This is a genomic window from Rhodonellum psychrophilum GCM71 = DSM 17998 (assembly GCF_000381545.1).
Lineage (GTDB): Bacteria > Bacteroidota > Bacteroidia > Cytophagales > Cyclobacteriaceae > Rhodonellum > Rhodonellum psychrophilum.
In genome coordinates this window covers 1-57,671 of record NZ_KB906685.1, presented here as the reverse complement: position 1 = coordinate 57,671, position 57,671 = coordinate 1, and the positions used below count along the sequence as shown (strand labels likewise).

Sequence of the window (57,671 nt, the reverse complement as noted above, 5' to 3'; positions counted from 1 at the left end):
TATATTCCGGGATTTTGGATTTTAGATCGGATTTTATTTGGGCCAGATCGCCTTTTTCCTTGTCAATAAATTGGACATACCCACAAAGGTATTTTTGTCCCATTTCATCTTCATCCAATTTCACGATGGCATGTTTCACATTGGGTAGATTCGCCAAGGCGCTTTCTATTTCTCCCAGTTCTACCCGATTCCCTCTAATTTTGATCTGATCATCCTCCCTGCCATTGAAATAATAGAAACCTTCTTCATCCTGATTGACCAAGTCGCCGGTTTTGTAGAGGGTTATCGCCTTTCCTTCGGGAGTGGTCCAGGGAATGAAGCGGGCATTGGTGAGATCATCCCTGTTGAGGTATCCTTTTGCGAGGCACGGTCCTGAAATATGCAACTCTCCCAAATGCCCCGTAGGAACGGGATTCAACTGCTCATCCAAAATCCAAAACCCACAATTTGCAAGAGGCTTTCCGATGGAGGGGATTTCCGGCCAAGAATCCGGATGGCCCTCCATATTGATATCCGATGCCCAAATGGAGGCTTCTGTGGGGCCATAGTTGTTTTTCAATACCGCATTGGGGATTTCCTTGAAGAACTCCCTGATTTGGGGGGTGATTTTCAACAGTTCACCTCCTGTATTTACCTCGGTTAGGCTTTTAGGGAATATCCCGCTGGACACGGCCGCATTGGTAAAATATTGAAGGGCGACAAAGGGAAAAAAGACATTGTTGATCCCATGCAACTGGATATAATTCAGCATAAAGTAAGCATCCAGCCTTTGAAGATCCTCCACCAAATGCAATTCACCACCGGAAGAAAGACAGACAAAGATTTCTTTGACCGAAACATCAAATCCCAAGTGGCAGAACTGTAAAGTCTTGACGCCCAATCCTGCCGCTCTGGAAGAGATCAGTTTGTGTTCGATCAGCTCAATGGCCCCTTGATGTCTCACCATCACTCCTTTAGGTTTTCCAGTGGAGCCAGAAGTAAAGAAAACCGCATACAATTCCCCCGGCGAAAAATCGCCCTCTGGCCTCTGATTTTCTTCAGCTTGGAAATCGATTCTTTCCAGACCCAAAGCACCCCAAACAACCTCTTCTCCTTCTCCGGAAACAACATACTTGAGGGAAGAGATTTCCACCATGTTCTTATGTCGCTCTGAAGGATAGGTTGGATCGATGGGCATGTAGGTTTTCCCAGCTTTAAGAATTGCCAATACGCCCATGATCATGTCCATGCATCTGGTGGTACTGATTCCTATGATTTTTTCACCTTTTGAAATCTTAAGGATAGCGTTTGAAAGCTTTTCGGCCTTATGATTCAATTCGGAATAAGTGATACGCTCTTCCTTGAAGACCAAGGCAACTTTATCTGGATATTGATCGACAGATTTCTCGAAAAATTGAAGAATTGAAGGAGCAGTCATAAATATTGATATTAATTAATAAAAACACATAATAGTGATAACAAGTAGTTATATGATAAAAGTAATTTAAAAGAATAATTGATTAAAAATAAAAAGTATGAGATTCAAAAACAAATTATTATGTCTAAAAATATTTTTTGTGTATTTAAAAAACACCTCATGCTGCAAACAGAAAAACAATAATGAATCAGGAACAATAATTTTTTATTGGTTTCGTCATATAAAAATCAGTGGATTTTAATAATTTCCTTTCTATATTTAAAAATCAATGGGGAATAAAGCCTCCTGAAACACCCTTTTACGAATGAAAAAAATCTAAAATCCCGGGAAATTCTCGGTAAAAAATTTGATTCTACGCTTTAGTTTCGGTGAAAAAAAGTGGATTTTTGGCAATACCCCGTGAAAAAAAACTCGAAAATCACAGGGGAATTCTTCATTTATATTTCCAGATGGTCCAGAGAATCTTATAACCAGCCATAAATGTCCCCTTGACAGTCCCACTTACCTTGGACACTCCGATTCTCTTCTTATAATTTACGGGAACCTCAGTGGTCCTCAGGTTTTTTTTGGCCGCTTTTATCTGCATTTCGATCGTCCATCCAAAATCCTGATCCTCCATCTGGATTTCGCAAAGCTTGCTCCACTTGATCGCTCTAAAAGGGCCCAAATCGGAATAATCAGTTTTGTAAATGGACTTCATCAGCGACGTTGCCAGCCAATTTCCAAAGACTTGGGGAATGGTCATCGACCCTTTTTCCCGATTGCCCCTGGCACGTGAACCAATGACCATGTCAAAATCCTCTTCAAGTATCGGCCGGATCACAGCGGTCATCTCTTCTGGGTAGTCACTGTAATCGGCATCCAAAAAGACAACGAGATCCGGACGCTTTTCAAGAGATTCCAAATACGATATCCCTTTCAAGCATGCCTTTCCGTATCCCTTCTGCATTTCGTCCAAGACGATGGCTCCAGCTTTTTCGGCGACCAACCTTGTTTGGTCATTCGAATTGTTATTCACCACAATGACATGCCTGACAAAGACTGGGATATCGCCTACTACTTTCCCAACACTGTTTTCTTCATTATAAGCAGGAATGATGACATCGATGATGGGGAAAGGTTTTGAAATTCGAAATCCAAAGTCGGGTTTTGATTGCTCAGGCATAATTTAAGAATGGAGGTAGGGAACAATGGTTTATTTGGGAAGGGGATTCAGATTGTAAAGGTCAGAAATTGGACAGGTTTCACTTCATTCGGTAGCTTTTGAAGGATTCCCAGCTCACCAGTCCATAACCGATGGCGAGCATGACATGGAAGACGAGCATTTCGTAGGTTTGTGTAATGATGGAAATCGCCACCAATACTGTAAACACGATCGCCATCAAGCCCTCCAAATAGGTAGTGAATGGGATTTTCATTTGGTTATAGACATTTTTGCCCAATGTTGATTTATTGCTTTCCAGATTGTATTTGGGTGTCCGGATAAAGGCTGATTTTTTTCCTGTAAGTCCTTCCCAGACGGCAACAGTATTGTGGATACCCAAACCCATGGAAACGGAAAGGAACAAAGGCAATTCCCAGAGGAATCTCAAAAAACTCCCCAATGAATATTCCAACAGACTCAGGTTTGCGAAAAAATAAACCCCTGCAATGATCACAAATCCAATCAAAAACACCGCTGCGCCCTGAAAATACACATCAGGAATCCATCCCTGAAGAAATGCCCACCATACTGGTATACTGCTCAGACTGACGAAGAGGACTGCGATAAAGATGACACTGTTGAGCAAGTGGGCGGCTGCGTGCAGCTTCACCTTGAAAGGAAATTTATCCCTTAAGACTGAGCCCAGGTGTTTGGCAGCACATTCCGCTCCTCCTTTTGTCCATCGGAATTGTTGGGATTTAATCGCAGACATCACCGGCGGCAATTCTGCTGGAGATTCAATATCAGGTCTGTAAACAAACTTCCAGCCTTTTTTTTGTGCCCTATAACTTAAATCCAAATCCTCGGTCAGAGTATCATCTTGCCAGTTGCCTGCATCAAGGATACAGGATTTCCGCCAGATTCCTCCCGTACCATTGAAATTGATAAAGGCGTCCTGACTGTTTCTCCCCATTTGCTCTACCATGAAGTGGGCATCCAAGGCAAAGGCCTGCAACCTTGTCAATACGGAATAATTTTCATTCAAATGCGTCCATCTTGTCTGGACCATCCCGACCTTGGAATCGGCAAAAAAACCAAGGGTTTTCAACAGAAAATCCGAATCAGGCACAAAGTCTGCGTCAAAAATGGCGATGAATTCACCTTCGGCTTTCTTCAACCCTTCCTTCAAAGCCCCTGCTTTGAACCCCTGTCGATTGACCCGATGGATGTATTTGAAATTCAATTCTGGGAAATTTTGAAGGTGTTTTTTGATAATGTCAGCAGTTTCATCCGTGCTGTCATCCAATATCTGGATTTCAAGTTTCTCTTTTGGGTACCTGAAAGCAGCCAGGGAATCAATCAAGCGCTCGACAACATATTGTTCGTTGAAGATAGGCAACTGTACAGTCACCATCGGTAAGGAATCCCAATCGGGAGACGAGAGGGGCTTTAGTTTTTTTTTGAATCGAAAAAAATGATACAGCAAATGGGCTTGGGCAAAACTGTAAAGTAAAATAAACAGCATCGCCAACACATACACAGCCAAGAAGAAATAAATCAGAATCATCAAGATTTTATTGTAATGGATTTGTTGCCGATAATGATCGGCATGTCATTGATCCGTCCTTCCTCGTCCCCATTTTCAAGTTTCAATACTCCTCTTGGACAAACAGCAGAGCACACCCCGCATCCCACACAGGAAGAACGTACAATATTCTGTCCTCTTTGGGCATACCAGCGGACATCTATCCCCATTTCACAGTACGTGGAGCAATTGCCGCAGGAAATGCATTGCCCTCCATTGGTGGTGATTCGGAATCTGGATTTGAAACGTTGAACCATTCCCAAATAAGCTGCCAATGGGCACCCAAATCTACACCAAACGCGGTTGCCCATCAAGGGGTAAAATCCAGTACCGATCACTCCTGCAAAAGCGGAGCCAATTGCAAAGCCATATATTGAGTGTAGTTGATTGGTGGCATCTCCCAGAAAACTGAATCCTGAAAAATAATTTCCAATGGTCAATGCTGTCATCAGCACTGCAAAAACCAAAACACCATGGATCAGGTATCTTTCGATTTTCCAGGATTTCACGGTTTTGTCCGAAAGCTGCCGGTAAGGATCTCCCAAAGTTTCTGCCAGTCCACCGCAACCACAAACCCAAGAGCAATACCACCTTTTTCCATAAAAATAGGTCAGCAATGGCACGCCCAAAACGATCAGGATAATCCCCCAAATCAGCATAAACATCCCCAATGCACCAGAACTCAGCATCCCTTCCATGCGATAGTCATAGAAAAACGAATAATCCAGAGGCCAAATATTTTTGAAATCGTGCCATGGCTGATTGAACAAAACCAAGATCTCTGGCAAAATAAAGGCAAAAGACAATTGGAAAAACATCACTGAAGCAGTCCTGAGTGTCTGGTATTTATTCCCTCGGTATTTCCTGAACATCCGGATGCCCATGACGAAAATGGCGAGTGTATAGATCAAACCGTATAGAAACCATTGACTAGCAGGATTCCCTGAAAGTGCCATGCTGATGGGATCGACCGCAATCACCAAATTGGTCATGTACTCGGGAAACCAATAGAGAACAATATAAAAAAGTATCAAATAGGTCCCCGTCAAAATACCCAAAAAACCCTTTGCTTTCATGGAGGAAAAGAATATTCCATTGTTTTTGATCCCTTCGGGCTCGCTTCGATAGAGCGGAAGGATATAGAGCAGTGCACCAATCACCGCCACCAAAACAGAAATCCCCAAATAAAAATAGGGATTGTTGGCTACAGGCCCCAAACTGGATGCTTTGGTCAAATCAAAAGCATAATTGTCCCAAATCACCTTGTCCCATTCCTGATTGGATTTAAGCTGATCGTTATACGTATTGAAATATTGCTTGAAGTCCTTGATGAAGGCGAAGTTGGAATCATACACTTTTCCATACATGGGGGACATGATGTCCACCATTGTCTCCCGGTGAATATCCTTAACATTCGCCTCTACTATTGTTTTCCCCAACTGATAAGTCCCAATAAATGGGAGAATACTAAAGATCAAAAAGCCCAAGACAAATATGGCCGCGCCTACTTTTTGAATATTTTTCATGATCTTGAACCGATTAATTTTTTAAAGAAAGAGGCTTTATATGTCTCTAGTGCTTTTCCTGATTCCCTGTTGTATTTGGCCAAAACTTCTTTGTGAAATGGTTTGGAAAATTCTGGATTGAAGCTGGCTTGATTCAAATGACTCAGCACTTTTTCAAGCGACCAACCTTCAGAGATGGCTTTGTCAAAAAATGCATGGCGGAGGCGCCAGCCAAAAGCATTGACACCCATTATTTCTTTGTCTTTTTTTGAATAGAGAAGTCTGATGCAGATTTTACCGGATTTGTCTTCCCAGTAAAAACTCTCCGTTTCATCAGACCAAATTGCTGGGACTTGCCCATAGGTTTGATATTCAATATCCAGGAATTTGGCGGAATTGAACCAAATTCCAGGCTGATAAGGCACTGCATTGGAAGTAGTAAGGTTATAGGCTAAAGTTTCCCCGTGCATCCGACCTGTATACCATACTTGTTCAATATTTTTCCTGTCCGAAGCGGGTGCTTCCTTAAATTCGGCACAATCACCAATGGCATACACACCCTGAAGGTTGGTGCGGAAAAACCCATCCACGACAATGCCCCTATTGGTTTCCAAACCCGAATTTTTCAAGAATCCGATGTTGGGACTCACCCCCACTGTCAAACCCACGAACTGGCAATCGATAATTTCTCCGGTTTTGGTTTTAATGGATTTGACCTTTCCTGAATCCTCCCCGATAATTTCTTCCAATTCGGTCTCCAATCTCAAATCAATATGGTGTTCAAGAATATGTCTATTGATCAATTGGGCTTCTTCCAAAGGCAGGATATTGTCCCAAAAGTTCTTTTCCCTAACCAAAAAAGTAACAGGAATCTCTCTACTGGCGAGCATTTCCGCCATTTCTATCCCAATCAAACCACCTCCCACGACTACTGCTCTTTTGATGTTTTGGGTATTTTGCTCCATCAATTCCAAGTCTTGGTAGGAATACAACCCTTGAACACCTTTAAATTCCTGACCCGGCCAACCAAATTTATTCGGCTTTGAGCCTGTTGCCAAAACCAGGATGTCATATGCCAGAGTTGCTCCATCCTGGAACAAAAGCTGTTTGTTTTCGAAATCGACATTCCCTACCCAAGCATGCTTCAGGTCGATCCTGTTTTTCTCCCAAAACCAATCCTCATAGGGTTTGGTATGTTCGTATTTCATGTGCCCCATATAAATATACATGAGTGCTGTTCTGGAAAAAAAATGTTCCGTTTCACCGGATACAATGGTTATATCGGCTTTATCGTCTTTTTTTCGGACATGTCTGGCACAGGTCACGCCTGCTATTCCGTTGCCCAAAATGACGATTTTTCTGTTTGAAGAATTGGGATTATTCATTGAGGGTCCAGTCATACTTCATGTGGGAGATCTTGGCGTTGGAATTGATCTTGACGGAAGCGTATCGATTCAGAAAATCAATCAAACTGCTTTTTTTGGTGAAATCGCCCTTAAACCAAGAGAAAATCTGGGAAATTTCCAGTTTATCCGCAGTGATTTTATTCCTTTTGGGATCATTGATAAAATCCTTTGCAACCTTATCCAACTGTTGGTCGATTTTGGAAGCCACAAAAGCTTCATTCAATAAAGGTGGACAGGAGAAGGAAGCGCAATTGATCGCAAAGTGAATTCTGGGCTCCTCGAATTCCTTTCGCAGGATTTTATGCTCGATTTCATCCAGGTTGGAGTCCTTTCCTCCAATTTGGAAAAATTTGATATGCCAGACGGTATTGATCAAGGGTATTTTTAAAGTGGGATGGAGGTCTTGAATACTTTTAACAGGATAATTGTCCACGATCAGCTTGACCGTAAAGGCATTATAGGCATTGATCCAATAGGCCAATTGTTCATCCTTGCTCCACGTTTTCCGATCAGGCGCATTTTCGCTGATTAATTTAAGGTATTTTTCCAGTTTGGGTTTTTCCTGAATAAAACCCTTATAATTCACGATACCGTCTTTGCTTACATGCTTTTTCAGCAATTCATCAAACAATTGATGTGAAGGCGCTTCCGTTCCAGATTGGCCCGAAGTAGATCCTTGACAAGCAACTGAAAAAAACAGCAAGACGATCAAAATTGAATTTCTCATAATAATGGATTTTTTTTCATAAAGTAGATTGAGAGTAACGTAAAGCCCCCTACTTTGGATGAATAAACCCAAATTTAACCATTAAATCAAGTAGTATTTGTCGGGACAAGGACATTCACAAAAGCATGAAAAAATCAAAACACTCCTTCCCCTTTTTTAAGCCAAACACCCCACATGCGACTGTAGGTATGAACCTGTTCCGTTTCTTTTTCCTCCTTAAATACTGGATTCGATTCATTGACCCAATGGATGATTCCACCATATAAATTGTACACTTGGGTAAACCCTTCACTCTTGAGTTTTTTTCCGATCTCCTGACTCCTCGCGCCAACAGTGCAATACACTACTATAGGATGGTTTTTGGGGATGTCAGAAACGGAGCTGATTTGGAAGCCATCATAGCCCACCCATCTGGCATTATCAAGATGACTGACTTCAAATTCTGATTTTTCCCTGGTATCAAGCAAGACCGCCTTTGAAATCAGTTCTTTTTGATTTGGGTAAATGACAGGAAAATCTGAATCGTAAAATCCCTTGAGCAGGGTTCTATACCCAAAACTCTGGGCATGGCCCTGAATGGTGACAAAACAAGTGACAAGAATGACACAGTATAAAGTCTTCAAACTGATCATCCCCCATAAAAATCAGAAAGCCGAGCAAGTCCTTTTTTGTTCAATACAATAATTTTCTTCCCTTCAAAATTGATCAATTCATCCTTTTTGAATTCGGAAAGCAACCTGATGATCGTCTCTGTGGCTGTACCGACCAATCCCGCAATTTCCTCCCTCGTAAGCACCACATCAATTTTCTCGCCTGCACCACCGTCAACTCCATAGGTTTCACTCAACTTCAAAAGGGTAAAAGCCAAACGTTCCCGAATCGATTTTTGGGTGGCATCTGTCAGTTTGTGTTCCATAATCCCCAAATCTTGGCAAAGTGCCTTGGTAAGTCTTCTGTGAAAGGAATTGTCCTCAACAAGCACCTTCAAAAAAGTTTCTTTGGGGACAAAACAGATTTTCGCATCTTCCACAATGGTACCCGTACTTGAATACACTTCCTCGCCCAAAAGGGAGGAATATCCCAAAAACTCTCCTTTATTAGCCAAACGAATAATTTGTTCTTTGCCGTTGGAGGCGGTTTTAAAAACTTTCACAACACCGTCATTGATACAAAAAACCCCTAGTGGTTTGGTGCCTTCATAAAATAAAATCTGACCCTTTTTGTGGGAAATGAAATTTTTATTGTCTGATAAATTACATAAATGCGGTTCGGACAGATTTGAAAACATTGAAAACTTTCTGCTCAAACACATTTCGCAAGGCGTACTTTTTTCTCGTACAATCATAATTTCTTCCTTTTTAGTATTGAGGGAAACAATATCTAAATATAATAATAAAACATGACAAAAATCATTTTAAAATCATGTTCAGTCTAAAGTTTGGGGAGTGATTCGGTTTGAATATATCGGTCTGACAATAAATCATATGTGAAAAAGAGATGCACTTTTCCATTTGAAATCCCGATATGGCGAGCACCTACAGATTTGTTGTAGACACATACTTGTTCTACTGTCTTTTGGGTCAACGCCACTTCAGGCGCTTTGCATTCTATCAACAAAAACGGGGTTCCTTCCCTGTCCAAAACCAATATATCAAATCTTTTATTCAGGGAATTGTATTTGATGCCTTTTTCCAAAGCAAATAGACTCTTGGGATATTGGTGATGCTGTGTAAGGTATAAAATTATATGTTGTCTTACCCATTCTTCGGGAGTCACTATCAAATATTTCTTTCTCAATGCATCGAAAATGCTTAATTTCCCATCCCCTTCTTCCCTCAAGTTAAAATGAAAAGGGGGAAACTGAAGCTTTTCATTCAAAAACCCATACTTGCCGCTAACCATGCCACAAATATGCTGGCTTTAATCAAGAAAGTAAACCAAATTACTCCAAATGACTAAAATAATGCATGCAATTGCCTTGATGCTCTTGATCGTGGTAATTTCTTCCTGCTCCCCTGACAAAGAAAAAGTGGATCTCATCATCCACAACGCCACCATTTATACCGTTTCATCCGGATTCGACATTGTGCAGGCAATGGCTGTGAAAGATGGGAAGTTTGTCGCTGCAGGCACGGACTCCAATATCCTTTCAAAATATGAAGCGTCAGAGACGCTTGATATGGGAAGAAAAACCATCTATCCCGGGTTTATAGATGCTCACGCGCACTTTTACCGATATGGGCTGGGGCTTCATGTTGCTGATTTACTGGGAGCAGAGTCGGAAGAGGAATTAGTGGAGAGGGTGGTGACACACCGTGGCGCAAACCCTGAAGTTGCCTGGATTTTGGGAAGAGGCTGGGACCAAAACCTTTGGCCCGAAAAAGAATTCCCCACCAAAACCAAACTCGATTCCTTGTTTCCCAATACGCCTGTACTCCTGACCCGAATCGATGGACATGCTGCATTGGCCAACCAAAAAGCCCTGGAAATGGGCGGTATCAGCGCAAAAACACAAATACTCGGCGGAAAAGTAATATTGAAAGAGGGCAAACCAACCGGTGTATTGATCGACAATGCCATCAAGATGGTGTCCGACAAAATCCCAGATGCAGGAATCGAAGAGTCGAGATCGGCCTTGATCGCCGCACAGGAAAATTGTTTCAGTGTGGGACTGACCACCGTCGCAGATGCCGGATTGGACAAAAAAATCATAGACCTGATGTCTGAAATGCACAAAGACAACACCCTAAAGATGAGAATTTATGCGATGGTCAATCCTTCGAAGGAGAATATGGAGCATTATTTCAAAACCGGCCCCTATCAAGACGAACAGATGACCATCAAAAGCTTTAAAATTTATGGGGATGGCGCCTTGGGGTCAAGAGGTGCCGCGTTGCTCCAACCCTACCATGATGCGAAGACAGACTATGGATTCTTACTGAACACACAGGAGGCTTTTGATGAGCTGGCGCAAAAAATGTATCAAAATGGCTTCCAAATGAATACCCATTGCATCGGTGATTCCGCAAACAGGACCCTTTTGAATATATATGCAAAGCATTTAAAAGGCAAAAATGACTTGAGATGGAGAATCGAGCACGCACAAGTGGTCAGCATCGATGACATGCCCAAATTCGCATCCTTTAGTATCATTCCTTCAGTCCAACCCACCCACGCTACTTCCGACATGTATTGGGCAGGTCAACGGCTTGGGCCTTTTAGGATTAAAACCGCCTATGCATACAAGGATCTTTTGGACCAAAACGGGATGTTGGCCTTGGGGAGCGATTTTCCGGTAGAGCAAATCAACCCTTTATATGGCTTTCATTCGGCCGTCGTCAGAAAGGATGCGAAAAACTGGCCCGATCAAGGTTTTCAGCCGGAAAACAAGATCACCAGGGAACATGCCCTCAAGGGAATGACCATCTGGGCGGCTTATGCCAATTTTGAGGAAAAACTAAAAGGAAGCATCGAGGCAGGGAAGTTGGCGGATTTTGTGATTTTGGAAAAAGACATCATGACCGCAAAGGAAAATGAACTCAGGAACGTGAAAGTGTCCGCTACTTTTATAGGAGGCAAAAAGGTTTTTTGAGAACATCACGTTTCCTATTTACCACAGTAAAACATACGCAGCAGATGCGCTTCATTTCCTAGGCGCCTCCGCAGTGTAACCCGAAATATGCATTGGGTTTGTTAATAGGACTTGAAACCGTAAAAAAAATCAGACTATTTGGAAAATCGGGTATATCATCGAAAGGATGAAGTCAAGGACAGTAAACAAAGAATGATCATTAATTCATCAATAGCTGGAATTGAATTGGTTTTGAATCACAGGGGTTTAGAATTCCAAATAGGGTCTCAGCCTTTGCAGCCATTCTTCGTTGAAAATTTTGATTTTGAGCAAATCCTCTGCCGATGAATATCTACCGTGTTGCTCCCGAAAAGCGATGATTACTTTGGCTGTTCCATAATTGATATAGGGATGTTTGGCCAGTTCAGTGACATCGAGTTCATTGATCTTAATTTTCTTTGATATCCCTGGAGAAAATTCAAAATATTCATAAACCCGGTCCATCACCTCCGGCATCATTCCATAGACTTCCAAAAGTTGTTCTTTTTGGTGAAGACCACCCAAATTCTCCCTGAATTTTACAATTCTTCCCGCCATGGTTTGCCCGATTCCAGGCACGATCTGTAACACCACGGAATCCGCATCTGAGAAACTCAATTTATTGAGCACTGGACTTTTGGGGCTTTTATACGTAAAAACTTTCCTGACAGAATCCTGCGTGCCTGACTTCAATATAGAATCTTTCATGGAATGGAATTGCAACCATCCAGCCCCTTCCAAATCCAGGCTATCCAAGGCAAGAAGATACTCCTTATAATACTGAGCATTTTGCTTTTCAATAATGCTATCATACACGACTGGAACGCCATATAAAACGAATAAAACGGGCAAGACAAAAACAAATCCCCGCGATTCCCGGCGGGTAAATCCCAGATAGTTCTTAAGGAAAAAGTTAATTTTTGACAACATAAAAAACAAACAGATTATTTTCGATCCAGAAGCCTATTATAGATCGTATCTATCGATGATAATTTAATCAAATTGGAATTATTATCCAAGTTTGTCGATTATTGTATCACAAATCAAATCAACTGTCGCGCATCCTTATTTAGATAGATTTTAAATTACCCAGAGTTTACTCTAAATCTTCCTTTGCGACACATTCTGAATTAAATTTGTAAAAGAAAATCAATGGTAATGCAGAATAAATTTCGATCAATAAGTTTATCACACAAAAATGCCCCAGTAGAGATTCGGGAGATAATCGCAATAGACGAAGCTTCCATCCATTCCTTATTGATTAAATTAAAGGAATTTTTCAGTGTTTCAAACACGCTTATACTTTCTACCTGCAATCGAACAGAAATATATTACTCCCACGAACTTGATCTCAGTACTGAAATCATCAAATTGATAGGGCTGGAAAAAGGAATTACGGATATCGTAAATTATTTGGAATATTTCAGGATTTTGAATGATGAAGTAAAAGCCATTCGACATCTTTTCAATGTTTCTATGGGGCTTGAAGCCCAAGTCGTTGGGGATATGCAGATTTCCAATCAGGTAAAAAGAGCCTACCAAGCGTCTGCTGACCTGGATATGGCTGGTCCATTCCTCCACCGCTTGATGCATACCGTATTTTTCACCAACAAAAGGGTTGTTCAAGAAACCGCTTTTCGGGATGGTGCTGCCTCTGTGTCCTATGCTGCTGTGGAATTGATAGGAGAACTTACTTCAAACACCTATCAACCTAGAATTTTACTCATTGGAGTGGGAGAAATCGGCGAAGATGTGGCGAAAAACATGGTTCATCTTCCAGATGCCAAAATAACCATCACCAACAGGACTTTTGGAAAGGCAAAGACAATTGCTGACGAGATGGGATTTGATGTGATTCCTTTCGAAAACTGTTTTGAAGCCATGAAGGACGCCGATGTCATCGTGTCTTCCATCATGAAATCCGAGCCATTCATTACCAAATCCTTGGTGAAATCATTTGATATCCAAAGCTATAAATTATTTGTGGACCTTTCGGTTCCAAGAAGCATAGACACTTCTGTAGAAGATGTTCCGGGAGCCATTCTTTACAATGTGGACAATATCAGAAGCAAAGCCTCCGAGACACTTAAAAAGAGATTGGCGGCAATACCTTTGGTAGAGCAAATCATCGAAGAAAGTATTTCCGATTTTTACAACTGGAAAAAGGAAATGTCTGTATCTCCGACCATCAACAAATTAAAAAATGCCCTTGAGCAAATCAGGCTGGAGGAAATGGAAAGGTTCCTTAAAAATGCCGATGAAAAGCAATATGCCATCATCGATAAGGTTACCAAAAGCATGATGCAGAAAATCCTAAAAGTTCCGGTGGTTCAACTCCGTGCAGCATGCAAAAGAGATGAGGCTGACCAAATGATCGATCTTATTTCGGATTTGTTTGATTTGGAAAAAATCAATGAGAAAAGCAGTCCCGGAATTTGATTTTTTTTTCCAACCTTGAATTTCTGATTCAAACTTCCTTTTCGTCACCAAAAAAACAGGTCCATATTTTTTAATACTGGTTTTAATTTTTCAAACCCAGAGGAATTAGCGAGAACAAAAACGAATTCCTTGACGCCTTTTTTCTAAGTTGATTTGTTTGTAAATTCAGAATTAATCAGGACAATACCATGCGTTCAAAAACCCTTCTTTTTCTTATTTGTTTGTCCTTTTGCCAATTTCTCCAAGCACAGCAAGCGGATCAGGCAATTGAAACCCCCGCATTGATCAGAAACATTTTGGAGCCAACAGAACCCGAAACCTCAGTTTCGATCTTTGGAAACAATCTATTCAGTTCAGTCGTAATCATAAAATTCTACCAAAACAGGGATTTTGAACCTGCCTGGTCGAAGAATGAAAAACTTTCTGAAATGGCTTATGAAATGCGCTATGAAATCCAACAAGCCAAATTCGATGGACTGAACGCCGCAGATTATCATTTGGATTTGATAAATACAATTTTCGAAAAATTTGAAACCTTGGATAACCGACAAGCTCGTATTGAGAAGTCGGATGTTGCTTCAATTGACATATTGCTCACTGATGCTTACATTATGCTTTCCTCCCATCTGTATTTGGGAAAAGTCAATCCAGAAAATCTAAATGCGGAATGGAACATCCAAAGGTCTGCACCAGAATTGAACATTGATGAAAGATTACAAGTAGCATTGTCGGAAGGAGCAATCAGAAAGAATATTGAAGAACTTTACCCTTCTTTTTCCATCTACAAAAATATGCGAGACGGACTTCGAACACTTTTCGAATTCCAATCCAAATTCGAAACCGATCCAATCGCTTCCTGGAAAGGTCTTAAGGTCGATAAATCCACCAAACCAGAAGAATCCAATAACAATATTCCAGAAATAAGAAAACGGTTGATTTTTTGGGGATTTATCGATGAAAATTTATCCTCTAAGGAAAACCTTTATGATTCCACTATGGTACTTGGGGTAAGAAAATTCCAAAAGAGGCACGGCATGGAGCCAGATGGTATTATCGGCCAAGGAACGATTCATGCATTGAACCAAACACCGAAAGATCTGATTGCAACAGCATCTGTAAACTTGGAAAGATTGAGATGGATCCCAGGCAATCTCAAAGACCAAGAATTGATTTTGGTCAATACTGCAAATTTCCAATTGGACTACATCCAAAATCGGGACACATTGTTGAGTTCAAGAGTCATTGTGGGGAAAAGCTACCATTCCACTCCACAATTCAGCGCAATGATGTCATATATCGTTTTTAGCCCAACATGGACAGTTCCTCGGTCCATAACCAGAAATGAAATCATCCCCGCAGTAAAAAGAGACAATCGATATTTGGCCAGGAACAACATGGAAATATTGACAAATACTGGCCAAATGGTCCCCTCCTCAACGATCGACTGGTCAAAAGTAAACCCAAGAACATTCCCCTATATCATCAGACAAAGACCGGGAGAACAGAATGCACTTGGACTGGTCAAATTCATGTTTCCCAACAAGTACAGCGTTTATATCCACGACACCCCTTCACGAAGCCTTTTTGAAAGGGAAGATCGGGCTTTGAGTCATGGATGCATCCGGCTGCAAAAACCCTTCGAGTTTGCAAAATTATTGTTGTCTTTTGACAGCAAATGGAGCGATGAAGAAATCAAAAAAGCGATGCATCTCACCAAAGAAAAAACAGTGATGTTGGACAGACAAGTTCCCGTTTTGATCGTGTACATCACCTATTGGGCAGACACGAATGGAAACATGTATTTTAGAAGAGATATCTATTCAAGGGATTCAGAAATACACAAATCCCTGATGGAAAAAAGAAAAAATTAATCAGGCATTTAAAAATTCCGACTTATTAAGATATTCCGGATCATTGCCATAGATAAATATCAAGGATTTTTCTTTGATCAAATTGATGACTTGAGAAACCGCCTTTTCGGGAAGTGCTGGACATCCGAGGCTACGACCCAAGCGCCCTGTTTGATGGACAAATTCCTCCTTTGCATAATCGGCGCCGTGGATGACTATTGCCCTTTCCCTTGCATTTCCGTTGAATTCTTTTTCAATACCGTCCAAACGAAGGGAATATCCATGTTTTCCATGATAAGTTTCTCCAGTAAAATAAAACCCCAAACTACTCATGTAAGAAGAATTTACATTGGAGAATTTTCTTGCAAACAATTCTCCGGAATTTCTACCATGTGAAACCAAATCGTGGTAAAGAATCGTACCTGACTCCATATCGATTACCCATATCCTTTTTTTGTTGGAAGGCAAAGAATAATCGATGATCGTTAGGGGTTTTCCTTGCTGGATTTCACCAGTATTCGACAATTGAGAATATCCTTTTATTCCATATTGAAGGACTTCGTGGGTTGGCATTTCACTCTCTGGATTGTTTTGGTTGTTGACAACCCTATCCATGAATTTGTTTTCTGCATTGACCATCATCACTTCCTCTTCCAAAATTGAGGAAGATACAGGAGAATGGAAATTTAAAATTGGCCCCAAAAAAAAGCATGTCAACAAAGTCAGAATTTTCACCATTTGAAAGGATTTTCTTTAAGTTTAACCCAAAGAACAAAAAACGGTCCCTTTTTTCAATAATGCAAATCCTTAAGCCTTTAAATATTTGATTATGAATTAGTTTGTTGAAATATTAAGGTGATTTTTTGACTCAAAATATATTTAATAGGGTAAGCGTGAACTGTTTCTCTGCTTTAGATTGTTAGATTGCGGTCATAAAACGGGGAGAATGAGTTCAAAAATTTATGAAAATTGAAAAAACCCCAATGAATTTCCCCAAACCTTTCAAATTTAAAAATATTGATTTTCAATGGATTATATTTTTTGTTTAATAAAAAAAAATAAATATTAAACAAAAAATCAACCTTTCCTGTTTGACTCATAATGAAAGTAACTGTATTTAGAAAAGAGCACTTTAATGCCGCACACAGACTGAACAATCCGTTCTGGTCTGATGAAAAGAATGAAAACATTTTCGGAAAGTGCAACAACAAGAATTTCCATGGTCACAATTACGAATTAATCGTACAAATAAGGGGTTCTGTTGATCCAGAAACTGGTTATTTGATAGACCTGAAAATTTTAAGCGATATCATCAAAGAGCACGTATTGAATAGATTTGACCATAAAAACCTAAACTTGGACACAGATGAATTTCAAAACCTCAACCCAACTGCAGAAAACATTGCTGTGGTTATTTGGAATATTTTAAGAAAACAACTCGAAGATAAGTACGATTTAACAATCAGACTATATGAAACAGAAAGAAACTTTGTTGAATACGATGGGAATTAATTACGCCCAAGAAATAGAAGAAATGGGTGAAGATCACGTCGGAACCTCTTACGAAACCCCATTGCGCGCAGATGCATTCGAAATGGATGACGATCTCAAAATTGAGCTTATTGGAAAGCATTTCAAAGAAATCATGCACATCATGGGTCTTGATCTTTCTGATGACAGTTTGAAAGGAACTCCACACAGGGTTGCAAAAATGTATGTGAAGGAAATATTCAGTGGTCTGAACCCAAAGAATAAACCTGCAGCCAAACTTTTTGAAAACAAATACAAGTACAACGAAATGCTTGTGGAAAAAGACATCACCTTTTTCTCAAATTGTGAGCACCATTTCGTTCCCATCTATGGAAAAGCCCATGTGGCTTACATTTCGAATGGAACGGTAATAGGTCTATCCAAAATAAACAGAATAGTGCAATATTTTGCAAAAAGACCGCAAGTTCAAGAGCGATTGACCATGCAAATAGGCAATGAATTGAAAGAAATATTGGGCACCAACGATGTTGCAGTCATTCTCGATGCAGATCACATGTGTGTATCCTCCAGGGGAATCAATGATGTAAATAGTTCAACAGTGACATCTTTCTACGGTGGGAAATTTGAAAAGGATGAACAAACAAGAAACGAATTCTTGAAATACGTTTCCTTATAAATATCAAATGATTACAAAATGAAATCGGGATAAAATCCCGATTTTTTTTGTGCCTATTCAAACATTTTTGATTTTAATGGATTAATTAAATAAAGATTTTATGAAAGATAAGAACGTTGTCATTATTGGAGGGAATTCAGGGATTGGACTAAAGGTTTCTGAAATGCTCGAAGCGAAAGGAGCTAATGTTTTTCTTTTTTCAAAAACCGCATCGGGGGAATCAAAACTCGATGTCACCGAAGACTTTGAGACGATATCAGGTTTGCCAACTGTTATCGATGGATTTGTGTATTGTCCAGGCACCATAAATCTGAAACCTTTTCATAGATTTTCTTTGAGTGATTTTAGAAACGATTATGAAATCAATGTGCTGGGAGCGGTGAAAACCCTAAAGGCTTGTATGCCTGGATTAAAAAAATCATCCTCAGGCTCAGTGGTATTATTCAGTACGGTGGCCGTAAAGGTAGGATTGGGATTTCATTCTTCGATTTCAAGCGCCAAAGGTGCTGTAGAAGGTTTGGCCAAGTCACTTGCTGCCGAATGGGCGCCCAATGGGATACGCGTGAATGTTGTGTCTCCGTCTTTAACAGATACTCCTCTGGCCGCAACATTGCTGGGAAATGAGGATAAAAAAGAAGCTTCCAACAAAAGGCACCCACTTGGAAGGTACGGCCAGCCTGCAGATATTGCTTCGGCAACGGTCTACTTGCTTTCGGACGAAGCTTCTTGGATGACCGGCCAAAATCTCCATGTGGATGGCGGAATGTCTTCGATCAAATAATTTTAAACAATTGGTTGTAATAAGTGTAAAAGATATGGGTATTGTCCCTGCGTTTAATGTACAATGGTTATGAAGACTCCACCGGAATCATATTTGATTTTCAAGGAAGAATTAAAAAAAGCGAAGCTTGAAAAAGAAAAGCTGAAAAAAGAGTATGAAGAAAAATTCATGGAGATGAACAAAGAATTGTCTAGGCTCAAGGAACAAATAAGTTCCCAGCAGGATCTTATGAAAACAACTTTGGAATATGCAATCCGGTTGGAGGAAAATTTAGATCATTTCCGTAATGAAGTGGCCACCACCCACTCTAAAACTAGAAACTCATTTCTCTAAATGATATACCCACCTTTGTTATGAATACGGCAACCAATTCAATAGAACTGAATGAATTTGATTTACTTTTCGAAGAAAGGTATTCAAAAGTATTCGTCAATCATTCCAAAAAAATAATCATCTGTGAGTTATTGACGGATTATGTACCCATAGAGGATTTTAAAAATACTTTTTTGCAGATCAGTGAGGTCGTCAAAAAAGGTGATTTCGATAAGTTTATTTTTGACAAAAGATCCTTAAGAGCCTTTCACCAACCCAGTATGGAATGGTATTTCCTTCATTGGAAAAATGAAATGTTGAAATATGGCATCGTCAAACACCGAAAAATCCTTCCTACCGAGAAATGGTTTGAGAAAATGGTGATGATTGCCAAGGAGCAGATCATGAAAAACAATCCTGATAACATTATTGATCAGCTAGATATCCAATATTGCGATTCTATAGAAGAAGCGATTGTCAAATGATCAAACATTTCGATAAGCAGTCCATATTAGAAGCGGATCCTTCCTTCAGAAGAAACTTCGTCAATTGCCTTTCAGGCTACAAAAGCCTGAATCTCATTGGTACAAAAAATAACGCGGGAGTGTCAAACCTCTCCCCTTTTTCACAAGTCTTCCACATCGGAGCCAGCCCTCCTCTGGTTGGGATTCTATTTAGACCGCATACGGTCGTCAGGCATACTTTGGAAAACATCCTAGAAACTGGTTTTTTCACATTGAACCATGTCACAAAAGATTTTTATAAGGAAGCCCATCAAACCGCTGCCAATTATGAAGGGTCTGAATTTGAGGCCACTGGGTTAAAGGAGGAATATTTATCAGGATTTCATGCGCCATTTGTGGAGATGAGCCCCATGAAAATAGCTTGCTCTTACTCAGAGCACCAGACATTGAAAATCAATGGAACCGTCCTGATCATTGGAGCAATCGAACATGTCTTTGTGAAGGAAGAAGGAATTAAGGCTGATGGTTTTCTTGATTTGGATTTTTTGGGAACTGTCACCGTTTCCGGATTGGATGAATACCATTTGGGAAAAAAACTTTCTAGGCTTAGCTATCCAAAGCCGGGAAAAGGCTTGACTGAAATCTAAAGCTTCACAGCCTGGGATAGGAGATAAGTTTGATAAAAAACGAAATCTTTTGTCTTCAATTCTCTTTTTTTTTAAATTCAGAATCAAACCCACATTATGTCTTTAATCGAACTCACCGATCATGGCCTTTATTGCCCACAGGCGGAGCTTTTTATTGATCCATGGAAACCGGTTGATAAGGCTATCATCACACATGCCCATGCTGACCACTCCCGCTGGGGAATGAAACACTACCTCGCCCACCACCATTCGGAAAAAGTGATGCGGCTTAGATTGGGTTCGGATATCTCGTTGGAAACCATGGAATATGGCGAAATTATGGATATCAATGGAGTAAAAGTATCTCTTCATCCAGCAGGCCACATCCCTGGATCATCTCAAGTTAAGTTGAGTTACAAAGGTAAAATAGTAGTCATCAGCGGGGATTATAAGATAGAGGATGATGGCTTATCCAAACAATTCGAACCGGTGAAATGCCATGAATTTGTTTCTGAATGCACCTTTGGGATGCCAATTTATAAATGGGAACCACAGGCAATTGTTTTTGCTTCCATCAATGCTTGGTGGAAGCAAAATACAGAACAGGGTCGAAATTCTGTGATCTTCAGCTATTCCCTTGGAAAATCCCAACGAATCATCAACAACTTGGATGCTTCTATCGGTGATATTTTTGCCCATGGAGCCATCTGGAACACCAACCAAGCATTAATATCCAATGGAGTTCCTATACGAGACATCCCCAAAGTGACTGCCGAAACTCCTAAATCGAGATTCAAAGGAGCTCTTATCATTGCTCCACCCTCTGCGATGGGGAGTGCTTGGATGAAAAAATTCGCACCCTTCCGCACAGCTGTTTGCTCTGGCTGGATGAATATCCGTGGTGCCAAAAAGCGCAGCGCCGCCGATATTGGATTTGTTCTTTCGGATCATGCCGATTGGGAAGGATTGATCACAGCCATCAAATCCACTGAAGCAGAAAAGGTTTATCTAACCCATGGAAGTACTGCGGCATTTGGCAGATACCTAGAAGAAGTGGAAAAAATCCAAGCAGTTGCTCTTGAAACTTTATTTGAGGGAGAAGCAGCGGATTTGGCTGATGGTTAAGTGGAAACCCACCTTCGTTTATTCTCCCAAAATTGTGTGATTTTTTATTTTTCTAAAACAATGTGGTTAAATTACAGGTATCGATATTTAGCCTGATTCAATAATGGCCCTATGAAACACACCATCCTCTACATTTTCATTCTGGCCATCCATGTTTTTTCCTGCGGCCCAAACCTTCACAAAAGAGCCCCTATCCACACCGCCAAAGGCTTAGTTTCTTCAGATTCTTTGGGTATTTCATTGATTCACGAACACATTCTTGTTGATTTTATTGGTGCTGACAAAACCGGATACAACCGTTGGGATAGAGATACTGTCATAAAAAAAGTCCTCCCCTATCTCCTGGAATTAAAATCCCTCGGAGTGGAAACCATCATGGAATGTACACCCGCCTATTTGGGACGAGATCCTGAATTGCTGAAAAAACTTAGCGAGCTTTCCGGTTTGAATATCCTCACGAATACCGGCTACTATGGAGCCGTAGGCGGAAAATACTTACCACAACATGCCTATTCCGAAACGGCGAAGGAGCTGTCCAAAAGATGGATTATGGAATTTGAAAACGGTATTGAACAAACCGGGATCAAGCCCGCATTTATAAAAATATCGGTAAATGACACATCGGAATTGTCAGAAATGGACCAAAAACTGGTCAAGGCGGCTGCGCTTACCCACCTTAGAACTGGAATGGCAATCGTCTCCCATACGGGATCTTGGCAAACTGCCTCCGCACAAATCGCTATTTTAAAGGCCGAAGGCGTTGACCTTTCAGCATTTGTTTGGGTACATGCACAAGCAGAGCAAGACTTCGGAAAATATTTGGAAGCAGGAAAATCAAAAGTCTGGATCAGTTTGGATGGAGTCGTCTGGGATTTGGATGGTCATCTGGAAAGACTGGTTTTCGCCAAGGAAAATGATTTGTTGAATCAAATCCTCATTTCTCATGATGCAGGGTGGTACAGTCCAGGAGAGCCTGATGGAGGCGATTTTAAGGAATTCACGTCCATATTCAAGGTTTTAATTCCAGCCTTGAAAGAAAAGGGATTTACACAAAAAGAGTTGGATCTTCTGTTGATTGAAAATCCGCGTAAAGTTTTTGCCCTAGGGATGAAAAAAATAAAAGCTTGAAAAAAGACGTCAATGCCTCGATCATCAGTCCAATCTGGAACTATCTTCTGAAAATTTCAGGATATAATTTTCGCAATTTGGATAGCCTGTTTACCTTTGCGCATGGCAGAACAAATATTGATCCTTGACTTTGGTTCTCAGTACACCCAACTCATCGCCCGAAGAGTGAGAGAACTGAATGTATATTGCGAAATCCACCCTTTTAATAAGATTCCAGAAATCACTTCTGAAATCAAAGGAATCATTCTTTCCGGTAGTCCATGCTCTGTCCGAGATGAAGGCGCACCTGATTTGGATCTCGACAGTTTAAGAGGCAAATTGCCAATTCTTGGCGTTTGTTATGGCTCTCAACTTTTAGCCCTTAAGTATGGTGGAGAGGTTCTCCCCTCTGAAATCAGAGAATATGGCCGAGCCAATTTAAGCCATATTGACACCCATTATGATTTAATGAAAGAAATGACCCATGGATCCCAAGTTTGGATGTCCCATGGGGACACCATAAAAGAGTTACCAAAAGGCTTTGAAGTGATTGCGAGCACCTCTTCCGTTAGGGTCGCTGCATTTAAAATCGAAGGGGAAGATACATACGGAATTCAATTCCACCCTGAAGTCACGCATACATCAGAAGGAAAAAACCTCTTGAGAAATTTTGTGGTCCAAATATGTGGCTGCGCCCAAGACTGGACTTCCGACGTTTTTATAGACGCAACGATTGCCGACCTCAAAGCAAAAATCGGTACCGACAAAGTAGTCATGGGCCTTTCCGGAGGAGTAGATTCTTCTGTGGCCGCTACACTGATTCACAGGGCGATTGGAGAAAACCTCACCTGTGTATTTGTGGACAACGGACTGCTTCGAAAAAATGAATTCGAGGAAGTATTGGATTCCTACAAACACATGGGACTCAATGTAATCGGAGTGGATGTCAAGCAACAGTTTTACGACGCTTTGGAGGGATTGACGGAACCAGAATCCAAAAGAAAAGCAATCGGCCGGGTTTTTATCGAGATTTTTGACGAAGAGGCCCATAAAATACCAGGCGTAAAATGGTTGGGACAGGGAACCATCTATCCAGACGTGATCGAATCGGTATCCATCAATGGTCCATCGGCCACGATCAAATCCCACCATAACGTCGGTGGATTGCCTGATTTCATGAAACTCTCGGTGGTTGAGCCGCTCAACACCCTGTTCAAGGATGAAGTGAGAGAAGTTGGCAGGGCTTTGGAAATCCCAGAAACAATCATCGGCAGACACCCATTTCCCGGGCCTGGATTGGCCATTCGGATTTTGGGTGATATCACCGCCGAAAAGGTAAAAACACTTCAGGAAGTGGATCATATTTTCATTCAGGGCTTAAAAGATCATGGACTTTACGATGAAGTTTGGCAAGCAGGAGCAATTTTACTCCCGATTCATTCCGTGGGAGTTATGGGTGACGAAAGGACTTATGAAAAAGTCGTCGCCCTGCGAGCTGTAGGTTCGGTGGATGGAATGACTGCAGACTGGATCCATTTGCCATATGAGTTTCTCGGCAAGATGTCCAATGAAATCATCAATCGAGTAAAGGGTGTAAACCGTGTTGTTTATGACATTTCCTCAAAACCACCTGCTACCATTGAGTGGGAATAAAACCAACCAAAAAAGGTAAGATAAAAGGCTACAGGAAAACAAAAACATACTTCCTGTAGCCTTTTTCATTTAAGAGCCTTAAACAGTTCCCTTTTATTTGACCCAAAATCCATTAAATTTGAAAACTATTTACGTTAGGAATAATTTTTGTCTTTGTAATTTGAAAAATATTCTATGAGAAGCCTTTTGTTGCTATTGATTTTGATTCCTGTATTTGTAACGAATACTTACGCTCAGGACAATTTAGCCAATTATAAAAGAGCCAAAACCCTGATCGGTTATGGGAATTACAAAGAGGCCATGGGTCTTTTGGTGCCTTACATGGATGACACCAAATTTGGAGAGCTTTCCAAATACGCCACTTACCATTTTGCACATGCCGGATACCTCAACAATCAATTTGAATTGGCCTCCACATCACTAAAGCCGCTATTGGAAGCCAAATCATGGAGAAAACTGGATGATGCAAAATATTTATATGCTTTGGCAAATTTCCAGAAAAAAGATAATTTATCAGCATTAGTCGCAATTTCAGAAATTAAAGATGCTAACCTCTTTAAAGAGGCAGAAAAAGCCAGCTATATTTTTCTTAAAAATGAATCCGTGAGTTTTTTAACTTCAAATCTTTCAAAGTTCAACGCCAACCAAGGTTTTATGCAAGCCTTGAAAGAAAAACTGGAAAGCCAAACCATCATGTCCACTGATGAAAAGGCAATCTACAATCAGGTCAAATCCGCGAAAATAGAGGATGGAATTGCGAAGAAAGAAAAAAATAAAAACCCTCAATTTTTGGAAGTGGCAGTCATCCTTCCTTTCAATTATTCCGGGGGTTCCGGAGTAAACAATCTAAATGCACACAACTTTATCTTTGAGCTTTACCAAGGATTAAAATTAGGTGTCGATGAATTGAATAAAAACGGCAAGAAAGTAAACTTACGTACTTTCGATTCTGCAAGAAACCCCGAAAAATTAAAGCAAATATTGGCAGATCCATTTTTGGAAATAGCAGACATCATCGTGGGCCCGGTATACCCTGAGGAAACTGAAATAGTGGCTGCTTTTGCAGAAAACAATGACATTCCCTTTATCAACCCTTTGTCCAACGTAGATGAAAAATTTGAAGCCTATGACTTTGCTTATTTGTTTAGGCCTTCGGTCTCTTCCATCAGCCAAGGATTGATGGATTTTTCAAGAAAAAATCTTGAAGGAAAAAGAATTGCCATCGCATATTCCGGAGCCACTCGAGATGAGCTTTTGTCGAAACAAACTGCAGAATTGGCGGTTAAATTGGGGTACCAAATCGTTGCAAATAAATCGGTGAATGAAAAAGACATCCGTACTTTTTTCTCAAACTTGAACGTTTCGAGAAATTCAAATCCGAAAGCAGACATGGTGTTTGTTTTTTCGGATGACCCAAACATTGCGTCCCCCATTTTCGGATTACTCGAATCCATCAATGTGGATTTGCCGATCTTCGTAATGGACAGTTGGCTTTACTTCAATTTCGCCAATTATGAAATGCTGGAAAACCAAAACCTACGGTTTATTGGCAACAATTCTGTCAGGTTGGAAAGTCCTGAGGTAGAGAATTTCAAAAATGGATTTTATAAGCAATACAGCACATTCCCTTCTTTCAATGCCCATTTAGGATATGACTTGGCCTATTGGCTTCATGAATCCATCAACGTCAATGAAGGTTTTGACCTCAGAAAGAATTTAGACAAAAAAGGTTTCAGGAAGGGAAAAATATCCTACGGAACTAATTTTCAAAACAGTAAGAATAACCGATACATACCCATCTTCAAATTGGAAGACGGTGTTTTGATCGAAAAATAAAATTCAGTTTACATGCAAATCACCAAAAGCAAGGCCTTATTTGAAAAGGCGAAGCAATTTATCCCAGGGGGAGTAAATTCCCCTGTCCGTGCCTTTCGTGCTGTCGGAGGAGACCCCCTGTTTATCAAAAGGGCCGATGGCGCCTTCATTTACGACGAGGATGAAAACTCCTACATTGAGCTGATCAATAGCTGGGGACCAATGATTTTGGGTCACAACCCTCCCCTGATCCGAGAAGCTGTCATCAAAGCCATGGAAAAAGGAACATCATTCGGTGCGCCAACTGCTCACGAGGTGGAAATGGCAGAATTAATTGCCAAGATGGTTCCTTCTGTTGAAAAAGTAAGGATGGTAAATTCAGGTACCGAAGCCACCATGTCAGCGATCAGGCTTGCCAGAGGATATACAGGCAAAGATAAATTCATCAAATTGGAAGGACATTACCACGGACATGGCGATTCATTCTTGATTTCGGCCGGTTCTGGAGCCATCACATTGGGATCCCCTGATTCTCCTGGTGTAACCAAAGGCACAGCCAAAGACACATTATTGGCTCCATACAACAATCTGGAGGCCATCGAAAATTTGGTTGCAATCCACAAAGGAGAAATTGCTGCCTTGATATTAGAGCCTGTTCCCGGCAATATGGGATTGGTTACACCTGCCCCTGGTTACCTCGAAGGGCTAAGGAAAATCTGCGATAAAGAAGGAATCCTATTGATCTTTGATGAAGTCATGACAGGTTTTCGTTTGGCAAAAGGTGGCGCCCAAGAAATGTATGGCGTGACCCCGGATTTGACTACACTAGGAAAAATCATCGGAGGCGGACTTCCCGTAGGCGCATATGGAGGAAAGAAAGAAATCATGGACTTTGTCTCTCCTTCAGGACCTGTCTATCAAGCAGGCACACTTTCTGGCAATCCGATCGCCATGACTGCCGGCCTTGTGATGCTTCATCACTTGGATGAAAACCCAGAGGTTTATACCCGCCTGAATGCCATTGGAAGCAAGATCACAACCGGTTTCCAAGCAACATTGGATAAATTGGGATTGGATTACACCATCAATCACGTGGGTAGTATGTATAGCCTATTTTTCTCCAACCATGCGGTTACGGATTTTGAATCCGCAAAAAAGTCCGATACTGTGCTGTTTGGGAAATATTTTCAAGCCATGCTGAAAAGGGGAATCTATCTTGCTCCTTCTCAATTTGAAAGCCTCTTCCTTTCCACAGCCCTATCCGATGATTTGATTGGCAAGATTATTTCAGCGAACGAGGAATCCTTGATTGAAATCCACCAATAAAGACAGCACTTAAGTTTAAAACAAAAAAACATGAGCCTTATTGTTTACGGAATTAAAAACTGCGATACCATGAAAAAAACCTTCTCCTTTCTGGAGGCAGAAGGTATTGAATATGATTTCGTAGACTATAAAAAGAAAGCACCATCTGAGGATTTATTGTTGAAATTCGAATCAATAGTCGGGATAGAATCTTTGATCAACAAAAGAGGAACAACTTTCAGGAAATTAACCGATTCGGAAAAATCCCTTTTGGAAAACAGAGAATCTGCCATTAAAATCCTGATGGAAAAAAGCAGTATGATCAAAAGACCCATTGTGGAATTTCCAAGTGGACAATTGGTATTGGGATTTGATCCGGAGGAAATCAAACTCAAAAACAAATAAAAAAAGGGAATGGATCGGCTTTGCATAAACCGATCCATTCCCTTTGAAACATATAAAACCTACCTGCTTTTTATTTCAAATACTCCAGGTAAGTGGGTAAATTGGACAGAATCACTTTTGTCATTTTGTCCAGATCATAGTCATGCTTCCAACCCCAGTCTTGCCTTGCAACAGAATCATCAATACTATCTGGCCAGCTGTCTGCGATTGACTGTCTGAAATCAGGTGCGTAACTGATCGAAAAATCGGGGAAGTGTTTTTTGATACTTTGGAAGATTTCTTGAGGAGAAAAACTCATGGCCGCCAAATTGTAACTAGACCTTACCTTTATTTTTTCTAAAGGAGCATTCATCAAATCGAGTGTTGCCTTAATGGCATCCGGCATGAACATCATCGGCAAAAGGGTGTTCTCACTCAAGAAAGACACAAAAGGCTCTCCGGCAATCGCTTTATGATAGATATCGACTGCATAATCAGTCGTTCCTCCGCCTGGTAGTGATTTGTAACCAATCAATCCCGGGTACCTGAGACTTCTTACATCTACATTGTATTTTTGAAAATAGTATTCACACCATCTTTCTCCCGCTTGTTTCGATATCCCGTAAACGGTATTGGGTTCTTTCACACAATATTGAGGGGTATTGATTTTGGGCGTATTCGGCCCAAAAACCGCAATAGAAGAAGGCCAATAAATCTTATCGAGTTTTTCCTCCCTCGCCAACTCCAAAACAAAAAGTAAGCTCTCCATATTAAGGTGCCAAGCAAATAGTGGCTTTTGCTCTCCGGTGGCAGACAACACCGCTGCCAGATGGTAGATTTGTTTGACATTTTGGGCTCTCACCAATTTTCTCAAGGCGTCTCTATCCATTGCATCCAGCACGGCAGTCCTACAAAAATTCAGCTTTTCGATTGCCAAGGGATTAATGTCGGTGGCAATGACATTGTCACCACCATATTGTGAAGCAAGCGCCTGTGACAATTCTGATCCAAGTTGTCCAGCTGCTCCGATTATAAGAATTCTTTCCATTGTTTGACTTTTGACCTCTTCGTTACCTCAAACCTGCTGAGGTTTTTTGATTATATTTGGGAATTGATTGTTACAAAAATAATGATTTCATTGAATGATTTTCATTTAATTCAAAGGAGTGTTTTCTTTAAAATTAGAAAAAAACTAACATGTACGACACCTTAAAGCCCAAATTACAAAAAGAGTTAAAAGAAATAGAATCTGCAGACCTTTTTAAAAAGGAAAGAGTCATCACTTCTCCCCAAGCTGCGGAGATCACCATCTTTGGGGGACAAAAAGTATTGAACTTTTGCGCAAACAATTACCTGGGTTTATCTTCTCATCCAAAGGTAATCGAAGCCGCAAAAACTGCGATCGACACGCATGGATTTGGAATGTCCTCAGTTAGATTTATTTGTGGGACCCAAGACATCCATAAGGAACTCGAAAGGAAAATATCGGAATTTTTGGGCACCGAAGACACCATTTTGTATGCTGCTGCATTTGATGCAAATGGTGGGGTTTTCGAGCCGATTTTTGGCCCAGAAGACGCCATTATTTCTGATGCACTCAATCATGCCTCCATCATCGATGGCGTTCGACTATGCAAGGCCATGCGGTTTAGATACCTGCACAATGACATGACAGACCTGGAAGCCCAACTTCAGGATGCCGAAGCCAAAGGCGCCCAACAGAAGATCATCGTCACAGATGGTGTCTTTTCCATGGATGGCACCATTGCCCAACTGGATAAAATTGTCGCTTTGGCAGAAAAATATGGGGCCTTGGTCATGTCTGATGAATGCCATTCCACTGGATTTATGGGCAAAACAGGAAGGGGCGTCCATGAATTGAAGGGGGTAGTAGGAAAGATCGATATCATCACTGGTACTTTGGGGAAAGCCTTGGGTGGCGCTTCCGGAGGATTTACTTCCGGAAGAAAAGAAATCGTGGAATTGCTTAGACAAAGATCCAGACCCTATTTATTTTCCAATACACTTGCACCTTCGATTACCGGAGCATCCATTGCCGTCCTAGATCTGTTATCGGAGACTACCCAATTAAGGGATAAGTTGGAAGAAAACACAAAGTACTTCAGGTCTAAAATCACTGAGGCTGGCTTTGATGTCAAACCAGGTGAACATCCAATCGTACCGATTATGCTTTATGATGCTGTTTTGTCACAAAAAATGGCTGAGAAACTATTGGAAAAAGGAGTCTATGTGATCGGCTTTTATTTCCCAGTCGTACCCAAGGGACAAGCCCGAATAAGAGTCCAAATTTCTGCCGGCCACGAAAGAGCGCATTTGGATACCGCCATCCAATCCTTCATTGAAGTTGGAAAAGAACTTGGTGTATTGAAATAAAAATTTTATGCCTTTGAGGGGGAAGGTGTGAACTTTCCCCTTTCATATACAGAGATCGATTCAAATTTATCATCGATATCATTGCCACTCAAGTATCCATTGATCAACTCCCTCACTTCCTGAAAAGAAAGATTGTGAAGAATTTTTCCGTTTTTGGCCAAAGAAGTCTGTCCCGTCTCCTCTGAAACAATCAGCACCAGCGTATCTGTGGCCTCTGACATGCCGATAGCAGCACGATGCCTCAATCCAAATTGTGCCGGCACATCCCTTTCCGTTACAGGAAGAATACACCTTGCGGCTTTCACTTTTCCATTGTAAATGATCACTGCTCCATCATGCAATGGGCTGTACTTGTTGAATATTGAAATCAATAGCCGTTTGGAAACCAATGCATCCAAAAGATCTCCGCTTTCCGCATAGAATTTCAGCTCAGAATTATTGGAAATCACCATCAAGGCACCCATGTTGGTTCCCGCAAGGGCTTTGGATGCTTCAATGATTGGATTGATATTAAATGCTTCTGTCTCCCTTTTTCTCCAAAACAACAATTCTTGAAGAATATTTTCATTTGAGAGAATGGAAGATTTACCAATGATCATCAAGAATTTTCTGATTTCTGGAGCAAAAATAATGATGGCAGCAATGACACCGACTCCCATAAATTGGCCCAAAATAATGGAAAGCAACTCCATCCTCAAGGCACTCACCAAAAGGTAAACGAGATATATGGAAAGAAACCCCAAAAAAATCTTAATGGCAACACTACCCCTTAGAAGCTTGTAAATTTGGTACAATAGCATGCTCACCAATGTAATATCAATGATATTGACAATGGATATTTCTAAAAAACCAATTTTGAAAAGTAAAATCAAGGGTAAATTTGTTTATATAATTTGACTGTTTCTACTGCTTCTTTCACGTCGTGTACCCTTAGAATATTCGCGCCTTGTGTTAAGGCAACCATGTTGAGAGCTGTCGTTCCATTTAAGGCTTCTTCCGGTGTGCAATCCAACGGTTTATAGATCATCGACTTCCTTGACAATCCAACCAAGATGGGTACCTGATTTATCTTAAAATAAGACAATTTTTTTAGAATATAGTAATTTTGCTCCAATGTTTTGGAAAAACCGAATCCTGGATCAAGTATAACATCATTAATGCCAGCTTTTTTGCATTGGTTCAATTTTCTGGAGAAATTTTGTGCAATCTCCAAAATAATATTTTCATAGCCCGTTTTCTCCTGCATATTTTGGGGATTGCCTCTCATATGCATGGCAATATAAGGAACCGAAAGCTTACCCACGGCTTCTAACATTTCCGTATCAAGGTCCCCTGCAGAAATATCGTTGACAATATCCGCACCTACATGGACCGCTTCCTTGGCAACATTTGCCCTGAATGTGTCAATGGAAACCAAACAATCGGGGAAATGAATCTTGATTTTTTCAATAACAGGAAGAATACGGTCCATTTCCTCTTCCACAGAAACCATGGCTGCACCGGGTCGGCTGCTGTAACCTCCGACATCAATGATTTTGGCTCCCTCTAGAAGCATTTTTTCTACGCGAAAAACAGCTTCATCAAGCTTCTTTTGCACCCTACTACCAACAAAAAAGGAATCGGGAGTTACATTTAAAATACCCATGACCCAGGGTTCCTCCAATAATAATAGCTTTCCTTTACTTCTAAGTGTTATTTTTGGGGTAAATAATTTATCTTCGATTTCAGAAGAAGAATTCAAAATATTGTTCATTAAACATCATTGCTTTGAAAACGCAAACCATCAGCGAATATAACCAAGTTATCCACTTTTGTAAAGAACTTTTTAAGAAGAAAACAATAGATTATGGTACTTCTTGGAGAATTTTAAGACTTCCTTCCATTACCGATCAAATATTTATAAAAGCCCAGCGCATCCGTTCCATTCAGGAAAAGGATACACAAAAAATAAGTGACCCAATTGCAGATGAATTCGTGGGCATCATCAATTATAGCCTAATTGCCTTGATGCAGATTAGCCTGAAAGATGATCCCCGCCTAGAACTTTCTTATGAGGAAATTGAATCCATTTACGATCATTGGGTCGATGCAACTCGTGGCTTGTTGGAAAACAAAAACCATGATTATGGAGAGGCCTGGAGGGACATGCGTGTTGCCTCGATGACGGACATAATCCTTATGAAGCTCTTTCGCGTCAAACAAATTGAAGACAACCAGGGAAAGACAATCGTTTCAGAAGGAATTGAGGCGAATTATCAAGACATGATCAATTATGCCGTTTTCTGCTTAATAAAATTAGAATACCATGTTTAAACAAGGAATGTTGCTCATTATTAGGATGATCGTCGGTGGATTGTTTATTTTCTCAGGACTGATCAAAATCAATGACCCAGTGGGCACCGCCATTAAGTTGGAAGAATATTTTGATGTTTTTTCCAATGACATTGCCTCCTTTTTTTATCTGTTCAAAGAATTTTCCTTATCCATTGCCGTAGTTTTGGTGGTTTTGGAAGTTGTCTTGGGGATTATGCTGATTTTGGGCGTCCGGTTAAAAGTAACGGTTTGGGCCCTTGGCTTGATGATTTTGTTTTTCACTTTCCTGACATTCTATTCTGCTTATTTTAATAAGGTTACAGACTGCGGATGTTTTGGGGACGCCATCAAACTCACTCCATGGGAATCTTTCTTCAAGGACATCTTTTTGTTGATTTTGATTGGAATCTTGTTCTTTTTCAGAAAAGATTTGGTTAATAATTATCAACCTTGGGCAACCTGGACAGTCAGGATAAGTGTGATAGTATCTGTTATTTTGGCGATCACGGCCATCCGAAACCTTCCATTTATCGACTTCCGGGCGTATAAGGAGGGCGTGAATATCCCGCTGGCCATGCAACCCTCTGCGCCTTTGGAATATAGTTATGTGATGAAAAAGGAGGGCAAAGAATTTGTATTTGACCAATATCCAACGGATGAATCCTACGAATTTTTGGAAATGAATCTCAATAATGAGGAAGCCCTTCCCAAAATATCGGATTTTGCCATATGGAATACAGAGGGCGATTTTACGGAAGGCATTTTAACTGGAGACAAAGCCTTGATTATGGTCACCAATATTTCAAAGCTTGAAACCTCCAATTTGACCGAAATCGACAAAATGATAAAAGGTCTTAAGGGAAGTGGCATCGAAGCTGTTTTGGTTGCGGCATCTTCCGAAACAGAAATCCACAGCTTGATTGATTCGAGAAATTGGGACGTAAAGGGGTATCAGGGGGATGCCACCGTTATCAAAACGATCATGCGGTCAAATCCTGGAGTGATGCTGCTTCAAAACGGAGTCGTTCTGAAAAAGTACCATTACAGAAACACCCCTGACGCTGAAGCGGTTAAATTGCTTTATGGACGATGAAAGATCCAGTTAAAATAGTTTTGGTTGGATTGCCGGGCTCGGGAAAATCAACTTTTGGAAAGAAATTGGCCCTCCAACTCAATTTCGAATTCATCGATCTCGACCATTTGATCGAAAAAGAAACCCACCAAAAAATCCCTCACATCTTTCAATCCGTAGGAGAAGGTGGTTTCAGGGAACTCGAGACCATCTATCTGAAACAGGTTTTGAGCAGGGAAGCTGGGTTTGTACTGTCAACGGGCGGGGGCACACCTTGCTTCAACGACAATATGGACTTGATCAACAAACACGCAATTTCAGTTTACCTTGACGTGGCATTGAGTGAACTCCATTCACGACTCAAGACCGATGTTACAGGAAAAAGACCAATGTTTGCTGGACTTGACGAAGCAGAAATGATACTCAAGCTTAAAAATCTTTATGCCCAGCGGGTTTTGTTTTATGATCAGGCAAAAATAAAGCTCAGTGGAGAGGACATCTCCACTGAGCTTTTGATATCAGAATTAATGGTGTTTTTTAGAAGTTAAAACCCACGGTAACCATCCCGGATGTCATCTTGTTTTTCACCTGGGTAATTGGCCCGGAGTTTATTCCATTGGATTCAATAACCGGATAGGAATTGTAAACTTGATCAAAGTAAGTTCCTGATAAGGCGAAATCGACATACACCTTCTTTAGTCGTACGCCTAGTCCGCCATTGAATTGCTGGGTACTCCTGTCTATAATGCTGTTTACGAAGGGATCTCCGTAGAAGGCATACCCTGCCCTTACTCTCCAGATGTCAAACCTGTATTCCCCACCTATCCGGTAGTTGATGGCTGTTCCATAAATAGCTCTTATTTCAGCATTGTCTGCGTTGGGATTGAAATCATTGGAATTGATCCGGCTGCTACTGTAATCCAGAAAATCCACATCGGCTGAGATAAATCCATTTTTACCAATGAAGTAGGTAGCTCCTCCACTAAGTCTCAATGGTGTATTTAGATTATATGTACCCAAAATAATTTGGGTAGAGGCCTCCTCACGACCCAATGTTTCTCCCTCATCCTCGTAAAAGAAATTGTCAAAGAAATTAACAATCCTTGCATCATATTCCTCATTCAACCTGTACCAGGTGGGGGATTGGAAATTCAGCCCAAGATTTAATTGATCCACCGGCTTATAAATTACTCCCAAATTCACATTGACACCAAAACCATTGATCCTCAAATTCTCTTGTAGGGAAGAATTAATCAAGGGTTGTTCGAAGAATTCTTCATTGTAAGTTTTGGTCGATGTATAATTAATGGAGGTGAGACCTATGCCACCGCCGACAAAGAGTTTGTTGTCAAAATTTGCTCCATAAGAAAAACTGGTTTGGTTGGCACTCCCTTCTGTTGTGACGATTTCATCCTGAAAAGGCTGCCCCAATACAAAGGAATCGTACTGGGATGGATTATTGATCGGATTGCCAGCTTCATCAAAAGCAATGGGATTGATCAGGTAAGATTGGTATGCCAAGCCCGTCAACCCAAAACTTTCAATTTGATTTTCTGGAATACCCGAAGCGTCCTGCAAGAAAAAATCAATGATCGAGGAATTTCCTTCAATGTCTGAAAAGAAACCAAACTGATTGTTGAAGTTGGCTACCCTATTGAAACTGATCCCAAAAGACCCACCCCTGAATTTCCCTGGTTGAAGCGGTCCTTTTGGTTTGCTTATAACCAATCCTAGGTTTGGAACGGAAAAATTGCCGGTTCGATCTTCTTGGATTTGGCCAAGATAATTGGATTCGGAAAGCCAATTGGTAAAGGAGGGAGAAATACTGAATTCTGACTGCCTGAAAAAGCCCAAACCGGCAGGGTTACCATGGACGTTGGAGATGTCTCCACCCAGTGACATTTGGGCTCCTCCGATCCCTGTAATACGGGCAGAACCAGTCGATCTAAATTGACTGAACCGCAATGCATCTTCAAAGTATCCACTCTGGGAAAATGCATCTGACATTGCCAATCCTCCCACAACAAGCGTGATGAATATCTTTTTGACTGAAATCATAAAACTGATTTTTGGATATTTTAAGATAAGGTGTTAAACCAACTTTAAACAAATCGTTTGAATAAAGTATAGATTTGATTTAACGAGAAAGTTAAAAAAAAGATAAAAAAAAAGGGGAATTAATTCCCCCTTCCTCCTCTTGATCCTCCAGAACTGGCGCCACCACCACCGCTGCTACTTCTTCCTCCTCCAACGCTTCCTCCTCCTACACTACCACCAGTGCTTCTGCTTGGTGCGCTATAAGATGGAGAAGAATTTCTAGTTGGGGTTGAATTGCCGCTTCTTGAAGGTGCAACCGTTCTGTTTGTTGGGCTGGTACTTCTATTGTAAGAAGGACTCGCATTCCTGTTGTAACTTGGAGATGAACCTCTGGATGGTGTAGTTCCATAAGTTGATCTTGTATTTCTGGTATTCGGAGCCATGTTTCTGGTATTTGGGGCAGTATTGGTAGTTCCAACTCTGCTTCCTGTACGGCTCATTGCCGCAGATCCAACGTTTCTTGTGGAAGGTGCTGCTGAAGTTGTTCCAGCAACTCTACTTCTGGAATTTCCATAATAATCGTTTTGACTATTCCCGAAATCACGGCTTGACTGCCTTGCGTTAGGGGTAGAGGTCAAAGACCGACTGGATGTAGCATCCCTTCTCGCGGCTGCTCTTGAGGTACTTGGTACTGCAGCAGCATTCGCTCTGCTGGTAGTAGTAGCCAATCCTGCACCACGTGTAGGTCTGGCCCCTCTTACAATCTGACGGTTGTTGAATTCTGACCCAGGAAGGACAAAAATTGGTCTACCGAAGCCTCCAAAACCATAGCCTGGATACATGCCTCCAAATGCCATTCCGTGGCCAAAACCTCCGAAGAAAGGATCATAAAATCCCATTCCAAATCCCCTCCTCATCCAAGGATTTCCAAAACCGAATCCCATCCCGATGGAAAGATTGAATCCTGGCCTAAAGCCAAAGGGAGACATCATGCCCATACCCATGGAAGGACCCCAAAAAGGATCGTAGAATCCCATTCCGAAAGGTGACATCATGCCCATTCCCATGCCCATTCCAAAAGGTGAAAAACCTCCCATAAACATGGAATTCATCATCCACGGGTTACCGAAACCTGAGTTGAAATTCCCAGCATTGCTGCTGTAATTGTTGTACACATTGATATTGCCTTGATTTGCCTGTGCATCAGCTTCATCAAAATAAACCGTCTCATTTTCCGATCCTGCGTTTTGTTCCGCTTGATATTTGGCGATATATTCTGGATTCACATTTCTCGCAGAAAAATTCTCTTTCTCAAATTCAGCCGAATTGACATTCTTAAGAGATTGAAAATTTTGGGGATTGTTGTTATTAACAGCAAACTCAGTGGCAAGATTTGCATCCGATGCCATAAAATATAAATCGTCAGTCTCACCTTTCATGGCATTGTAACTGGTAGAACATGAGCTTAACATCACGATTAACCCTGCTCCTAAGACTGCGAATGTGTTTAATTTTTTCATTTGCTTGGTATTTTATTTAACACTATAACTATATACGTTCGTTATAGGAGAGGGTTATAATTTTTTAATTTATATTTGCCCACTATTCTTCCAAGCGAAGATAAAGAGATTTTTGAAACCAACAAATAAGAGATGAGTAAAGGATTGCCCAAAAGAAGCGAAGATTATTCATTGTGGTATAATGAATTGGTAAAAAGGGCCGACCTCGCTGAAAACTCGGCGGTTAGAGGTTGTATGGTGATCAAGCCCTATGGTTACTCCATTTGGGAAAAAATCCAAGCCCAGCTGGACATCATGTTCAAGGAAACCGGACATTCAAATGCCTATTTCCCCTTGTTTATTCCAAAATCTTATCTTTCCAAAGAAGCCAGCCACATAGAAGGCTTTGCAAAGGAATGCGCAGTGGTGACCCACTACAGGTTGAAAAATTCTGAAGACGGAAAGTCTGTGATCGTGGATCCAGACGCAAAATTGGAGGAAGAATTGATCGTCAGGCCCACTTCGGAAACAGTGATATGGAGTACTTATAAAAACTGGATCCAATCCTATCGTGACTTGCCCCTATTGGTAAATCAATGGGCCAATGTGGTCCGATGGGAAATGAGGACACGCTTGTTTTTAAGAACCTCGGAGTTTTTATGGCAGGAAGGCCACACCGCCCACGCCACAAAACAGGAAGCCATTGATGAAACCGTTCAAATGATGAACGTCTATGCCCAGTTTGCACAAGAATTTATGGCATTGCCTGTGGTCAAAGGAGTCAAAACTGAAAACGAACGTTTTGCAGGAGCGGTGGACACCTACTGCATCGAAGCCATGATGCAGGATGGAAAAGCACTTCAAGCAGGTACCTCCCACTTCTTGGGGCAGAATTTTGCCAAGGCTTTTGATGTGAAATTCGCAACGAAGGAAGGTGGACTTGAGTATGTTTGGGGAACTTCTTGGGGTGTAAGCACGCGCTTGATGGGTGCCTTGATTATGGCGCACTCTGATGACAATGGACTGGTGCTTCCTCCCAAACTGGCACCTATTCAAGTGGTGATTATCCCCATCTACAGAGGGGATGCAGAACTGGAAATCCTTTCCATAAAGGCAAAAGAAATCATGGCCAAATTGAAAGCCAAAGGAATTTCGGTAAAATTCGACAACCGCGACACTTTCAAACCGGGATGGAAATTTGCTGAATATGAACTGAAGGGAGTGCCCATTCGAATCGCTTTGGGTCCAAGAGATCTTGAAAACAATTCCCTTGAAATCGCAAGAAGAGACACCTTAACCAAAGAAACAATCCATTTGGACGGGGTCATTCTTGAAGATTACATCATTGGCTTATTGGATGAAATCCAGGAAAATATTTATCAAAAAGCATTTTCATTCAAAAATGAAATGACCACCGAAGCAGATACTTGGGAAGAATTCCAATCTATCTTGGATAACAAGGGAGGCTTTGTTTCCGCGCATTGGGATGGTACTACTGCAACCGAGGAAAAAATCAAGGAACTTTCCAAGGCCACGATCAGATGCATTCCCTTGGACAGGAAAGAAGAGGAAGGAAAGTGTATCCTTACTGGCCAACCATCAAGTGGTCGGGTACTTTTCGCAAGAGCGTATTGATAATATATGTATATAATCGATGGATTTCAGAACCCCAAATCCTAAATTCAGGTTTTATGGTTTTGGAATCCATCGATTTATTTTTTGATGATTTCAGATTTTTTTAGTTTTAAACAGTTATTCCTACGAAGATTGGGATTATGGTTTTTTGAAACCAATTAATCTACCTAATTTGAACAAAAATAGACAATTATGACTTTGTTGATTTTAGGGAGCCTTTTGACAATCGGATTGATCCTTGTATTATTGGAGATTTTGTTTGTCCCAGGGACAACTTTGGTTGGGCTTTTGGGAGTTCTGGTGACCGCAGCAGGCATTTATTACGCATTCATAAAGCTTGACAGTCAACTTGCGTGGATGATTTTAGGAATCACTATATTGGTGAATTTTACAGCCCTTTTTTATGGGTTCAAATCAGGGGTTTGGAAGAAATTTGCCTTGAAAGAGACCATCTCCAATAGAACATTTGATGATCGGCTATTGGGATTGACCCTTGGACTTGAAGGCAAGGCGGTTTCTGACATCAAACCTATTGGGAAAGCTGAGTTTTTGGATAAAATCTATGAAGTTAAATCAGAAGCAGGCTTGATCCCCGTCGGAAAAACAGTCATCATACACAAATTGGAAAACAATAAAATCATCGTAAAATCATAAACTATGGAAATGACCAATTCGGCTTTTATTTTATTTGCAGCTTTTGCCGGGCTGATTTTGTTATTTGTCTTCCTTTATTTTATTCCCGTAAATCTTTGGATCACGGCAGTCTTCTCCAACGTGAAAGTAGGAATCGGAGAATTGATCGGAATGAGAATCAGGAAGGTTCCCCCGGGAATCATTGTCAACGCCATGATCACCGCAACCAAAGCGGGATTAGACCTGACTACGAATGATTTGGAAACCCATTTCTTGGCAGGCGGAAACGTCCCAAATGTAATTAGGGCCCTAATATCCGCTGATAAGGCAAATATTGCGCTGAGCTTTAAACAAGCCACAGCAATAGACCTAGCGGGTCGAGATGTCTTCGAGGCAGTTCAGATTTCCGTAAACCCAAAGGTGATCAACACCCCAAATGTGGCTGCTGTGGCTGCGGATGGGATTCAGCTGATTGCAAAAGCGAGGGTAACGGTAAGAGCAAACATCGCACAGTTGGTCGGTGGAGCGGGAGAAGAAACGATTTTGGCGCGTGTTGGCGAAGGAATCGTGACTTCAATAGGTTCTTCACAAAACCACAAAAGTGTATTGGAAAATCCTGACAGGATTTCGAAATTGGTGTTAGAAAGGGGCTTGGATGCAGGAACTGCATTTGAAATCCTCTCGATCGATATCGCTGACATCGATGTGGGAACAAATATTGGCGCCAAGCTTCAAATCGACCAAGCGTCTGCCGACTTGAAAGTGGCAGAAGCTAGAGCGGAAGAAAGAAGGGCAATGGCCGTTGCCTTGGAACAAGAAATGAAAGCGAAAGCTGTAGAAATGCGTGCAAAGGTAATCGAGGCTGAAGCTGAGGTTCCAAAAGCCATTGCTGAGGCATTCAGATCAGGAAAACTGGGCATTATGGATTACTACAGGATGGAAAACATTAAATCCGACACGGATATGCGATCCTCTATCGCCGGAACGGATTCCGGAAGTGCGGGAGACAGCACCAAAAACAAATCCGGTGACAAAAAATAAACAAAAAAAGAGGGGTTTCAAACCCCTCTTTTCTTTTTAATCTCTTTTTCGACTGCCGCTGCAGGCATAAATTGATATCGATCTTCCACCAGAATTTTATTGGTGCCTTGATCAAATATTATGTTTTTGTAATAAATAGGTAAGGAATAATTTCCGGATTCGTCCATCACACCAAATTTATCTCCCATCTTCACCACGATTTTATCTTGGGTCTCCCTTCTCAGTTCGTTAAATTTGGGCCCCACTATCTCCAAGCCGGAGGCGTCTATCAATCCAAAAAGACCGTTTTCCTCCGTTATGAAATAATTATCAGGAGCAATTGAAATGCGAGAATACCAGTTTCCCAAAAGCACACCCCCATTTTTATCGATCAAATTTGATTTCCCGTTTTGCTTGACAACAGATAGCCCATTGTGAAAGTCAAGTACTTCCTCAAATTGCGGAGTAACGATTATTTGATCTGCTTTATTCACAAAACCCCACAATCCATTGCGCTTCACTGCGGCCAATCCCTCCGAAAAAACTGATATCTCATCGAACCTGTTTTCGATCAGCATTTGTCCGGATTTATTGATAAATCCGTATTTCCCTTCTTTTTTTGCGCCATAAAGGTTTTCCTTTCCCGGTAAAATAGTTTCTAAGTTCAAAACAGGATTCACAAGCCAACCTCCTTCTCCCAATAGACCTACACTTTTGTCCCTCAGGTAAACATTGTATTTTTTATATCCCACCTGAGTCACTTTTTCCATTCCGGTTTGATCCAAAAGTATGCCTTCATTGTCCATGACCCTGCGCAGTTTGCCATGGATATATTCCAGCATCATGTTGTTTTGCCCCAAGGTGATTTTATGATAGGAAGTATATTTAATATCGGCCCTCTCTTCCCTTGCTTTGATCAACATATATTGTTTGCCATCAAATGCGTAGAAGTAATTCTCCTCCAAATGTATCAATTCATCAATAATCGGTTCAAGAATATACTCCCCTTCCCGATTGATCAAACCAAAACCTGTATCCTCATCAGAAATCAGAAAGTTTTCATTGACCTCAAGAAGCTTTTTGAAAACCTTGCCCGGATTTTTTGACAAAGGGAGAAAAAAACCTTTTTCATTTTGAGCGATCACTTGGCCATTTTTGGCCAAAAGAGCTTGATCAAATGTCCCTATGGAAACTGTGCTCTTTTTGACGCGATCATATACCCAAAATGCATTTCCTTTTTGGGCCAAAAGCTTGGTGTAAAAAATCTGAATGTCATCATATTCCAAAGGAAAAACCTCTTCACCATACTCATGAAATGCCCCCAAACCTTTTGGTCCCTTGACAATGATCCAAGGTTCTAGGTATTGGTAAACCGATTCACCCTTGAGGTTTAAAAAAGAGCGGTAATCCTTTCCCAATAGGTTGAGTTCATTTCCCATGGAACTTATCCTCACGGATTCCCCCAATATGCTGATGTGATCAAACTCTATCCTTGAAGTCAATTGGAAATTTTGATCGTAGACCTCCCAAGATTGCGCGAAAGAAAGTGATGTTAAAATTGTAAAACCGGTGGCCAACAAACCGGTCTTCAGAAATGGGTAAATATTCATATTGGGTGTCTTTTGGAAGTAAATAAAGTGTATTCCGCTTTCAATTCAAAAAGGATTTAATGGAAAGAAGCAAATGGTCAATTTGCTTCGGCACTGTACATGATTAAGCTTGACAATTAATCCCTCAGGAAACTTTATGGGTGCAAAATAGAAATGTTGTCTGGGCAACAATTCTACTCTGCACCGCAAATTTTTGAAAGAATAAGTTTCTCAGATATTAAAAAATGAAAGTAGTTGGAATATCCTATTCAGAAGGCCTTTATTCGACGTTGAAGTCTTGGTATTTTCTTCCCATTTCCCAAGATTCTTTCAGCATTTCCAGAAAAGCTTCCATTCTGTGCAGAGGAATGAGATTTGGTCCATCACTCAAGGCTTTGGCAGGTTCCGGATGGGTCTCGATAAAAAACCCATCGATTCCGGTAGCCGCAGCAGCCCTTGCCAAAAACGGCGCAAATTCCCGCTGGCCTCCACTTGTCCCGCCTTGTCCGCCCGGCTGTTGGACGCTATGGGTAATATCAAAAACAACCGGAGCAAACTGTCTCATGATCGGCAAGGCTCTCATGTCCACGACAAGATTATGGTATCCCAAAGAAAATCCTCTTTCCGTCAAACAAACATTTTCATTTCCGGTGGACCTGACTTTTGACACGGCATACTCCATATCTTCAGGAGCCATAAATTGCCCCCTTTTGATCTTTACTGCCTTACCTGTATTTCCCGCGGCCAAAAGAAGGTCTGTTTGGCGACATAAAAATGCAGGTATCTGCAGGACATCCACCACTTCAGCCACTTCCGCGGCTTGGTAGCTTTCGTGGATATCGGTAACCAATGGAACGTTCAATTGCCTTCCGACTCTTTGAAGCACCTCCAAAGACTTGTCCATACCAATGCTCCGAAATGATCCAGAAGAGGTTCTGTTTGCCTTATCAAAGGATGCCTTGAACACATAGGAAAACCCGAATTTTTCGGCCAATGCTTTTACCGTACTTCCTATTTCTATGCAGATGTCAAAACTTTCCACGGCACAGGGTCCCGCAAACAAAACTGGTTTTTCTTTCCCCAAAATCACATTTTCCGTGATTTTCATGGGTTGGGTGAATCTATTCATGTTTTTTCGCTACTAAATTTTCAATAATTCCAGACAATAAACCTTTGGATTCCAGGATAAGATCTCCAAGCTCCCGGAAGACTCCCTCCCCACCATTCCGGGAAGACACAAAATGCACTCTTTCCTGAATATAGGGAAGTGCATCAGCCGGACAAACGGCCAGTCCAACCAAAGTCAAAATTGGAAGGTCAATCAAATCATCACCCAAATAGGCCACTTCATCATGGGAAAAGCCAAGATCTTTCAAAACCTCTTCCAGTTTTTGACCCTTGTCTTTGACTCCATGGTAGTGGAAATCAAAATTCAATTCGTCACAGCGATCTGCGACTACTTTGGAATTCCTTCCGGTGATTGCCCCGATTTTGATCCCGTTTTTCCTGAGGTGATGAACGATCAGCCCATCTTTGACATTGAACCGCTTGTATTCCAGCCCATTGTCATCGTAGATGATTCCACCATCTGTCAAAACGCCATCCACGTCGGTGATGATCAGCTTGATTTTGCAGGCTTTTTTCTTAATACTTTCGGTAAGACCCGATAAATAATTCTGCATCTTATTTCTTTTTCTTCCATTGGATGGAATAAAGATCCAACCTTCGCTGGTCCAAATTCCTAACACTCCCCGCTTTTCGTTGCTTGGTCAACAAATCCAAATCAACATCGGCAACAATCGTAGTCTCCGCATTGACTGAGGCTTGAGCAACGACGGCATCATGAGGGAAGGAAAAGTCAGAAGGCGAATAAATAGCTGCCTGAGAATATTGAATATCCATGTTTTCCACCCTTGGGAGATTCCCTACAGAACCGGTAATGGCCACATAACACTCATTTTCCACTGCTCTTGCCTTGGCACATGTGCTGACCCGAAGGAATGCATTCTTGGTATCTGTCCAAAAAGGAACAAACAGTATATCCATTTCCTGCTCGGCAAGTATCCTACCCAATTCAGGGAATTCCACATCGTAACAGATCAAAATACCGATCCTTCCGGCATCCGTATCAAAAACCTTAATGCCGTTTCCACCCTGAAGTCCCCAATAGGACTGTTCGTCGGGAGTGATATGCAGCTTGTATTGCTTGTCAGTTGTCCCATCCCTTCGGCAGAGGTAACTTACGTTCCGGAGTTTCTTGCCATCATATTCCGGCATACTTCCGGCGATGATGTTCACATTGTAAGAAAGAGCCAGATCCCTCATTCTGGTGACGATCTCATCTGTATATTCCGCCACGTGGCGGATGGATTCTGAGGCGTCCATGTCATTGAATTCTGCCAATAGCGGTGCATTGAAGAATTCCGGCAAAAGGCAAAAATCTGATTTGTATCCAGAAATGGTGTCCACAAAAAATTCAACCTGCTGCATCAGGTCATCCACATTGTTGAATCTACGCATTTTCCATTGCACCAAACCCAAGCGAACGATGGACTTTTTATTTCCGATCAGCTTTTCCTCTTTTTCGTAATAAATATTGATCCATTCCAGAAGTGTGGCAAAAGCTCTGGAATCCTTGTCTTCGGGCAGATATTTGGTAATGACCTTTCGGACGTGAAATTCGTTGGCCAACTGAAAGGAAAGAACGGGATCAAAAATCTCTTTGCTTTTGATCATGTCTATGTATTTTCTTGGGGACATTTGATCCGCATATTTGGAATACCCGGGGATCCTCCCACCTGCAATGATCGACCTCAAGTTCAGATTTTCGCAAAGCTCTTTTCTCGCATCATATAATCTTCGGCCCAATCTCATTCCGCGGTATTCCCCGCTTACAAAAACATCAGTACCATATAGTGTGTCTCCATCATTGTCATGGGTGTCAAATTTTCCGAAACCAGTGATTTGATCATAAGTGTGATTGTCTCCAAATTTGGCATAATCCACAACCAGACTGAGAGCTGCCGCGACTACTTTCCCATTGTCCTCTATACAAATCTGACCTTCAGGAAAGGCCTTCAATTGATTTTTAAGTTCTTCCCTCGTCCATGCCCCACCTTCGTTCTTATAAATGGAAACCATGATTTCCCTAATATCATCGTAATCAGATAGTTTTATATTCCTTAACTTTAATCGATGTTCTAATTCTTCCTTATGTTTACTCATGCCGCAAAATTAATTAAAATTCAATCATTTATTTTAAAAATTCAGTTTCTCTAATCCCAAACCATACTATCTTTCGATTGTAAACAATATTCATCCCAATTTTATTTATATCATATTCAAGTTATATTTCAGAGGAAATTTAACTGTTGAAAATCAATAAATCATGGAAGAAAAGTCAAGCGAAGTGAAAAAAGAGGGGTTTTCCAATATTTTGGAATTTTTCAATGATTTTATGAATCTTAGGCTTTTCTCGATGGGAGAATCCAATCTGACGCTTGGTTTGCTGCTCACCCTTGTCTTTTCAATCGTTTTTCTTTTCGTAGTCTCTGAATGGGTGAAAAAAATATTGGTCACCAAAATATTGGTCAAATACAATATTGGGCCAGGAACAAGGCAGTCCGTAGCCACCATTGTGAAGTACATCCTTATTATAGCAGGGCTTTTTTCAATCCTTCAGACCAACGGTATTGACCTGAGTGCCTTTGGGATTCTTGCGGGTGCCGTAGGTGTTGGTATCGGCTTTGGACTTCAGAATATCACCAATAATTTCATTAGCGGTCTGATCATTCTCTTTGAACAGCCCATAAAGGTTGGCGACAGAATCGAAGTGGGAGATATTTCGGGTGATGTAATTCTCATTTCGGCCAGGTCCACTACCATTGTCACCAATGACAACATCAGTGTCATCATCCCAAACAGCCAGTTTATCGACAGTCAGGTCATCAACTGGTCCCACAATGACTCCAAGATCCGATTTAATTTTCCAGTGGGCGTTTCTTATAAGGAAAACCCAGCCAAGATCAAGGAAATCCTCATTGAGGTTGCGAATAGACATGATGGTATTTTGAAATCCCCGAAACCAGATGTTCTCTTTGATGAATTTGGTGACAACAGCCTCAATTTTTTCCTAAGGGTCTGGACATCGGAGTTCACCAACAAACCAAAAGTCCTGAAAAGCCAATTGTATTATGAGATTTTCAGGCGTTTCAGTGAAGAAGGCGTAGAGATTCCATTTCCACAAAGGGACATTCATATTGTTTCAGGCATGGATAAATTAAAAAATTAATATTATTTTCGTGAAGCTTAATTATTTCCAAACAAAGTCTCAGGGCTGTGGATTTCCAACCATGAATAAATGAGAAAAATAATTCTACTTACTTTTCTGTGGGCATTTACTCATGTGGCTTTCTCTCAAAGTTTCAACCGGTATAAATTTGAAGCGCCATGGTCTGTTTCAGCTTCTTTGGGTCCTACGCAGTATTTTGGTGAATTGTATTCCCTCTGGAAATACAACGAAGGTATACAACCGGATTTCAACGCAAACATTGCGGCCAGGTATACAATGGGAACGAGAATCAAGGCAAGGGCAGAATTTTCTTACTATAAGATTTCGGGACAAGATCCCCCTGCTGACCCAAGGAGTAACCGCCCCCCCAGAAATCTCCATTTCAGGGCCCAAAATTGGGAAGCTTCCTTAATCGGCGAATACCATCTCAAACCCGTAAAACTCTACAACATCACCCGACATCTTTTCAATCTTTATGCATTTGCGGGTATAGGCGTTTCTTCGAATGATCCTAAAGCAGAGCTCCGTGGGGAGTGGGTATCACTCAGGCCCTATCAGTTAGAGAACAATCCATATGAAAAATTCATCATGGTTTTTCCTACAGGCTTGGGAATGAAATACAAAATCAACGTGTATATGGATATGATTGTCGAAATGAATTATCGATGGACATTGACGGATTACATGGATGATATCAGCGCGTATAATGTCAAGGAATTCTATTTGGACCTGGTCAATGATTATGGGGTAAATGGAAATGGAACTAACCCGGACAGACTCCGTTTGGCCATTAGAAACCCCGATTTTGTCAAAGAAAACGGGGAACCTGATATTGACAAAATCCTTCGGAACAACGGCCGTGTGAGACGAGGTTCCGGCTTGACTGAAAAGTTTGATGGCTATCTGGGATTCAATATCGGCCTAGAAATCTACCTTTCTCCTGACATTTGGGACAACTGGATCTTCAGGGATCGAATCTATGAGAAACGCTTCAGGTGGTGGTAAAATCGGAATATTTATAGGAAAGGAATATTGCTGGTTTTAGGTTTATTATATGCGCCAGAATGATATTTCATTTCCCTCTATTCTCGCAAATCCTCAACCATTTCCCATCTTTTTTTCTATTTTTGCAAACAATCGTTAAAAACCTAAACCATTTACCAAAAATGTCTGAGTATAATTTTCAGGAAATAGAAAAAAAGTGGCAGGCATACTGGGAACAAAACCAGATTTTCAATGCTAAGGTTGATCCCAAAAAGCCCAAGTTCTATTCCCTTGACATGTTCCCCTATCCTTCAGGGGCAGGACTCCATGTAGGTCACCCGCTGGGCTACATTGCCTCTGACATTGTCAGCAGGTTCAAAAGACTACAAGGCTACAATGTCCTTCATCCAATGGGGTATGATTCTTTTGGTCTTCCTGCCGAGCAATATGCCATACAGACTGGACAGCATCCTGCCATCACCACTGAAGAAAATATCAAAAGATACACTGAGCAACTTAAGAATATAGGTTTTTCATTTGATTGGAGCAAAGAGGTAAGGACTTCCGACCCCTCCTATTACCGGTGGACCCAATGGATCTTCATGCAGCTTTTCAACAGCTATTATGACAAATCCGAGGACAAAGCAAAAAGCATACACGCTCTGATTGAAAAATTCGAAGAAAGTGGAAATTCAAAGGTTCATGCCGTTTGTGATGAAAACCCTACTCTATTTTCTGCAGACGAGTGGAAAACTTTTCCTGAAAGGATTCAACAGGAAATCCTCTTGCAATATCGATTGACATTTTTGGCAGAGACGACCGTCAATTGGTGTACTGCACTGGGAACCGTGCTTTCCAATGATGAGGTGAAAGATGGTTTTTCCGAAAGAGGAGGCCACCGAGTGGAACGAAAGAAGATGATGCAGTGGAGCATGAGAATCACGGCATATGCAGAACGTCTTTTGGTTGGGCTGGATACGCTTGACTGGACAGATCCCATAAAAGAAATGCAGCGCAATTGGATTGGGAAATCCATTGGTGCAGAAATGGTATTCCAGATCAAGGGACATGACAAAGAAATAAAAGTTTTTACGACAAGAGTCGATACTATTTTTGGTGTTACTTATTTGGCTTTGGCTCCAGAGCATGAATTGGTAAACGAACTATTGACCCCCGCGGAAAAAGAAAATGCCTCCGCCTACATAGAAGGCGCAAAAAACAGATCCGAAAGGGATCGAATGAGCGACGTGAAAACAATATCCGGTGCATTTACCGGTTCTTATGCCATCAACCCGTTCAATGGGGAAGAAATCCAGATTTGGATAGCCGATTATGTACTGGCTGGCTATGGGACAGGCGCTGTCATGGCCGTGCCTGCACATGACGAAAGGGATTTCAATTTCGCCAAACATTTTGGTCTGGAAATCAGACAGGTGATAGACGGAAGCATGGAAAACGGTTCTTTTCCAGGAAAAGGTGGGCTCATCATCAATTCAGGCATTCTTTCCGGATTGTGGATGAAGGATGCCATGGTCAAGGCCATCGAATTTCTCGAGGAAAAGAAAATCGGCAAGGGGAAAATCCAATACAGGATGCGCGATGCCATTTTCACGCGTCAGCGCTATTGGGGAGAACCCCTTCCTGTTTATTTCAAAGAGGGATTGCCATATTTGATAGAAGAAAAAGACTTGCCTTTGGTATTGCCAGAGGTGGATAAATATTTACCAACGGAAGATGGGGAACCACCTTTGGCCAGAGCTGCACATTGGACCTACAAAACAGCTGAGGGCGAATTCCCATTGGAAAAAAGCACCATGCCCGGCTGGGCAGGATCAAGCTGGTATTTCTTCAGATACATGGATGCCAAGAATGAAAATAAATTCGTAGATCCCGAGATTTCAAAATATTGGGGGGCTGTTGATCTCTATATCGGAGGAGCGGAACATGCTACAGGCCATTTGCTCTATTCCAGATTTTGGACCAAATTCCTGTTTGACATTGGAGCAGTAGGCATCGAAGAGCCCTTCCAAAAAATGATCAACCAGGGGATGATTCAGGGAAGATCCAACTTTGTCTACAGAATAAAAGGATCCAACACCTATGTAAGTTTGGGATTGATCGATCAGTATGAAACTTCTTCCATCCATGTAGATGTAAATATCGTCCACAATGATCAATTGGATATTGAAAAATTCAAAACTTGGAGACCCGATCTTGCAGACGCAACATTTATCTTGGAAGACGGAAGATACTTCTGCGGAGCGGAAGTGGAAAAAATGTCCAAATCCAAGTACAACGTTGTAAACCCCGATGACATCATCGAGAGATATGGGGCAGATACTTTGAGGCTTTACGAAATGTTCTTGGGTCCTTTGGAGCAATTTAAGCCCTGGAACACCAATGGCATTGATGGCGTTTCCAAATTCCTGAAAAAATTATGGAGACTTTTTCAAGACAAGCAAGGCGATTTTGGGGTTTCCGAAGAACCAGCGACTCAAGAAGAATTGAAAACACTTCACAAAACCATTAAAAAGACCCAAGAGGATTTGGATAATTATTCGTTCAACACTTCTGTGTCTTCATTTATGATCTGTGTGAATGAGCTTTCTGCCCTTAAATGCAACAAAAGAGAGATTTTGACACCTTTGGTAATCTTGCTTTCACCCTATGCTCCTCACATCGCGGAAGAACTTTGGTCATTGTTAGGTCATGAAAACTCAATTACACATGCCTCCTTCCCTGTTTTCCAAAAAGAATTCTTGGTTGAAAACAACCACGAATATCCAGTGTCTATCAATGGGAAAATGAGAGCCAAACTTCCACTCCCTCTGAACCTCTCCAAAGAGCAAATTGAAAAAATCGCCTTGGAAAACGAAACAGTCCTTAAGTGGATGGAAGGAAAATCTCCAAAAAAGGTGATTGTTGTAGTTGGGAAAATCATCAATATTGTCCTTTAACCCTAAAATTCAGGGCTATCTTGATATGAAGTTCTTCTCTATCAAGATAGCCTTTTGGATATGTCATGAATAAATTTTTTATTTCCTTTGCAGGCATTTTAACCTCTGGCATTTTTGCTTTTTCCTACTTAAAGGAATGGGTCAATTTTGCATTGCTAAAGAAGGAGTTGGTTTTAAAACCCTCCATTGAATCGGAATACCCCTACTTTCACGAATCTGAGGCACTCTATCTTAGTGTCACCCTGATTTCTGGATTGCTCTTTTTTACGCTGTTTCTGTTTTCTGTTTTTTTTACGGTTCAAAAAAGATGGGTTTGGATATATTTATGTTTTGTTTTAACAATGCTCTCCATCATGGCAATCATGATAAATGGAGCCATAAAATAGCTTGAATCCCAGGTCTCTTTGGCACAAATAAAATCAAAATCCCTAACTTTGGGACAAATCGATAAAAAATGGAAATAGCAACAAACACAGTAGTCGGAATAACTTTTGAATTAAAGGTCAGTAAGGACGAGGAGGCAATAGAATCTGTTCCATTTAGCGTGGAAGTCAGGGACCAAGAAGATCCTTTTTATTTTTTGTTTGGCAATAGTGGCTTGCCGGAAAAATTCGAAGCAGAAATTGCCGGAAAAAAAGTTGGGGAGACTTTCAGTTTTGTCCTACTTGTCACCGAAGCATATGGTGAAGCGCAAGAGGACTTGATCATGTCAATGCCCAAAAACCAATTTTCAAATGAAAATGGATTTGAGCCTGAGATGCTGGAAGAAGGTAATTTCCTTCCCTTGATGGATGAAAATGGATATCCGATGCAAGCAAAAGTCTTAAAAGACCTTGGCGAAGAGGTTTTACTGGATTTCAACCATCCACTTGTGGGATTTGATCTGCATTTTGAAGGAGAGATATTTGAAGTTCGGGAAGCAAGTCCCGAAGAAATCGAACACGGTCATATCCATGGTGCGCATGGCGTTGACCATGACAATGACTAAACGGTCTTGATTTTGAAGAGCCCTTTTTTTTGGTCCAAACGCCAAGGAGAAGGGTTTTTTTATTCTTGGACTATCTCAAATACCCTATTCCGACTCCAAAAAAATCCAGGGAAAAATTATTATCTAATTTTTTTTGGATTTGGGCAGGAACGGAATTCAAAAACGCAACAATTTGTCTTCATCATATCTTAGCCAAAGGATTTTGCCCACTTCAAATCTTCGCTGGTTGTCTTGGACCTTCCATATATCACCGGATGTTTCAAGTCTGACAGTCAATAAATTAAACTGCGCCAAGTATTGACTCACCAACACTCTGCATTTGATCCCATTGGATTTCAAAAGCGTCAAATCTGAAGGGCGAACAAAGGTATTTTCCATTCCTGGAATAGGGTTGAGTGGACTGAACAACTTTGCCACATACAAATTATTGGGACGGGTGTTGAGTTCCGCGGCATTCCCTTCCTGTAGGATCTTTCCTTTGCCCATCACAATCAATGTATCACTGAGCTGTAAGGCATCATCCAAATCATGCGTAACAAAAACAACTGTCATCTGGAGGACTTCGAAAATCTCCCGAAGTTCATAAATCAATTCACGCTTTTGGATGATGTCCAAATTACTAAACGGCTCGTCCAGTAGAAGAAGCTCCGGCTCTGGACCCAATGCCCTTCCGATGGCGACTTTTTGCTGTTGACCGCCAGAGAGCTGCCTTGGGAATTTGTCCTTGTGGGCATCCAAGTTGAGTAAACCAAGTATTTCCTCGATTCTTTGCTCAGCATAGTCTTTTTCGTATTTCAACAAGGGTCTTGCAATATTCTCCTTTACGGTAGAATTTGGATACAAGCTGAAATCCTGATGGATCAATTTCACCTCGTCATAATCGGGGACCAGTCTTTCGGACGGTTTTTGGATCACTTTTTCACCCAAATAAACTTCTCCCGAATCTTGGTTTTCCAAACCTGCCAATATCCTTAGCAAGGTACTTTTTCCAGACCCACTCTCTCCTATCAAGGAAATGACCTTCCCTTTTTCCAAAGAAATGGAAACATTATCTAGCGCTAAATGCTCGTTTTCGTACTGTTTTGAAATATTTCGGGCAATTAAAAAACTCATGGGCGTAAAGATTCCCGCGTATTTTTGGGCAGGTTGTCAAAGATAAGCGCATAGGAATGATCCACCAATTCCAAAATCATTTTATCTGCGACATCCCTTCCAAAAAACACCGTATTCCAGTGTTTCTTGTTCATGTGGAAACCGGAAACGATTCCATCGTACCTTTCCCTAAGTTCAATTGCCCATTCCGGGTCGCACTTGAGATTCACACTTTCAAAAAGTTCTATATCGATAATGGCGAATATCTTCCCTCCCACCTTAAAACAAAGTGTGTTTTTATCAAAGGGTGTGTCTTCCGTCACCCCTTTTTTGGACAAACAATATTCTCTAAAAAAAGTGATGGTCATTTTTTCAACCCATATCTATCAAAATGCGTGAAGCATTTCAAGTTGTTCAATTGGATGTAAGAAGGATTGGTGAACAATAATTTCGAATGCTCTTATTAGGCGAGTCTTTTGATTATCCAGATGATAATCGCCGCCAAGAACATGACAATGGATATCTTATTGATTCCATGCATCATGCGAAGATTGATGTTGTTTTTTTTGTTTGGATCGGGTTTTTGAAAAACCCTGAAGAAATAATTACCCAATTCTCCCAATTGGAAAAACTCCTTGATTTTGCTATTTGCCATTTTCCCTTTGTCTTAGCCCTATTATTTGATTTTACTTATACTTCTGGTTCTATCCATCTTCCATCCTTCCGGATGATTTCGATCAATTCATCTACGGCACGTTCAGAAGGAACCGACTTTTTGATCACTTCCTTTCCTTTGTAAAGGGTTATTTTCCCCTTCCCGGAACCTACATAACCAAAGTCAGCATCTGCCATTTCCCCAGGTCCATTGACAATACAACCCATAATCCCGATTTTAATTCCTTTCAGATGGTCTGTACGTTTTCTGATCATAGCCGTTGTTTCCTGAAGGTCAAACAAAGTTCTCCCACAGGAAGGACAGCTGATATATTCAGTTTTTGACATCCTTGTTCTGGCAGCTTGCAAGACCCCAAAACTGACTGAATTGTGGAGTTTTACCTGTTGCAGGATATTCACCCTCTCATATTGTTCATCATGATTCAAAGCAATCATGATCCCTTCCCCGAGTCCATCCACCAATAAACCTCCTACATCCGTTGCCGCATACAGCATGATCTTATCTGGATCTGCAAAAGGATAATTCACCTGTACCACCACTGGTATTTGATTGTTTCCTTCGATCAATTCCACAAAGGCCCTCCGCAGAGCAGGCATATTGTGTGCATTTTCACTCTTCAGGATGATCACTACATCCTTTCTTTCCTCAAGATAGGGAATGATTCCTTCTACTTCTTGGTCATTCAATTCAAGGAAATTCAATCCAGTATGGAAATGTTTTTCTTCCTTAAATTCCTTTGCACTCAATGCTGGAAACTTATTGATTTTATCTTCTGATTTCAACCAAATGGGATAATGTTGGATTTCCTTCATTCCATTTGGCAACATAAATGGGATGGGATTACTTCCCGAAAAAACATAATCACAACCTTGGTCGTTCATTTTCCACTTGTCCAATTCAGGTAGATAATGGTGTCCAAGATTTTTCATTTCTCTTTCAGAAATCTGGGAAATGGAAGAAATATCGGTAATTACCCTTGGCACATTTGTTCCTCCGAAATTATAGATTTCCAAGGTCTGTCGTTTATTGTATTCAAAAGGAGAAATTGGGTAATGTTGAATTTCTTTTATCTGGTGATGACCAGTCCTATGTTCGTATCTATCCACCAATTCCCTTCCTACCGGAGCCTCTAATTCCGGATCCTCGGTCAAGGACACCCTTACGGTATCACCCAAGCCATCTTCCAGCAAAGTACCGATTCCAACTGCAGATTTAATCCTGCCATCTTCTCCATCACCCGCTTCCGTCACGCCCAGATGCAGAGGATAGGGTTTAAAACCACCTTCATCCAGCTTTTGGACCAACAATCTATAGGCCTGAACCATGACCTGGGTATTGGAGGATTTCATGGAAATGACGATATCGAAATAATTTTCATCTTCGCAGATCCTTAAAAACTCCAAGGCTGATTCAACCATACCCAGAGGCGTATCCCCATATCTGCTCATGATCCTGTCTGAAAGAGAACCATGGTTGGTTCCTATTCTCATGGCAGTGCCATTTTGTTTGCAAATATTCACCAACGGAAGGAATCGTTCCCTTATCCTATCCAGTTCTTCTTGATAACTTTCATCTGTATATTCGATGACTTCGAATTTCTTTTTGTCTGCATAATTACCAGGATTGATCCGCACTTTTTCAACAATCCTAGCGGCTACTTCGGCGGCATTTGGGGTGAAATGGATATCCGCCACCAAAGGCGTATTGTACCCTCTTTTCCTCAATTCATCCTTGATGTTTTGGAGATTTTCTGCTTCTTTTATACTGGGTGCAGTCAACCTGATCAATTGACAACCACTTTCGATCATTCGGATGCATTGTTCCACAGACCCCAAAGTATCCATGGTATCCACCGTTGTCATGGATTGTACTACGATGGGGTGATTTCCTCCGATGAATACATCACCAACTTTCACGGGGATAGTCTTCCTCCTGGAATAAGTCGTGAGGCTATTGCAGTAATTCATTGGGTCAAAAAGCGCTTTGGTTTCCATCCTGATATTATAAATCCCCTAATTGGGGTCTGATTACTATTTCTTCAACAACTGAGAACGGGGAAAGGTTATAAGATGCCCAAACAGTTTCTGCAACGTCTTCTGCTTTTATGAACCTTTCAATCGGCAAATCAACCCCCTCCCAGCTTGCGGTGTAAGTAGCTCCCGGAAGGATCGATGTTACCTTGATATTATACGGCATCAATTCTTGTCTCAAGCATTTGGTAAAACCCAGCATGGCCCATTTGGAAATGGCATAACTCCCTCCATTGGCATAGGCGGTAAGTCCTGCTATGGACCCAATAGAGTAAATATGACCACTTTTCCTTTTAATCCATTCATCTGTAAATGCCCGAGTCAAGTAATAGGCCGAATATAGATTGGTTTCCATCATGAGTTCAAAATTACCTTCTTGCTCGCTGTGGATTGCCCCAGGCAAAAAGACGCCAGTATTGTTGATCAGGACATCCGGAATACCTTGTGCCTTTACTGCAGTTGCAAAACCCAATACTTCTTCTTTCTTGGAAAGATCAGCTTTTTTGACCCAAACCTTTTGATCCGGAAAACGGCTTTCAATATCCTGCTTGAGCGTCAACAATTCGGATTCATTTCTTGAACAGGTATAGATATCAAAACCTTCTTTGGCAAATCGTTCTATGATTGCCCTTCCAATCCCTTTTGTTCCACCTGTTACCAATATGCTCTTGGACATTTCGTTCGTGTTTTAATAATTAGTATGACAACTATCCATCAATGACAAAGTTACGTTTTTTTGAAAACTTTACGAACTTAAACGCTTATTCCACCATGAGCTTTGCGAATTTGTTTTATTTTTAAGATTATGGAAATTCTAAAAACGGATAGGCTGGAAATTGCGGCACATTTTATCAACAGTACAAACAGCCCTGTATTTTTGACGGGGAAGGCCGGTACTGGAAAAACAACCTTCCTGAGAAATCTGATCGAATTGACACATAAAACCCATGTGGTCTTGGCGCCAACGGGTATCGCTGCCCTTCATGCCAAAGGCGTGACGATTCATTCTCAGTTTCTTTTGCCCTTGGGAAGCTTTTTACCTACCCGAGAACCCGAAGGTAATTTTGGCACCAATGCCAATTTCTACACCCAATACACCTTGGGGAAAAGGCACAACCTAAATTCAGCAAGAAAAAACGTCCTCAAATCTGTTGATTTATTAATTATAGATGAGGTGAGTATGCTTAGAGCCGATGTTTTAGATGCAATTGACTACCGGATGAAGAGTGTTAAGAAAAATTTCAATGAGCCTTTTGGAGGGGCACAAGTTTTGATGATTGGAGACCTTTTTCAGCTTCCGCCGATTGTAAAGGAGCATGAATGGCAGCTTTTGGGTAAATTTTACAAAAGCATGCACTTTTATGAAGCACTTGCTCTTAAAGTATCCGGAATGGTATATGTCGAATTGGATCAGATTTTTAGACAAAAGGATGAGAAATTCATCCACATTCTCAATAACCTCCGAAACAACAAAACCACACAAGAAGACATTTCCTTCCTTAATAAATTTTACAAAACTCCCGAAGAAATCAAAACATTAAAGGATACAATTGTCATTACCACCCACAATTACAAAGCGGAGGAACACAATCGCAAAGAATTGGAATCCTTAAAAACAAAATCCCATTTTTTTGAAGCAATTGTTGAAAAGGATTTTCCGGAAAGCTTATTTCCTTTGCCAAAATCATTGGAATTGAAGGAAGGGTCCCAAATAATGTTTATTAAAAACGACACAAGTGGTTTATCTGATTTTTTTAATGGCAAAATGGCTTTTGTAAAAACCATCAATGGTGAGAAAGTAACAGTGGTTATGGCTGACAACAATTTGGAATACACCCTCAAAAGAGAGGTTTGGGAAAATAAAAAATACGCGGTCAACGATGCTACCAAAGAATTGGAAGAGCAGGTAATTGGAACTTTTGAGCAATATCCGGTTAAACTGGCTTGGTCAGTGACCGTGCACAAAAGTCAGGGTCTGACTTTTGACAAGGCTATCATCGATGTGGGAGAAGCTTTTGCGTCGGGCCAAGTTTATGTCGCACTCAGTCGCCTAAGGGGACTGGAAGGTTTGACATTAAAAACCCGTATTCAATCCAACGCTATCTATAGTGATCAAGAAGTCGTCAATTTCACAAAAAATACCGATAAACAAGAGTCTCTTGATAGATTATTGCTTATCCACCAAAAGAAATACGTTGAAAAACTCCTTCAAGGCACATTTGATTTTCAGGAGATTATTCAAGCCATCAGCGCTTTTTCAAAAATGTTTGAAAGCAGTATGGAGTTTGAAGACCAAGAGATGAAAAATGCAATGAAACTGTTGCAGGAAGACCTGATCAAGGAAGAAACTAATTCTCAAAAATTTCAAAACCAACTATTTTTTCTTCTTCAGAAAAATGAAGAAAACCAATTGATGGATCGCCTGAATAAAGGAAGTGGATACTATTCCAAAATTCTAATGGAATGTTTGAGTAAGCTCTTAACACATGCCGGAGAGGTGGAACAATTTTCAAAAACCAAGAATTATCTGGAGGGGCTTTCGGAGATTGAGGTCATTCTCTTCAAGAAAATAAATGCCGTTCAAAAAGTTACTTTTTTGGTGTCTGCCATCATGAAAGGTGAAGAGATCGGTAGGATGAATTCCATCAGCAGGGAATTGGTTCATTTCCGAATCAGCCTTGCCCAGCCTTTAGATTTGCAAAATATAAAATTTCTAAGAAATGTTCTTTGCATCACTTCAGAGCGTTCTTTATTGGTAAATTATCTCCGATAAAGTAACTTAAAGAAAAAAAAGAATGGGGTGAACTTTTCGTCCGGCCAGGTTTTGAGACCTATTGCCTGTATTAGTCCCCATTCTTTAATTCAGTTGCTGAAGAACCAGTTAGAATTTTAGGTTAGCAGACCTTCTAAAGGTAATAGTTTTAGCAACTTCACTTTAAACTACTGTAAAGCTATGAAATTTAAAATTTTTATTGGAATTGATGTGAGTAAATCTACCATTGATGTTTATTTAAGAAATGGGGAGATGCATAAGGTATT

52 protein-coding genes (1 of these 52 running past the window's edge) are annotated in these 57,671 nt (G+C 41.0%); 27 read left to right on the top strand and 25 right to left on the bottom strand.

Annotated features, from left to right (window positions below; genetic code table 11):
• The 9 genes from F824_RS0117475 to F824_RS0117435 all read right to left on the bottom strand — a co-directional run.
• On the bottom strand, positions 1–1,417 hold the start of the coding sequence (locus F824_RS0117475) for a type I polyketide synthase (RefSeq protein ID WP_019599221.1). It extends 5,318 nt beyond the left edge of the window; only the first 1,417 of its 6,735 coding nucleotides appear in the window; it begins with the start codon at positions 1,415–1,417; the stop codon falls past the left edge of the window.
• Between the two features lie 433 nt (positions 1,418–1,850).
• The gene (locus F824_RS0117470) at positions 1,851–2,582 is read right to left on the bottom strand and encodes a glycosyltransferase family 2 protein (RefSeq protein WP_019599220.1); all 732 of its coding nucleotides are present in this window, start codon (positions 2,580–2,582) and stop codon (positions 1,851–1,853) included.
• A gap of 79 nt (positions 2,583–2,661) precedes the next feature.
• On the bottom strand, positions 2,662–4,128 hold the full coding sequence (locus tag F824_RS0117465) for a cellulose synthase family protein (RefSeq protein ID WP_019599219.1): 1,467 nt from the start codon (positions 4,126–4,128) through the stop codon (positions 2,662–2,664).
• A complete protein-coding gene (locus F824_RS0117460) occupies positions 4,128–5,672 on the bottom strand; it encodes a 4Fe-4S binding protein (protein WP_019599218.1) in 1,545 nt (514 codons plus the stop codon). Before F824_RS0117460 ends, F824_RS0117465 begins: the two co-directional genes overlap by 1 nt.
• The gene (locus F824_RS0117455) at positions 5,669–7,036 is read right to left on the bottom strand and encodes an NAD(P)/FAD-dependent oxidoreductase (protein ID WP_033405411.1); all 1,368 of its coding nucleotides are present in this window, start codon (positions 7,034–7,036) and stop codon (positions 5,669–5,671) included. The genes F824_RS0117460 and F824_RS0117455 overlap by 4 nt, the downstream gene beginning before the upstream one ends.
• Positions 7,029–7,784 (bottom strand): DUF547 domain-containing protein, encoded by a 756-nt coding sequence (locus F824_RS0117450; RefSeq protein ID WP_019599216.1) that lies wholly within the window; start codon positions 7,782–7,784, stop codon positions 7,029–7,031. Before F824_RS0117450 ends, F824_RS0117455 begins: the two co-directional genes overlap by 8 nt.
• A gap of 134 nt (positions 7,785–7,918) precedes the next feature.
• A complete protein-coding gene (locus tag F824_RS0117445; protein ID WP_019599215.1) occupies positions 7,919–8,416 on the bottom strand; it encodes a rhodanese-like domain-containing protein in 498 nt (165 codons plus the stop codon).
• A complete protein-coding gene (locus tag F824_RS0117440; protein ID WP_026333779.1) occupies positions 8,413–9,129 on the bottom strand; it encodes a Crp/Fnr family transcriptional regulator in 717 nt (238 codons plus the stop codon). Before F824_RS0117440 ends, F824_RS0117445 begins: the two co-directional genes overlap by 4 nt.
• 86 nt (positions 9,130–9,215) lie before the next feature.
• Complete coding sequence (locus F824_RS0117435) at positions 9,216–9,686, bottom strand: type I restriction enzyme HsdR N-terminal domain-containing protein (RefSeq protein ID WP_019599213.1); 471 nt, start codon at positions 9,684–9,686, stop codon at positions 9,216–9,218.
• A gap of 49 nt (positions 9,687–9,735) precedes the next feature.
• Here F824_RS0117435 and F824_RS0117430 point away from each other — a divergent pair, with 49 nt between their 5' ends.
• The gene (locus F824_RS0117430) at positions 9,736–11,376 is read left to right on the top strand and encodes an amidohydrolase (protein WP_019599212.1); all 1,641 of its coding nucleotides are present in this window, start codon (positions 9,736–9,738) and stop codon (positions 11,374–11,376) included.
• 246 nt (positions 11,377–11,622) lie between these two features.
• On the opposite strand, the gene F824_RS0117425 is transcribed toward F824_RS0117430, so the two are convergent.
• Positions 11,623–12,324, bottom strand: coding sequence for a ComEA family DNA-binding protein (locus F824_RS0117425; protein WP_019599211.1), 702 nt, complete (start codon positions 12,322–12,324; stop codon positions 11,623–11,625).
• A gap of 228 nt (positions 12,325–12,552) precedes the next feature.
• Between F824_RS0117425 and hemA the strand changes: the two genes are divergently transcribed.
• Positions 12,553–13,833: a glutamyl-tRNA reductase gene (gene hemA / locus F824_RS0117420; protein WP_019599210.1), complete on the top strand. Its 1,281-nt coding sequence runs from the start codon at positions 12,553–12,555 to the stop codon at positions 13,831–13,833.
• A 188-nt stretch (positions 13,834–14,021) separates the two neighbouring features.
• Positions 14,022–15,704, top strand: a complete 1,683-nt coding sequence (locus F824_RS0117415) for a L,D-transpeptidase family protein (protein WP_019599209.1) — start codon at positions 14,022–14,024, stop codon at positions 15,702–15,704.
• Here the strand turns inward: F824_RS0117415 and F824_RS0117410 are convergent, their stop codons facing one another.
• A complete protein-coding gene (locus F824_RS0117410) occupies positions 15,705–16,421 on the bottom strand; it encodes a murein L,D-transpeptidase catalytic domain family protein (protein WP_019599208.1) in 717 nt (238 codons plus the stop codon).
• 363 nt (positions 16,422–16,784) lie between these two features.
• On the opposite strand from F824_RS0117410, the gene F824_RS0117400 reads away from it, so the two are divergent.
• The 12 genes from F824_RS0117400 (at position 16,785) to F824_RS0117340 (ending at position 27,443) form a co-directional block, all read left to right on the top strand.
• Positions 16,785–17,195, top strand: a complete 411-nt coding sequence (locus tag F824_RS0117400) for a 6-pyruvoyl trahydropterin synthase family protein (RefSeq protein WP_019599206.1) — start codon at positions 16,785–16,787, stop codon at positions 17,193–17,195.
• The gene (gene folE, locus F824_RS0117395; RefSeq protein WP_019599205.1) at positions 17,155–17,850 is read left to right on the top strand and encodes a GTP cyclohydrolase I FolE; all 696 of its coding nucleotides are present in this window, start codon (positions 17,155–17,157) and stop codon (positions 17,848–17,850) included. The genes F824_RS0117400 and folE overlap by 41 nt, the downstream gene beginning before the upstream one ends.
• A gap of 100 nt (positions 17,851–17,950) precedes the next feature.
• The gene (locus tag F824_RS0117390; RefSeq protein ID WP_019599204.1) at positions 17,951–18,631 is read left to right on the top strand and encodes an SDR family NAD(P)-dependent oxidoreductase; all 681 of its coding nucleotides are present in this window, start codon (positions 17,951–17,953) and stop codon (positions 18,629–18,631) included.
• 69 nt (positions 18,632–18,700) lie between these two features.
• The gene (locus tag F824_RS0117385) at positions 18,701–18,964 is read left to right on the top strand and encodes a hypothetical protein (RefSeq protein ID WP_019599203.1); all 264 of its coding nucleotides are present in this window, start codon (positions 18,701–18,703) and stop codon (positions 18,962–18,964) included.
• A gap of 20 nt (positions 18,965–18,984) precedes the next feature.
• Positions 18,985–19,428 carry a hypothetical protein gene (locus F824_RS0117380; protein WP_019599202.1) on the top strand — a complete coding sequence of 148 codons (444 nt, stop codon included), beginning with the start codon at positions 18,985–18,987 and terminating at the stop codon, positions 19,426–19,428.
• A complete protein-coding gene (locus F824_RS0117375; RefSeq protein WP_019599201.1) occupies positions 19,425–20,054 on the top strand; it encodes a flavin reductase family protein in 630 nt (209 codons plus the stop codon). Before F824_RS0117380 ends, F824_RS0117375 begins: the two co-directional genes overlap by 4 nt.
• A 96-nt stretch (positions 20,055–20,150) precedes the next feature.
• Complete coding sequence (locus F824_RS0117370; RefSeq protein ID WP_019599200.1) at positions 20,151–21,158, top strand: ligase-associated DNA damage response exonuclease; 1,008 nt, start codon at positions 20,151–20,153, stop codon at positions 21,156–21,158.
• A 111-nt stretch (positions 21,159–21,269) separates the two neighbouring features.
• Complete coding sequence (locus F824_RS0117365) at positions 21,270–22,286, top strand: phosphotriesterase family protein (RefSeq protein ID WP_019599199.1); 1,017 nt, start codon at positions 21,270–21,272, stop codon at positions 22,284–22,286.
• Positions 22,287–22,388: 102 nt separating this feature from the next.
• Entirely contained in the window at positions 22,389–23,918 is a 1,530-nt protein-coding gene (gene guaA / locus F824_RS0117355) for a glutamine-hydrolyzing GMP synthase (protein ID WP_019599197.1), read from the top strand.
• Between the two features lie 174 nt (positions 23,919–24,092).
• On the top strand, positions 24,093–25,754 hold the full coding sequence (locus F824_RS0117350) for an ABC transporter substrate-binding protein (protein ID WP_019599196.1): 1,662 nt from the start codon (positions 24,093–24,095) through the stop codon (positions 25,752–25,754).
• A 12-nt stretch (positions 25,755–25,766) separates the two neighbouring features.
• Positions 25,767–27,059 (top strand): glutamate-1-semialdehyde 2,1-aminomutase, encoded by a 1,293-nt coding sequence (hemL, locus tag F824_RS0117345; protein WP_019599195.1) that lies wholly within the window; start codon positions 25,767–25,769, stop codon positions 27,057–27,059.
• Positions 27,060–27,089: 30 nt separating this feature from the next.
• Complete coding sequence (locus F824_RS0117340; protein ID WP_026333776.1) at positions 27,090–27,443, top strand: Spx/MgsR family RNA polymerase-binding regulatory protein; 354 nt, start codon at positions 27,090–27,092, stop codon at positions 27,441–27,443.
• A 70-nt stretch (positions 27,444–27,513) separates the two neighbouring features.
• On the opposite strand, the gene F824_RS0117335 is transcribed toward F824_RS0117340, so the two are convergent.
• Positions 27,514–28,470, bottom strand: coding sequence for an NAD-dependent epimerase/dehydratase family protein (locus tag F824_RS0117335; RefSeq protein ID WP_019599193.1), 957 nt, complete (start codon positions 28,468–28,470; stop codon positions 27,514–27,516).
• 149 nt (positions 28,471–28,619) lie between these two features.
• Here F824_RS0117335 and kbl point away from each other — a divergent pair, with 149 nt between their 5' ends.
• Positions 28,620–29,816 (top strand): glycine C-acetyltransferase, encoded by a 1,197-nt coding sequence (kbl, locus tag F824_RS0117330; protein ID WP_019599192.1) that lies wholly within the window; start codon positions 28,620–28,622, stop codon positions 29,814–29,816.
• 5 nt (positions 29,817–29,821) lie between these two features.
• Here the strand turns inward: kbl and cdaA are convergent, their stop codons facing one another.
• Positions 29,822–30,688, bottom strand: coding sequence for a diadenylate cyclase CdaA (gene cdaA / locus F824_RS0117325; RefSeq protein ID WP_019599191.1), 867 nt, complete (start codon positions 30,686–30,688; stop codon positions 29,822–29,824).
• On the bottom strand, positions 30,685–31,569 hold the full coding sequence (gene folP, locus F824_RS0117320; protein ID WP_019599190.1) for a dihydropteroate synthase: 885 nt from the start codon (positions 31,567–31,569) through the stop codon (positions 30,685–30,687). The genes cdaA and folP overlap by 4 nt, the downstream gene beginning before the upstream one ends.
• Positions 31,570–31,583: 14 nt before the next feature.
• Between folP and F824_RS0117315 the strand changes: the two genes are divergently transcribed.
• From F824_RS0117315 to F824_RS0117305, 3 genes are read left to right on the top strand one after another with little or no spacing between them, the layout of a single operon-like run.
• The gene (locus tag F824_RS0117315; RefSeq protein WP_019599189.1) at positions 31,584–32,129 is read left to right on the top strand and encodes a DUF1599 domain-containing protein; all 546 of its coding nucleotides are present in this window, start codon (positions 31,584–31,586) and stop codon (positions 32,127–32,129) included.
• A complete protein-coding gene (locus F824_RS0117310) occupies positions 32,122–33,222 on the top strand; it encodes a BT_3928 family protein (protein ID WP_019599188.1) in 1,101 nt (366 codons plus the stop codon). Before F824_RS0117315 ends, F824_RS0117310 begins: the two co-directional genes overlap by 8 nt.
• Complete coding sequence (locus F824_RS0117305; protein ID WP_019599187.1) at positions 33,219–33,749, top strand: shikimate kinase; 531 nt, start codon at positions 33,219–33,221, stop codon at positions 33,747–33,749. The genes F824_RS0117310 and F824_RS0117305 overlap by 4 nt, the downstream gene beginning before the upstream one ends.
• Here the strand turns inward: F824_RS0117305 and F824_RS0117300 are convergent.
• Positions 33,739–35,259 (bottom strand): OmpP1/FadL family transporter, encoded by a 1,521-nt coding sequence (locus F824_RS0117300; RefSeq protein ID WP_019599186.1) that lies wholly within the window; start codon positions 35,257–35,259, stop codon positions 33,739–33,741. The genes F824_RS0117305 and F824_RS0117300 overlap by 11 nt on opposite strands.
• 119 nt (positions 35,260–35,378) lie before the next feature.
• On the bottom strand, positions 35,379–36,758 hold the full coding sequence (locus F824_RS0117295) for a hypothetical protein (protein ID WP_026333775.1): 1,380 nt from the start codon (positions 36,756–36,758) through the stop codon (positions 35,379–35,381).
• 132 nt (positions 36,759–36,890) lie between these two features.
• Here F824_RS0117295 and proS point away from each other — a divergent pair, with 132 nt between their 5' ends.
• The 3 genes from proS (at position 36,891) to floA (ending at position 40,046) form a co-directional block, all read left to right on the top strand.
• Complete coding sequence (gene proS / locus F824_RS0117290; protein ID WP_019599184.1) at positions 36,891–38,372, top strand: proline--tRNA ligase; 1,482 nt, start codon at positions 36,891–36,893, stop codon at positions 38,370–38,372.
• A 192-nt stretch (positions 38,373–38,564) separates the two neighbouring features.
• Complete coding sequence (locus F824_RS0117285; protein ID WP_019599183.1) at positions 38,565–39,026, top strand: NfeD family protein; 462 nt, start codon at positions 38,565–38,567, stop codon at positions 39,024–39,026.
• A 3-nt stretch (positions 39,027–39,029) separates the two neighbouring features.
• On the top strand, positions 39,030–40,046 hold the full coding sequence (gene floA / locus F824_RS0117280; RefSeq protein WP_019599182.1) for a flotillin-like protein FloA: 1,017 nt from the start codon (positions 39,030–39,032) through the stop codon (positions 40,044–40,046).
• A 17-nt stretch (positions 40,047–40,063) separates the two neighbouring features.
• Here floA and F824_RS0117275 read toward each other — a convergent pair whose 3' ends face one another.
• From F824_RS0117275 to F824_RS0117260, 4 genes are all read right to left on the bottom strand, one after another.
• Complete coding sequence (locus F824_RS0117275) at positions 40,064–41,635, bottom strand: WG repeat-containing protein (protein WP_019599181.1); 1,572 nt, start codon at positions 41,633–41,635, stop codon at positions 40,064–40,066.
• A gap of 259 nt (positions 41,636–41,894) precedes the next feature.
• Positions 41,895–42,743, bottom strand: a complete 849-nt coding sequence (gene kdsA, locus F824_RS0117270) for a 3-deoxy-8-phosphooctulonate synthase (RefSeq protein WP_019599180.1) — start codon at positions 42,741–42,743, stop codon at positions 41,895–41,897.
• Positions 42,736–43,296, bottom strand: coding sequence for a KdsC family phosphatase (locus tag F824_RS0117265; RefSeq protein ID WP_019599179.1), 561 nt, complete (start codon positions 43,294–43,296; stop codon positions 42,736–42,738). The genes kdsA and F824_RS0117265 overlap by 8 nt, the downstream gene beginning before the upstream one ends.
• Position 43,297: 1 nt before the next feature.
• Positions 43,298–44,839 (bottom strand): bifunctional GNAT family N-acetyltransferase/carbon-nitrogen hydrolase family protein, encoded by a 1,542-nt coding sequence (locus F824_RS0117260; RefSeq protein WP_022582146.1) that lies wholly within the window; start codon positions 44,837–44,839, stop codon positions 43,298–43,300.
• Between the two features lie 163 nt (positions 44,840–45,002).
• Between F824_RS0117260 and F824_RS0117255 the strand changes: the two genes are divergently transcribed.
• The 4 genes from F824_RS0117255 to F824_RS0117235 all read left to right on the top strand — a co-directional run bounded on the left by F824_RS0117255 (position 45,003) and on the right by F824_RS0117235 (position 50,834).
• Positions 45,003–45,905 carry a mechanosensitive ion channel family protein gene (locus tag F824_RS0117255; RefSeq protein WP_019599177.1) on the top strand — a complete coding sequence of 301 codons (903 nt, stop codon included), beginning with the start codon at positions 45,003–45,005 and terminating at the stop codon, positions 45,903–45,905.
• Positions 45,906–45,974: 69 nt separating this feature from the next.
• Positions 45,975–46,910 carry a hypothetical protein gene (locus F824_RS0117250; protein ID WP_019599176.1) on the top strand — a complete coding sequence of 312 codons (936 nt, stop codon included), beginning with the start codon at positions 45,975–45,977 and terminating at the stop codon, positions 46,908–46,910.
• A 161-nt stretch (positions 46,911–47,071) separates the two neighbouring features.
• A complete protein-coding gene (gene leuS, locus F824_RS0117245) occupies positions 47,072–49,846 on the top strand; it encodes a leucine--tRNA ligase (RefSeq protein ID WP_019599175.1) in 2,775 nt (924 codons plus the stop codon).
• A gap of 454 nt (positions 49,847–50,300) precedes the next feature.
• On the top strand, positions 50,301–50,834 hold the full coding sequence (locus F824_RS0117235) for an FKBP-type peptidyl-prolyl cis-trans isomerase (RefSeq protein WP_019599173.1): 534 nt from the start codon (positions 50,301–50,303) through the stop codon (positions 50,832–50,834).
• 156 nt (positions 50,835–50,990) lie between these two features.
• Here F824_RS0117235 and F824_RS0117225 read toward each other — a convergent pair whose 3' ends face one another.
• From F824_RS0117225 to F824_RS0117205, 5 genes are all read right to left on the bottom strand, one after another.
• On the bottom strand, positions 50,991–51,947 hold the full coding sequence (locus F824_RS0117225) for an ABC transporter ATP-binding protein (RefSeq protein WP_019599171.1): 957 nt from the start codon (positions 51,945–51,947) through the stop codon (positions 50,991–50,993).
• Positions 51,944–52,294, bottom strand: coding sequence for an MmcQ/YjbR family DNA-binding protein (locus F824_RS0117220; RefSeq protein WP_019599170.1), 351 nt, complete (start codon positions 52,292–52,294; stop codon positions 51,944–51,946). Before F824_RS0117220 ends, F824_RS0117225 begins: the two co-directional genes overlap by 4 nt.
• 95 nt (positions 52,295–52,389) lie before the next feature.
• On the bottom strand, positions 52,390–52,581 hold the full coding sequence (locus tag F824_RS0117215; RefSeq protein ID WP_019599169.1) for a DUF6728 family protein: 192 nt from the start codon (positions 52,579–52,581) through the stop codon (positions 52,390–52,392).
• 35 nt (positions 52,582–52,616) lie between these two features.
• Entirely contained in the window at positions 52,617–54,596 is a 1,980-nt protein-coding gene (gene ispG, locus F824_RS0117210) for a (E)-4-hydroxy-3-methylbut-2-enyl-diphosphate synthase (protein WP_019599168.1), read from the bottom strand.
• 7 nt (positions 54,597–54,603) lie between these two features.
• Positions 54,604–55,308 carry an SDR family oxidoreductase gene (locus F824_RS0117205; protein WP_019599167.1) on the bottom strand — a complete coding sequence of 235 codons (705 nt, stop codon included), beginning with the start codon at positions 55,306–55,308 and terminating at the stop codon, positions 54,604–54,606.
• A gap of 129 nt (positions 55,309–55,437) precedes the next feature.
• On the opposite strand from F824_RS0117205, the gene F824_RS26130 reads away from it, so the two are divergent.
• Positions 55,438–57,405 carry an ATP-dependent DNA helicase gene (locus tag F824_RS26130; protein ID WP_019599166.1) on the top strand — a complete coding sequence of 656 codons (1,968 nt, stop codon included), beginning with the start codon at positions 55,438–55,440 and terminating at the stop codon, positions 57,403–57,405.
• The last annotated feature ends 266 nt before the right edge of the window (positions 57,406–57,671 follow it).

Bases quoted from the DNA above. Each gene is read 5' to 3' on its own strand.
- F824_RS0117470 (WP_019599220.1), bottom strand. From the start codon at position 2,582: ATGCCTGAGCAATCAAAACCCGACTTTGGATTTCGAATTTCAAAACCT.
- F824_RS0117465 (WP_019599219.1), bottom strand. From the start codon at position 4,128: ATGATTCTGATTTATTTCTTCTTGGCTGTGTATGTGTTGGCGATGCTG.
- F824_RS0117460 (WP_019599218.1), bottom strand. From the start codon at position 5,672: ATGAAAAATATTCAAAAAGTAGGCGCGGCCATATTTGTCTTGGGCTTT.
- F824_RS0117455 (WP_033405411.1), bottom strand. From the start codon at position 7,036: ATGAATAATCCCAATTCTTCAAACAGAAAAATCGTCATTTTGGGCAAC.
- F824_RS0117450 (WP_019599216.1), bottom strand. From the start codon at position 7,784: ATGAGAAATTCAATTTTGATCGTCTTGCTGTTTTTTTCAGTTGCTTGT.
- F824_RS0117445 (WP_019599215.1), bottom strand. From the start codon at position 8,416: ATGATCAGTTTGAAGACTTTATACTGTGTCATTCTTGTCACTTGTTTT.
- F824_RS0117440 (WP_026333779.1), bottom strand. From the start codon at position 9,129: ATGATTGTACGAGAAAAAAGTACGCCTTGCGAAATGTGTTTGAGCAGA.
- F824_RS0117435 (WP_019599213.1), bottom strand. From the start codon at position 9,686: ATGGTTAGCGGCAAGTATGGGTTTTTGAATGAAAAGCTTCAGTTTCCC.
- F824_RS0117430 (WP_019599212.1), top strand. From the start codon at position 9,736: ATGACTAAAATAATGCATGCAATTGCCTTGATGCTCTTGATCGTGGTA.
- F824_RS0117425 (WP_019599211.1), bottom strand. From the start codon at position 12,324: ATGTTGTCAAAAATTAACTTTTTCCTTAAGAACTATCTGGGATTTACC.
- hemA (WP_019599210.1), top strand. From the start codon at position 12,553: ATGCAGAATAAATTTCGATCAATAAGTTTATCACACAAAAATGCCCCA.
- F824_RS0117415 (WP_019599209.1), top strand. From the start codon at position 14,022: ATGCGTTCAAAAACCCTTCTTTTTCTTATTTGTTTGTCCTTTTGCCAA.
- F824_RS0117410 (WP_019599208.1), bottom strand. From the start codon at position 16,421: ATGGTGAAAATTCTGACTTTGTTGACATGCTTTTTTTTGGGGCCAATT.
- F824_RS0117400 (WP_019599206.1), top strand. From the start codon at position 16,785: ATGAAAGTAACTGTATTTAGAAAAGAGCACTTTAATGCCGCACACAGA.
- folE (WP_019599205.1), top strand. From the start codon at position 17,155: ATGAAACAGAAAGAAACTTTGTTGAATACGATGGGAATTAATTACGCC.
- F824_RS0117390 (WP_019599204.1), top strand. From the start codon at position 17,951: ATGAAAGATAAGAACGTTGTCATTATTGGAGGGAATTCAGGGATTGGA.
- F824_RS0117385 (WP_019599203.1), top strand. From the start codon at position 18,701: ATGAAGACTCCACCGGAATCATATTTGATTTTCAAGGAAGAATTAAAA.
- F824_RS0117380 (WP_019599202.1), top strand. From the start codon at position 18,985: ATGAATACGGCAACCAATTCAATAGAACTGAATGAATTTGATTTACTT.
- F824_RS0117375 (WP_019599201.1), top strand. From the start codon at position 19,425: ATGATCAAACATTTCGATAAGCAGTCCATATTAGAAGCGGATCCTTCC.
- F824_RS0117370 (WP_019599200.1), top strand. From the start codon at position 20,151: ATGTCTTTAATCGAACTCACCGATCATGGCCTTTATTGCCCACAGGCG.
- F824_RS0117365 (WP_019599199.1), top strand. From the start codon at position 21,270: ATGAAACACACCATCCTCTACATTTTCATTCTGGCCATCCATGTTTTT.
- guaA (WP_019599197.1), top strand. From the start codon at position 22,389: ATGGCAGAACAAATATTGATCCTTGACTTTGGTTCTCAGTACACCCAA.
- F824_RS0117350 (WP_019599196.1), top strand. From the start codon at position 24,093: ATGAGAAGCCTTTTGTTGCTATTGATTTTGATTCCTGTATTTGTAACG.
- hemL (WP_019599195.1), top strand. From the start codon at position 25,767: ATGCAAATCACCAAAAGCAAGGCCTTATTTGAAAAGGCGAAGCAATTT.
- F824_RS0117340 (WP_026333776.1), top strand. From the start codon at position 27,090: ATGAGCCTTATTGTTTACGGAATTAAAAACTGCGATACCATGAAAAAA.
- F824_RS0117335 (WP_019599193.1), bottom strand. From the start codon at position 28,470: ATGGAAAGAATTCTTATAATCGGAGCAGCTGGACAACTTGGATCAGAA.
- kbl (WP_019599192.1), top strand. From the start codon at position 28,620: ATGTACGACACCTTAAAGCCCAAATTACAAAAAGAGTTAAAAGAAATA.
- folP (WP_019599190.1), bottom strand. From the start codon at position 31,569: ATGAACAATATTTTGAATTCTTCTTCTGAAATCGAAGATAAATTATTT.
- F824_RS0117310 (WP_019599188.1), top strand. From the start codon at position 32,122: ATGTTTAAACAAGGAATGTTGCTCATTATTAGGATGATCGTCGGTGGA.
- F824_RS0117305 (WP_019599187.1), top strand. From the start codon at position 33,219: ATGAAAGATCCAGTTAAAATAGTTTTGGTTGGATTGCCGGGCTCGGGA.
- F824_RS0117300 (WP_019599186.1), bottom strand. From the start codon at position 35,259: ATGATTTCAGTCAAAAAGATATTCATCACGCTTGTTGTGGGAGGATTG.
- F824_RS0117295 (WP_026333775.1), bottom strand. From the start codon at position 36,758: ATGAAAAAATTAAACACATTCGCAGTCTTAGGAGCAGGGTTAATCGTG.
- proS (WP_019599184.1), top strand. From the start codon at position 36,891: ATGAGTAAAGGATTGCCCAAAAGAAGCGAAGATTATTCATTGTGGTAT.
- F824_RS0117285 (WP_019599183.1), top strand. From the start codon at position 38,565: ATGACTTTGTTGATTTTAGGGAGCCTTTTGACAATCGGATTGATCCTT.
- floA (WP_019599182.1), top strand. From the start codon at position 39,030: ATGGAAATGACCAATTCGGCTTTTATTTTATTTGCAGCTTTTGCCGGG.
- F824_RS0117275 (WP_019599181.1), bottom strand. From the start codon at position 41,635: ATGAATATTTACCCATTTCTGAAGACCGGTTTGTTGGCCACCGGTTTT.
- kdsA (WP_019599180.1), bottom strand. From the start codon at position 42,743: ATGAATAGATTCACCCAACCCATGAAAATCACGGAAAATGTGATTTTG.
- F824_RS0117265 (WP_019599179.1), bottom strand. From the start codon at position 43,296: ATGCAGAATTATTTATCGGGTCTTACCGAAAGTATTAAGAAAAAAGCC.
- F824_RS0117260 (WP_022582146.1), bottom strand. From the start codon at position 44,839: ATGAGTAAACATAAGGAAGAATTAGAACATCGATTAAAGTTAAGGAAT.
- F824_RS0117255 (WP_019599177.1), top strand. From the start codon at position 45,003: ATGGAAGAAAAGTCAAGCGAAGTGAAAAAAGAGGGGTTTTCCAATATT.
- F824_RS0117250 (WP_019599176.1), top strand. From the start codon at position 45,975: ATGAGAAAAATAATTCTACTTACTTTTCTGTGGGCATTTACTCATGTG.
- leuS (WP_019599175.1), top strand. From the start codon at position 47,072: ATGTCTGAGTATAATTTTCAGGAAATAGAAAAAAAGTGGCAGGCATAC.
- F824_RS0117235 (WP_019599173.1), top strand. From the start codon at position 50,301: ATGGAAATAGCAACAAACACAGTAGTCGGAATAACTTTTGAATTAAAG.
- F824_RS0117225 (WP_019599171.1), bottom strand. From the start codon at position 51,947: ATGAGTTTTTTAATTGCCCGAAATATTTCAAAACAGTACGAAAACGAG.
- F824_RS0117220 (WP_019599170.1), bottom strand. From the start codon at position 52,294: ATGACCATCACTTTTTTTAGAGAATATTGTTTGTCCAAAAAAGGGGTG.
- F824_RS0117215 (WP_019599169.1), bottom strand. From the start codon at position 52,581: ATGGCAAATAGCAAAATCAAGGAGTTTTTCCAATTGGGAGAATTGGGT.
- ispG (WP_019599168.1), bottom strand. From the start codon at position 54,596: ATGGAAACCAAAGCGCTTTTTGACCCAATGAATTACTGCAATAGCCTC.
- F824_RS0117205 (WP_019599167.1), bottom strand. From the start codon at position 55,308: ATGTCCAAGAGCATATTGGTAACAGGTGGAACAAAAGGGATTGGAAGG.
- F824_RS26130 (WP_019599166.1), top strand. From the start codon at position 55,438: ATGGAAATTCTAAAAACGGATAGGCTGGAAATTGCGGCACATTTTATC.